52 protein-coding genes and 2 tRNA genes (1 of these 54 running past the window's edge) are annotated in these 57377 nt (G+C 55.0%); 26 read left to right on the plus strand and 28 right to left on the minus strand.

Features of this window, described 5'->3' with window-relative positions:
- Positions 1 to 626 (plus strand): hypothetical protein (locus ACR0L3_RS06580; protein WP_480744683.1); only part of this gene is annotated, 626 nt, incomplete at its 5' end.
- A 210-nt stretch (positions 627 to 836) separates the two neighbouring features.
- Here the strand turns inward: ACR0L3_RS06580 and ACR0L3_RS06585 are convergent.
- From ACR0L3_RS06585 to recA, 4 genes are all read right to left on the minus strand, one after another.
- Positions 837 to 1460, minus strand: coding sequence for a transglutaminase-like cysteine peptidase (locus tag ACR0L3_RS06585; RefSeq protein WP_480744684.1), 624 nt, complete (start codon positions 1458 to 1460; stop codon positions 837 to 839).
- Positions 1461 to 1814: 354 nt separating this feature from the next.
- Positions 1815 to 2102 carry a DUF1330 domain-containing protein gene (locus ACR0L3_RS06590; RefSeq protein WP_480744687.1) on the minus strand — a complete coding sequence of 96 codons (288 nt, stop codon included), beginning with the start codon at positions 2100 to 2102 and terminating at the stop codon, positions 1815 to 1817.
- 1 nt (position 2103) lies between these two features.
- Entirely contained in the window at positions 2104 to 4773 is a 2670-nt protein-coding gene (gene alaS, locus ACR0L3_RS06595; RefSeq protein WP_480744689.1) for an alanine--tRNA ligase, read from the minus strand.
- A 139-nt stretch (positions 4774 to 4912) separates the two neighbouring features.
- A complete protein-coding gene (gene recA, locus ACR0L3_RS06600) occupies positions 4913 to 5980 on the minus strand; it encodes a recombinase RecA (RefSeq protein ID WP_480744690.1) in 1068 nt (355 codons plus the stop codon).
- Between the two features lie 192 nt (positions 5981 to 6172).
- Here recA and ACR0L3_RS06605 point away from each other — a divergent pair, with 192 nt between their 5' ends.
- Positions 6173 to 6766, plus strand: coding sequence for a sulfotransferase family 2 domain-containing protein (locus ACR0L3_RS06605; RefSeq protein ID WP_480744692.1), 594 nt, complete (start codon positions 6173 to 6175; stop codon positions 6764 to 6766).
- Here the strand turns inward: ACR0L3_RS06605 and ACR0L3_RS06610 are convergent.
- The 3 genes from ACR0L3_RS06610 to guaB all read right to left on the minus strand — a co-directional run bounded on the left by ACR0L3_RS06610 (position 6763) and on the right by guaB (position 11859).
- A complete protein-coding gene (locus ACR0L3_RS06610) occupies positions 6763 to 8685 on the minus strand; it encodes an ATP-binding protein (protein WP_480744694.1) in 1923 nt (640 codons plus the stop codon). The two genes, ACR0L3_RS06605 and ACR0L3_RS06610, sit on opposite strands and share 4 nt — an antisense overlap.
- 472 nt (positions 8686 to 9157) lie before the next feature.
- Entirely contained in the window at positions 9158 to 10315 is a 1158-nt protein-coding gene (locus ACR0L3_RS06615) for an RsmB/NOP family class I SAM-dependent RNA methyltransferase (protein ID WP_480744695.1), read from the minus strand.
- Positions 10316 to 10410: 95 nt separating this feature from the next.
- A complete protein-coding gene (guaB, locus tag ACR0L3_RS06620; protein ID WP_480744697.1) occupies positions 10411 to 11859 on the minus strand; it encodes an IMP dehydrogenase in 1449 nt (482 codons plus the stop codon).
- 217 nt (positions 11860 to 12076) lie between these two features.
- On the opposite strand from guaB, the gene ACR0L3_RS06625 reads away from it, so the two are divergent.
- Positions 12077 to 14119, plus strand: a complete 2043-nt coding sequence (locus ACR0L3_RS06625) for an ASKHA domain-containing protein (protein ID WP_480744698.1) — start codon at positions 12077 to 12079, stop codon at positions 14117 to 14119.
- 24 nt (positions 14120 to 14143) lie between these two features.
- A complete protein-coding gene (locus ACR0L3_RS06630) occupies positions 14144 to 15001 on the plus strand; it encodes a class I SAM-dependent methyltransferase (RefSeq protein WP_480744700.1) in 858 nt (285 codons plus the stop codon).
- Between the two features lie 56 nt (positions 15002 to 15057).
- On the opposite strand, the gene ACR0L3_RS06635 is transcribed toward ACR0L3_RS06630, so the two are convergent.
- From ACR0L3_RS06635 to ACR0L3_RS06655, 5 genes are all read right to left on the minus strand, one after another.
- A tRNA-Gly gene (locus ACR0L3_RS06635) sits at positions 15058 to 15131 on the minus strand.
- 65 nt (positions 15132 to 15196) lie between these two features.
- Complete coding sequence (locus ACR0L3_RS06640; RefSeq protein WP_480744702.1) at positions 15197 to 16024, minus strand: polyphosphate kinase 2 family protein; 828 nt, start codon at positions 16022 to 16024, stop codon at positions 15197 to 15199.
- Positions 16025 to 16152: 128 nt separating this feature from the next.
- A complete protein-coding gene (locus ACR0L3_RS06645) occupies positions 16153 to 17214 on the minus strand; it encodes a methyltetrahydrofolate cobalamin methyltransferase (protein ID WP_480744704.1) in 1062 nt (353 codons plus the stop codon).
- A gap of 9 nt (positions 17215 to 17223) precedes the next feature.
- Positions 17224 to 18150, minus strand: a complete 927-nt coding sequence (locus tag ACR0L3_RS06650) for a methylenetetrahydrofolate reductase (protein WP_480745440.1) — start codon at positions 18148 to 18150, stop codon at positions 17224 to 17226.
- Positions 18151 to 18176: 26 nt separating this feature from the next.
- Positions 18177 to 18473, minus strand: coding sequence for a virulence factor (locus ACR0L3_RS06655; RefSeq protein ID WP_480744705.1), 297 nt, complete (start codon positions 18471 to 18473; stop codon positions 18177 to 18179).
- A gap of 240 nt (positions 18474 to 18713) precedes the next feature.
- Between ACR0L3_RS06655 and ACR0L3_RS06660 the strand changes: the two genes are divergently transcribed.
- Together ACR0L3_RS06660 and ACR0L3_RS06665 are read left to right on the plus strand one after the other, a co-directional pair.
- Entirely contained in the window at positions 18714 to 19826 is a 1113-nt protein-coding gene (locus tag ACR0L3_RS06660; protein ID WP_480744707.1) for a Ppx/GppA phosphatase family protein, read from the plus strand.
- Entirely contained in the window at positions 19826 to 20542 is a 717-nt protein-coding gene (locus ACR0L3_RS06665; RefSeq protein WP_480744708.1) for an RlmE family RNA methyltransferase, read from the plus strand. Before ACR0L3_RS06660 ends, ACR0L3_RS06665 begins: the two co-directional genes overlap by 1 nt.
- Position 20543: 1 nt before the next feature.
- Here the strand turns inward: ACR0L3_RS06665 and ACR0L3_RS06670 are convergent, their stop codons facing one another.
- The 3 genes from ACR0L3_RS06670 to ACR0L3_RS06680 all read right to left on the minus strand — a co-directional run bounded on the left by ACR0L3_RS06670 (position 20544) and on the right by ACR0L3_RS06680 (position 23594).
- Complete coding sequence (locus ACR0L3_RS06670) at positions 20544 to 20732, minus strand: hypothetical protein (protein WP_480744710.1); 189 nt, start codon at positions 20730 to 20732, stop codon at positions 20544 to 20546.
- A gap of 97 nt (positions 20733 to 20829) precedes the next feature.
- Positions 20830 to 22731 (minus strand): multiheme c-type cytochrome, encoded by a 1902-nt coding sequence (locus tag ACR0L3_RS06675; protein WP_480744711.1) that lies wholly within the window; start codon positions 22729 to 22731, stop codon positions 20830 to 20832.
- Positions 22728 to 23594, minus strand: coding sequence for a YihY/virulence factor BrkB family protein (locus tag ACR0L3_RS06680; protein WP_480744712.1), 867 nt, complete (start codon positions 23592 to 23594; stop codon positions 22728 to 22730). The genes ACR0L3_RS06675 and ACR0L3_RS06680 overlap by 4 nt, the downstream gene beginning before the upstream one ends.
- A 163-nt stretch (positions 23595 to 23757) precedes the next feature.
- Here ACR0L3_RS06680 and ACR0L3_RS06685 point away from each other — a divergent pair, with 163 nt between their 5' ends.
- From ACR0L3_RS06685 to ACR0L3_RS06720, 8 genes are all read left to right on the plus strand, one after another.
- Positions 23758 to 24837: an AI-2E family transporter gene (locus ACR0L3_RS06685; RefSeq protein WP_480744714.1), complete on the plus strand. Its 1080-nt coding sequence runs from the start codon at positions 23758 to 23760 to the stop codon at positions 24835 to 24837.
- A gap of 3 nt (positions 24838 to 24840) precedes the next feature.
- Positions 24841 to 25950, plus strand: a complete 1110-nt coding sequence (locus ACR0L3_RS06690) for an acetoin utilization protein AcuC (protein ID WP_480744716.1) — start codon at positions 24841 to 24843, stop codon at positions 25948 to 25950.
- 113 nt (positions 25951 to 26063) lie between these two features.
- Positions 26064 to 27041, plus strand: a complete 978-nt coding sequence (locus ACR0L3_RS06695) for an AAA family ATPase (RefSeq protein ID WP_480744718.1) — start codon at positions 26064 to 26066, stop codon at positions 27039 to 27041.
- A gap of 20 nt (positions 27042 to 27061) precedes the next feature.
- On the plus strand, positions 27062 to 28009 hold the full coding sequence (locus tag ACR0L3_RS06700) for a DUF58 domain-containing protein (protein ID WP_480744719.1): 948 nt from the start codon (positions 27062 to 27064) through the stop codon (positions 28007 to 28009).
- Positions 28006 to 28479 (plus strand): DUF4381 domain-containing protein, encoded by a 474-nt coding sequence (locus ACR0L3_RS06705; RefSeq protein ID WP_480744721.1) that lies wholly within the window; start codon positions 28006 to 28008, stop codon positions 28477 to 28479. The genes ACR0L3_RS06700 and ACR0L3_RS06705 overlap by 4 nt, the downstream gene beginning before the upstream one ends.
- Before the next feature lie 191 nt (positions 28480 to 28670).
- Positions 28671 to 29462: a VWA domain-containing protein gene (locus ACR0L3_RS06710; protein ID WP_480744723.1), complete on the plus strand. Its 792-nt coding sequence runs from the start codon at positions 28671 to 28673 to the stop codon at positions 29460 to 29462.
- 110 nt (positions 29463 to 29572) lie between these two features.
- Entirely contained in the window at positions 29573 to 30964 is a 1392-nt protein-coding gene (locus ACR0L3_RS06715) for a VWA domain-containing protein (RefSeq protein ID WP_480744724.1), read from the plus strand.
- Positions 30961 to 32193 (plus strand): hypothetical protein, encoded by a 1233-nt coding sequence (locus ACR0L3_RS06720; RefSeq protein ID WP_480744726.1) that lies wholly within the window; start codon positions 30961 to 30963, stop codon positions 32191 to 32193. The genes ACR0L3_RS06715 and ACR0L3_RS06720 overlap by 4 nt, the downstream gene beginning before the upstream one ends.
- A 3-nt stretch (positions 32194 to 32196) precedes the next feature.
- On the opposite strand, the gene ACR0L3_RS06725 is transcribed toward ACR0L3_RS06720, so the two are convergent.
- Positions 32197 to 32877, minus strand: coding sequence for a Crp/Fnr family transcriptional regulator (locus ACR0L3_RS06725; protein WP_480744728.1), 681 nt, complete (start codon positions 32875 to 32877; stop codon positions 32197 to 32199).
- Positions 32878 to 33076: 199 nt separating this feature from the next.
- Between ACR0L3_RS06725 and ACR0L3_RS06730 the strand changes: the two genes are divergently transcribed.
- From ACR0L3_RS06730 to cls, 3 genes are all read left to right on the plus strand, one after another.
- Positions 33077 to 34687 carry an arylsulfatase gene (locus ACR0L3_RS06730; protein ID WP_480744730.1) on the plus strand — a complete coding sequence of 537 codons (1611 nt, stop codon included), beginning with the start codon at positions 33077 to 33079 and terminating at the stop codon, positions 34685 to 34687.
- 71 nt (positions 34688 to 34758) lie between these two features.
- A complete protein-coding gene (locus ACR0L3_RS06735) occupies positions 34759 to 35733 on the plus strand; it encodes an HAD family hydrolase (protein ID WP_480744732.1) in 975 nt (324 codons plus the stop codon).
- Positions 35734 to 35756: 23 nt separating this feature from the next.
- Entirely contained in the window at positions 35757 to 37169 is a 1413-nt protein-coding gene (gene cls, locus ACR0L3_RS06740; protein WP_480744733.1) for a cardiolipin synthase, read from the plus strand.
- Here cls and ACR0L3_RS06745 read toward each other — a convergent pair.
- Positions 37166 to 37600: an ion channel gene (locus ACR0L3_RS06745; RefSeq protein ID WP_480744735.1), complete on the minus strand. Its 435-nt coding sequence runs from the start codon at positions 37598 to 37600 to the stop codon at positions 37166 to 37168. The two genes, cls and ACR0L3_RS06745, sit on opposite strands and share 4 nt — an antisense overlap.
- A gap of 159 nt (positions 37601 to 37759) precedes the next feature.
- Between ACR0L3_RS06745 and ACR0L3_RS06750 the strand changes: the two genes are divergently transcribed.
- Genes ACR0L3_RS06750 through ACR0L3_RS06760 form a run of 3 tightly spaced genes read left to right on the plus strand, consistent with a single transcriptional unit; the run spans position 37760 to position 41848 of the window.
- Positions 37760 to 38407 (plus strand): ABC transporter ATP-binding protein, encoded by a 648-nt coding sequence (locus ACR0L3_RS06750; RefSeq protein ID WP_480744736.1) that lies wholly within the window; start codon positions 37760 to 37762, stop codon positions 38405 to 38407.
- Entirely contained in the window at positions 38404 to 40818 is a 2415-nt protein-coding gene (locus tag ACR0L3_RS06755; protein WP_480744738.1) for an ABC transporter permease, read from the plus strand. Before ACR0L3_RS06750 ends, ACR0L3_RS06755 begins: the two co-directional genes overlap by 4 nt.
- Positions 40808 to 41848 (plus strand): lipocalin-like domain-containing protein, encoded by a 1041-nt coding sequence (locus ACR0L3_RS06760; protein ID WP_480744740.1) that lies wholly within the window; start codon positions 40808 to 40810, stop codon positions 41846 to 41848. Before ACR0L3_RS06755 ends, ACR0L3_RS06760 begins: the two co-directional genes overlap by 11 nt.
- 1 nt (position 41849) lies before the next feature.
- On the opposite strand, the gene ACR0L3_RS06765 is transcribed toward ACR0L3_RS06760, so the two are convergent.
- The 3 genes from ACR0L3_RS06765 to ACR0L3_RS06775 form a co-directional block, all read right to left on the minus strand.
- Positions 41850 to 42281: a universal stress protein gene (locus ACR0L3_RS06765; protein ID WP_480744741.1), complete on the minus strand. Its 432-nt coding sequence runs from the start codon at positions 42279 to 42281 to the stop codon at positions 41850 to 41852.
- On the minus strand, positions 42278 to 44887 hold the full coding sequence (locus ACR0L3_RS06770; protein ID WP_480744742.1) for a TRAP transporter permease: 2610 nt from the start codon (positions 44885 to 44887) through the stop codon (positions 42278 to 42280). The genes ACR0L3_RS06765 and ACR0L3_RS06770 overlap by 4 nt, the downstream gene beginning before the upstream one ends.
- A gap of 99 nt (positions 44888 to 44986) precedes the next feature.
- Positions 44987 to 45955, minus strand: coding sequence for a TAXI family TRAP transporter solute-binding subunit (locus ACR0L3_RS06775; protein ID WP_480744744.1), 969 nt, complete (start codon positions 45953 to 45955; stop codon positions 44987 to 44989).
- Positions 45956 to 46333: 378 nt separating this feature from the next.
- Here ACR0L3_RS06775 and ACR0L3_RS06780 point away from each other — a divergent pair, with 378 nt between their 5' ends.
- Entirely contained in the window at positions 46334 to 47827 is a 1494-nt protein-coding gene (locus tag ACR0L3_RS06780) for a BCCT family transporter (protein WP_480744746.1), read from the plus strand.
- Between the two features lie 123 nt (positions 47828 to 47950).
- On the opposite strand, the gene ACR0L3_RS06785 is transcribed toward ACR0L3_RS06780, so the two are convergent.
- Positions 47951 to 48036, minus strand: a tRNA-Leu gene (locus tag ACR0L3_RS06785).
- Positions 48037 to 48181: 145 nt separating this feature from the next.
- Between ACR0L3_RS06785 and ACR0L3_RS06790 the strand changes: the two genes are divergently transcribed.
- Together ACR0L3_RS06790 and ACR0L3_RS06795 are read left to right on the plus strand one after the other, a co-directional pair.
- Positions 48182 to 48760, plus strand: coding sequence for a YqaA family protein (locus ACR0L3_RS06790; protein ID WP_480744747.1), 579 nt, complete (start codon positions 48182 to 48184; stop codon positions 48758 to 48760).
- Positions 48757 to 49224, plus strand: a complete 468-nt coding sequence (locus ACR0L3_RS06795) for a disulfide bond formation protein B (protein WP_480744749.1) — start codon at positions 48757 to 48759, stop codon at positions 49222 to 49224. The genes ACR0L3_RS06790 and ACR0L3_RS06795 overlap by 4 nt, the downstream gene beginning before the upstream one ends.
- Here the strand turns inward: ACR0L3_RS06795 and ACR0L3_RS06800 are convergent.
- Positions 49221 to 49808: an HNH endonuclease gene (locus ACR0L3_RS06800; protein WP_480744751.1), complete on the minus strand. Its 588-nt coding sequence runs from the start codon at positions 49806 to 49808 to the stop codon at positions 49221 to 49223. The genes ACR0L3_RS06795 and ACR0L3_RS06800 overlap by 4 nt on opposite strands.
- A gap of 213 nt (positions 49809 to 50021) precedes the next feature.
- Between ACR0L3_RS06800 and ACR0L3_RS06805 the strand changes: the two genes are divergently transcribed.
- Positions 50022 to 50627 carry an rRNA large subunit pseudouridine synthase E gene (locus tag ACR0L3_RS06805; protein ID WP_480744753.1) on the plus strand — a complete coding sequence of 202 codons (606 nt, stop codon included), beginning with the start codon at positions 50022 to 50024 and terminating at the stop codon, positions 50625 to 50627.
- Positions 50628 to 50658: 31 nt separating this feature from the next.
- A complete protein-coding gene (locus tag ACR0L3_RS06810) occupies positions 50659 to 51084 on the plus strand; it encodes a VOC family protein (protein ID WP_480744754.1) in 426 nt (141 codons plus the stop codon).
- A 4-nt stretch (positions 51085 to 51088) separates the two neighbouring features.
- Here the strand turns inward: ACR0L3_RS06810 and ACR0L3_RS06815 are convergent, their stop codons facing one another.
- The 3 genes from ACR0L3_RS06815 to ACR0L3_RS06825 are packed head-to-tail and all read right to left on the minus strand — an operon-like array spanning position 51089 to position 52889.
- Positions 51089 to 51592, minus strand: a complete 504-nt coding sequence (locus ACR0L3_RS06815; protein WP_480744756.1) for an N-acetyltransferase family protein — start codon at positions 51590 to 51592, stop codon at positions 51089 to 51091.
- A 2-nt stretch (positions 51593 to 51594) separates the two neighbouring features.
- Complete coding sequence (locus ACR0L3_RS06820; protein WP_480744758.1) at positions 51595 to 52260, minus strand: alpha/beta hydrolase; 666 nt, start codon at positions 52258 to 52260, stop codon at positions 51595 to 51597.
- A complete protein-coding gene (locus ACR0L3_RS06825; protein ID WP_480744760.1) occupies positions 52257 to 52889 on the minus strand; it encodes a DNA-3-methyladenine glycosylase family protein in 633 nt (210 codons plus the stop codon). The genes ACR0L3_RS06820 and ACR0L3_RS06825 overlap by 4 nt, the downstream gene beginning before the upstream one ends.
- A 98-nt stretch (positions 52890 to 52987) precedes the next feature.
- On the opposite strand from ACR0L3_RS06825, the gene ACR0L3_RS06830 reads away from it, so the two are divergent.
- Positions 52988 to 54214 (plus strand): MFS transporter, encoded by a 1227-nt coding sequence (locus tag ACR0L3_RS06830; RefSeq protein WP_480744762.1) that lies wholly within the window; start codon positions 52988 to 52990, stop codon positions 54212 to 54214.
- Between the two features lie 3 nt (positions 54215 to 54217).
- Here ACR0L3_RS06830 and ACR0L3_RS06835 read toward each other — a convergent pair whose 3' ends face one another.
- The 3 genes in view from ACR0L3_RS06835 to cysS are tightly spaced (at most 2 nt apart) and all read right to left on the minus strand, a layout consistent with a single transcriptional unit that may run on beyond the window.
- Positions 54218 to 54994, minus strand: a complete 777-nt coding sequence (locus tag ACR0L3_RS06835) for a squalene/phytoene synthase family protein (protein WP_480745441.1) — start codon at positions 54992 to 54994, stop codon at positions 54218 to 54220.
- A gap of 2 nt (positions 54995 to 54996) precedes the next feature.
- Complete coding sequence (cimA, locus tag ACR0L3_RS06840; RefSeq protein ID WP_480744764.1) at positions 54997 to 56631, minus strand: citramalate synthase; 1635 nt, start codon at positions 56629 to 56631, stop codon at positions 54997 to 54999.
- Positions 56631 to 57377: the 3' portion of a cysteine--tRNA ligase gene (cysS, locus tag ACR0L3_RS06845; RefSeq protein ID WP_480744766.1), read on the minus strand. It continues 651 nt past the right edge of the window; only the last 747 of its 1398 coding nucleotides appear in the window; the start codon falls outside the window, past its right edge; it ends in the stop codon at positions 56631 to 56633. Before cysS ends, cimA begins: the two co-directional genes overlap by 1 nt.

A 57377-nucleotide genomic window follows, 5' to 3' on the forward strand; every position in this document is an offset into this window, starting at 1 on the left:
GCGGCGGCAATGGCGGCGGCAATGGCGGCGGCAACGGCGGTGGAAACGGCGGTGGAAACGGCGGCGGCAATGGCGGCGGAAACGGCGGCGGAAACGGCGGTGGAAACGGCGGTGGAAACGGCGGCGGCAATGGCGGCGGAAACGGCGGCGGCAATGGCGGCGGCAATGGCGGCGGCAACGGCGGCGGCAACGGCGGTGGAAACGGCGGCGGAAACGGCGGCCCTGGTAATGGGAACGGAAACAACGGAAATCCCGGCAACGGCGGCGGCAACAATGGCGGCTCCGGTCCCGGAACTGGAAACGGCGGCGGCAACAACGGCGGCGGCAAGGGAGCTGGTAACGGTGGCGGCGGCCATGGCAATGGCGGCAGCAACGGCGATGGTAAGGGTGGCGGCAAAGGTGGCCACGGCAAAGGCGTCGACGGCAAAGCCGGAAAAGGTGGCGACGGCAAAGCTGGAAAAGGTGGCGGCAAAGGCGGTAAAGGCGGCAAAGCCGGAAAAGGTGGCGGTAAAGGCGGCAAAGGCGGCGACGGCAAAGCCGGAAAAGGTGGCGACGGCAAAGCTGGAAAAGGTGGCGGCAAAGGCGGCAAAGCCGGAAAAGGTGGCGGCAAAGGCGGCAAGCGGTAATTACGCCAACGCCATTAGAAAAGTGAACGGCCACCCAATTGGGTGGCCGTTACGTTTTTCGCTGTAAGAACTGATCAGCCCAGCTGAACCAAGGCGTAGTCAACGCCATAATAGCCAAAACAGGGTTATGTGTAAAAATGTAAAGAGCGACCTCGAGCCGCCCTTGTCGTTAGTAGTTTCCCAATGCCTTACACTGGACACTCTGGCCTTTTAGCTGTGGCCATAAATTCCAACCCAGCTGCTGGGCTTACTTGGGTTTTGCATCCGCAAGAACAAATAACGTGTCGCCGACCACGGCTTGATCTGATTGGTAAGGTTGTCCAGAACCAAATCACCGGCCGCCGACCGATAGACCAAAACTGCATGCGAATTGCGCTTGGTATCCAGAACCGTCGCGATAAGCAGCTTACTTGGATCAACGCCAGCTTTGATCAAATCCCGTTTCTTCAGCAACGCGAAGTCTTCGCAGTCACCACCGCGTGTTGTTGGCAACGCCCATCTTTCGGCGGTCCGATATTGCGAATAATCCGAAACAGATCGCGTCGTTGCGTTTACCTGCCGGTTAACACGCTTAATTATCCGCATTTCCTGCTGATAAGACATGGATGCCGACGCTTTGGTAGAACAAGCCCAGTTATATTGGCGGCACAACTGTTTCGCTCCTGATGGTGGAGGCGATACAGCAACAATTTTGATAAAACGTTCCTCGCTTGCGTCGGCGGTAGAAACGATACCCAGCGATGCCAACGACACAGCAGCAACTACAACAAATCGCCCCATAGTTGAAGGCAAGCATTCAAAACCGGCTTTAAAACAACTTCTCCAGGGGTTCATGTTTGTTCCTCGATCCAATTCTCCTGGCACACCTCTGGGCAAATCAGACCGTAGTAAGTCTCGTTAAACTACAAGTAGACTAGTCCATCAGCAGCGACTGAGGTGAACTTGAAAACCAATCGCGGCAGAAATCCGTAAGTCATTAAGGCCATTTAAGGCAAAAAGTGGGAAGGGCACGTCACAATCCAAAGGCACGGCAAACGAAGCGTGTCCTCAAAAACCCGTAAGGCATTGAAATATATTGTGAAGTGCAGCTACAAAAAAAGCCGAGCGGCTTGGTTAGCTGCTCGGCACAAAGATCGGCGAAATTTCGCCTACACTTTAACGATCGTGTAGGCGCTTGTCTCTAAAGGATTATTCGGCGATCTCAACAATCACCAATTCACGCTCACTGGCACCGCGCGCATGATCGAGCGCTTTTTGATATTCAGTTGAATTGTAACAATCAACTGCGGCCTCGACCGAAGGAAACCGAGCGATAACGTTCCGTGGGCGATCTTTTCCTTCAAGTTGTACATAGCGCGCAGCACGGGCAATAAACTCACCACCGAACTTCGCAAGCGCAGGTCCCGCCAGTTCGGCATATTTTCCATACGCTTCTGCGTCGGTAACTGTCACATGAGCGATCCAAAGTGCTGGCATTTTACCCTCCCAATACTTGTTCTGCAGCCTTTATCGCCGCATCTGAATTCGAGGCATCACGGCCGCCACCTTGCGCCATATCCGGACGCCCACCGCCACCTTTGCCGCCCAATTCGGACACAGCAGCACGAACCAAATCGACAGCAGAGACCTTGTCAATCAAATCTGACGTCACACCCGCAGCGACAGCAGCCTTACCTCCCGCGTCCGCGATGAGCAGTACTGCGCCCGTACCTAGTCGTGCTTTATGCTCGTCGATCAACGCAGGCAAATCCTTACCCGACACGCCAGAAAGAGCTTGCGCAAAGAATGGAACACCGTTTACGTCACGCGCTTCGGCACCACCCTGCCCCGATCCACCAGACATCGCGAGGTCACGGCGGAGTTGGGCAACTTCGTTCTGCAAGGCTTTGCGTTCGTCCAGCAAAGTCTTAACTCGGCTAACAACGTCATCGGGTTGCGCTTTCAACTCAGCGGCAATTTGGCTTAGCCGTTGATCCTGAGCTGACATGTGGCGAAACGCTTCATCTCCTGTCAGGGCCTCAATCCGACGCACACCAGCGCTGCTGGCACTGTCGCCCAAAACGACAAAAGTGCCGATGTCGCCCGTCTGACGCACATGCGTACCACCGCACAATTCGATCGACCAAGTCTCACCGTCATGACCTTTTCCCGTGGGCGCCTTGCCCATCGAAACAACGCGAACCTCATCACCATATTTCTCACCAAACAGCGCCTGAGCACCCAATTCACGGGCGTCGTCCGGTGTCATGATGCGGGTCTCGACACTCGAGTTTTGGCGGATGAATTCATTCACCTCACGCTCGACCTTTTGGATTTCCTCACGAGACAACGCTTTGGAATGGCTGAAATCAAAGCGCAGCCGATCCGAGGCGTTCAGCGATCCACGCTGAGCAACATGGTCACCAAGCGTTTCGCGAAGAGCTTCGTGTAGCAAGTGCGTGGCCGAATGGTTGGCTCTGATTGCAGTGCGGCGCGCATGATCGACCTCAAGCTCGACCGCGTCACCTGTTGACAGCGTGCCCTGGCTGACTGTTACACGATGCGCATAGACCTTGCCCTCGGCAAACTTTCGTGTGTCTTCAACTTGCGCTACATCTTGCATGTTTTCGAGACGACGGATTTCGCCCGTATCCCCGACCTGACCACCAGCCTCTCCGTAGAACGGGGTCTGGTTCACAACAACCCAACCAGAGCCACCTTTTTCGATCTTGTCCACCAGCGCACCGTCGACAACCAGTGCCGCGACTTGCCCCTCTGCTTTTTCGGTGTCGTAACCCAGAAAATCCGTCGCCCCAGCATTATCCAAGACATCGAACCAAACCACCTGATCAGCGGCCTCTCCTGATCCAGCCCAAGCGGCACGGGCCTTGGCCTTTTGTTCGGCCATTGCCGCATCGAAGCCGTCCGTATCGACGGTTAGGCCCTTTTCGCGCAGCGCATCCTGTGTCAGGTCCAGCGGAAACCCGTAGGTATCGTAAAGCTTGAAAGCGGAGTCTCCTGGCAGCGCGGCACCGTCGGGCAGCCCTGCCACCTCATCATCCAAAAGCTTCAGGCCGCGGTCCAAGGTTTGCTTGAATCGAGTTTCCTCTAGCAATAGCGTTTCTTCAATCAGTGCCTGTGCCTGACCAAGCTCGGCGTATTGCGCTCCCATCAGTTGCACCAAAGATGGCACCAAGCGATGCATGACAGGATCCTTGGCACCCAAAAGATGTGCATGACGCATGGCGCGACGCATGATCCGGCGCAGAACATAACCGCGACCATCGTTCGACGGCATCACCCCATCGGCAATCAGAAACGAGGTCGAACGCAGGTGGTCCGCTATGACCCGGTGGTGCACGTTTTGATCACCATACGGATCAACTCCGGTCGCTTCAGCAGAGGCTTCGATCAGCGTCTTGAACAGATCCGTGTCATAGTTGTCATGACTGCCTTGCAGCAGCGCGCCAATCCGTTCCAGCCCCATTCCGGTATCGATCGACTGCATATCAAGTTCGACCATCGATCCGTCTTCGAACTGCTCGTTCTGCATGAAAACGATGTTCCAGATTTCGATGAAACGGTCGCCATCCTCTTCGGCAGAACCCGGAGGGCCACCCCAGATATGATCGCCGTGATCGTAAAATATTTCGGTACACGGGCCACACGGACCGGTCGGGCCCATCTGCCAAAAGTTGTCATTGGTGGCTATGCGGATGATCCGGTCTTCGGGTACACCGACCTTTTTCCAGATCTCAAACGCCTCATCATCTGTGTGATAAACCGTCGTGAGCAGGCGGTTTTTGTCTATGCCGAATTCCTTGGTGATCAGCTCCCACGCGAACGGGATCGCTTCGGGCTTGAAGTAGTTGCCGAATGAGAAGTTACCCAGCATCTCAAAGAAGGTGTGGTGCCGTGCGGTGTAGCCAACGTTGTCGAGATCATTGTGTTTACCACCCGCACGAACACATTTCTGTGCTGTCGTCGCGCGCTGATAATCGCGGGTTTCTACACCGGTAAACAGGTTCTTGAACTGAACCATGCCCGAATTCACGAACATCAGCGTCGGGTCATTGCGCGGGACCAGAGGGCTGGACGGCACCACTTCGTGCCCCTGCTTCGCAAAGTAATTCAGAAAGGTCGATCGGATATCGTTCAGCGTGGGCATAAGGTTCTCTCAGCGCGCAATCATATTGTGTCGAAACGGGTTTATCCCTGTCCCTACGGATAGTCCACAGCAGAGGGGGACTTGAAAACAATCAAGGCGGCCCGAATGGACCGCCTTGTTATTGATTTCCTATGCGTCTTCAGGCTTCGAGGATATCGTCATCCTCAGTGGCACCCGGAGGCATGTCAAAATCCAGCCCGTGCGCTGCGCGAATTTTGTCTTCGATCTCAAGCGCAGCGCGGCTGTTATCGCGCAGATACTGCTTGGCATTTTCACGCCCCTGCCCGATCCGTTCATCGCCGTAGCTGAACCAGGAACCCGACTTTTCAACCACACCGGCCTTGACGCCCAAGTCCAGCAATTCGCCCATTTTCGAGATACCTTCTCCGTACATGATGTCGAACTCCACCTGTTTGAACGGCGGCGCCACCTTATTCTTAACGACCTTGACACGGGTTTGGTTTCCAACAACCTCGTCCCGATCCTTGATCGCCCCAATACGGCGGATATCCAGTCGGACCGAGCTGTAGAATTTCAGCGCGTTACCACCGGTGGTAGTCTCGGGGCTGCCGAACATCACACCGATTTTCATCCTGATCTGGTTGATGAAGATCACCATACAGTTCGAACGACTAATCGAACCGGTCAGCTTTCGCATCGCTTGGCTCATCAAGCGGGCCTGAACGCCGACATTGCTGTCGCCCATGTCGCCCTCAAGCTCGGACTTCGGCGTTAGCGCCGCTACCGAGTCGACAACGACCATGTTCACCGCGCCCGAGCGCACCAGCGTATCCGTGATCTCAAGCGCTTGTTCACCGGTATCAGGCTGCGAGATCAGCAACTCATCCAGATCGACGCCCAGCTTACGCGCATATTGCGGGTCCAGAGCGTGTTCCGCGTCAACAAACGCACATACACCACCGCGTTTTTGCTGTTCAGCAATACAATGCAGCGTCAGCGTCGTTTTACCCGAACTTTCGGGCCCATAAATCTCTACGATCCGCCCCATTGGCAGACCGCCAATTCCCAGCGCGATATCTAGGCCCAGCGAGCCGGTCGAGCTTGCGTCGATATCCTGCTTGGCGTCCTCGCCCAGTTTCATGATTGAGCCCTTGCCGAACTGCCGCTCAATCTGGGCCAGCGCGCTGTCGAGCGCCTTTTGCTTGTCTGCGTTTTTCTTGTCGCTCATTGTCAGAAGATCCGCCATTGTCCTGTCGCCTTCTCTTTTGTCACACCCTTGAACGGGCGGCAATCGCTGCTTTGTTCGCCTCTTGTTCCTTATGGGACCAAAAAGAGAACATTTCAACTAAAACTTACAGAAATTATTGTTGGGCAATTGTGTTAAAGAGTCCTTTACGCCAATCTGCGATTGAAACAAATTCGAACCAAGGGCGAGTAAATGCTTGTTTTTTATAAGGAACGCCTTGCGTTCCTAGCTGTCCCTAAAACAGGTAGTACTGCTTACCACACTGCCCTAAGCGACCGCGCTGACTTTGTAGTGACCGGGCCACCAGACCTCAAACACGCCCCTGTCCGCCGCTATGATCGTTTTTTTCAGAACATTTTTCGAAAAATGCACGGGACCGAGATGGAAATCATGGCCGTTGTACGCGAGCCCATCGACTGGTTGGGCAGTTGGTATCGGTTTCGCGGTCGCGACGACCGCATAGGACATCCGCATTCAACCCATGACATGACATTTGATGAGTTCGTTCAGGCCTATATGCAAAACCCACGCCCCGAGTTCGCTGACGTAGGCAGTCAGAGCCAATTTTTTCGAACGCGCAGCAACGGTTCTGGCGCAAGTCACGTCTTCAAATACGATAGCCAAGACAAAATTCTGGGCTTTCTGGAAGACAGGTTAAACATGGAAATCAAACTGCCACTGGAAAATGTCTCACCCAAACGAGAACTTATTCTTTCATCCAAAACCGAGCAAAAGTTCCGCAAACGCCACGAAGCCGAATTCGACTGCTACGCTTCAGCACTTTAGTTGAGCTGGTGAAACACCGCCTCGGTCAGCTGATTCAGCGAAAACGGTTTTGGCAGGAAGGTTGAGTTCGCGACCTCCGGACCAGAACCACCAAATGCGCCTTCTGTATACCCGGACATGAAGATCACTCTTACATCTGGTCGAGTCTCCATTGCCTTGCGCACCCATGTCGGCCCGTCCATGCCAGGCATAACAACGTCAGTAACGAATACGTCTACATTTAGCGCTCCGTCTTCGAGCAGATTCAGCGCTTCTTCCGCCGACCCGGCCTCAAGCACGGTATAACCCTTAAGTCGAAGCGCCCGCGTTGCAAAAGCACGGACTGGCGCCTCGTCTTCAACAAGAAGGACAACGCCTTCGCCTTGTCGAGCGCTTTGGGCGGTGGCGGCAGGCTCTAGTTCTGGCGAAGTCTGCGGACGTGAGGAGGAAACCGGTAGATAGACAGTAAATTCAGTCCCGTGTCCCTGAAGACTGTCGACAAATATGAAACCTCCGGTTTGCTTCACGATACCGTAGACAGTGGAAAGACCCAGCCCAGTCCCTTCCCCAGTGCGCTTGGTGGTATAGAAAGGCTCAAACACTTTTTGCAATTTGTCCGCTGGAATTCCCGTGCCGCTATCGATCACTTTAACCGTCACGTATTCTCCTGACTGAACAGTCGCACGATCGCGCCTTAGGGGTTGGCTCAGCATCACCACTTCAGTCTCGATCCTGACCTCGCCACCGTCTGGCATGGCGTCGCGAGCGTTCACCACTAGGTTCATTAAAACCTGCTCTAGTTGTCTTTTGTCCGCTCGCACTGGTTTCAAAGCTGGATCGTGGCTTAGGGTAAGGCGTACTTTTTCACCGACCAATCGATTCAACAGATGGATGAGGTCCGAAATTGTATCGCGCAGGTCCAGAACCTCTGACTGCAGAGTTTGTTTGCGTGAAAAGGCCAGCAACTGGCCGACAAGCGCAGCTGCCCGGTTGGCATTTTGGTTGATCTGCACAAGATCTCCGTAATTTGGATCATTCTGATCATGTCGCAGCAACAACAAGTCGCAGTGCCCGGAAATGGCCGTCAGCAGGTTGTTGAAATCATGGGCAACACCTCCGGCCAGTTGCCCAACTGCTTGCATTTTCTGCCCCTGTACGAACTGCGCCTCAAGCGTCTTGAGCTCAGTTGCGTCGTTTAACACCGCGATCAGGCAGATTTGCCCATTATTTACGACGCGGTTCAAAGTGACCTGAACAAATATCTCTTTATCCTGACGCATCAAACGCAGAAACTCAGAACGCACTGTGGTTTCCTGCGCGGCAGTGCTTGCCAACCATTCCAGAAGCGGATGACCAAGCCCCTGCATGATCTGGTCCACATTGGTCTTGCCAGTTTCAATCTCTCCTATCAAAGCCACGGCAAGACGGTTTGCTTTTCGGATAATACCGTCAGGTGAAAGGCATAGAATTGGTACCGGCAATTCGGGAAAAGAGGTTCCGCCGCTGGCTTGCTCTTTGTTTTCAACTGGCAAAACAGCTAAGTCGCGGACGATTCCAGATCGACCAACCTCGCAAACAACGGCCGAAACAGTGCCGCTTGCAGTGTGGACCTGAAAAATACCGCCCTGTTCAGGGAACTGTTCTCCAAACACCTGCCGAGAATCAATGCACCCCTGCCCCAATAATTGAACCGCTGCCGGATTTGCTCGCAGAATAGTGCCATTTCGTCCTTCGGTCAGAACCGGAACACTGACGTCGTCCCACTGACTGGCTGCATCAAGATGGATCCTCCAACAGAACCGGCCATTTCCGACATCGAATACGGAAACCGGGATGGTCGAGGCGACAGTTACGATTTCTTCTCGCGCCTTACCAAAAATTTCAGCCTTTGACTGCAAACGCAGTAAAATGGCAGCAGGGTTGGCGAATACCGACCTCAAGCAATCCTGTAATCGCCCACCCAGATAGGCCTGAACCTGTGCTCGTGCTTAAGAATTAGCGGACAAAATTTCACCTTGAGCATTCGCGATCACGCAAGGAAAACAGTCTTGCTCCGCGAACACAGCCATTGTGTTGATCGATTGTCGCGCAAGGTGGTGTACGATCTTTGCCCGCAGTAGCACTAGAAGAGAGGTAACCAACAACGAAACACCTGCCACCACAAACCCGACGTGCCAGACCTCGGGCAAAAGTCCCACTGCAGGCGACAAGCTCAATAGCGAACCTATTACCACCAGGGATACGAGTCGTGGGCCGGACGGGGATTTCGGAAAAGACGGATCAGAGGGTATTTCCGTGGAGTCAGTCATAACAACTCAAGTCGATGGGCTTTTGTGCACTCAGCCCAAACAAAGTTAATCCACGATTAACAGAATCCAGACAATCTCCTTAAGGTTGCTATGTCTTGACGCTTTATCGCGTCAATAGCGCGGTGAAGAAACCGTCGGTTCCGTGTGAAACAAGCCACGTTTTGCGGAGCTGCTCAGACCATTCCGGATTGAATTCCTTAAATTTATCAACAACATGATCATTTTCATCGGCCAGGATGGAACATGTTGCATACGCCAGAACACCACCAGCTGCGACCATGGACTGAATTTTATCCAATATAGCTGACTGGATCTGAGTTAATTCCTGCAAGCGGGCTTCGTCCAAAGCCCACTTACCCGCAGGTGCCCGTCTCCAAGATCCGCTACCTGAACATGGGGCGTCCACTAGAATTACGTCGAACGGGGCCTGCCGCGTAAGATCATTACTCGACAAGATTGAAACATACGCCCCTGCGCGTTCAGCGCGTGCCGGTAGGTCCCGCATCCGGCTGGAATTGACGTCGTGGGCAAATACCTGAACTCCACGATGCGCGGCCAGCGCTAACGATTTACCGCCACCCCCAGCACAATAATCCAGCACTCGCATACCAGGTTGAAGGTTCAGAGAAGCAACGACTGCTTGGCTAGCAGCATCCTGAAGCTCCACCAATCCGTCCAAATAGGCTTTGCTCTGGGCAATTTTTCGAGCCCCGTCCGTGACTTCCAGCGCTGTGGCACAGGCGGGATGTACAACCGTCTTTATTCCTTCAACGTCCAGAGCAGCAATCGCCCCGGTCAAATCAGTCTTGATCATGTTCACCCGCAGATGAACTGGTGCACGGTGTTGGAGAGCCTGTGCAACCGCTAACGCTTGATCCCCCAACGACGACTGAAACCGTGGCCACAACCATTCTGGAATGTCATATCGCTCAGCTGTTGTCGCGAATTCCCGCGCTACTTCATCTGAAGAAAGAACCGCAGGCGCGTGACGAGCCCCTGTGAACAAATCGTCCAATGCACCTTCTGACGCCCGCATTGCGCCGATCATCAAACCACGTCCGGTTTCGGCACCTCCGAGCGCAGAGAAAGAACGCTTGCACCGCAACGCTGCAAAGACATGATCGCGAACTGCCGCACGATCTTTGGACCCGGCAAATCGACTGCGGCGAGACCAGTTGGTCAGGCATTTCTCAACAGGTATTCCCGAGAGGATCTCATCAAGAATTTCTATCGAAGCTTGAATGCGTGCGGCCGGTGTCATGTTCTCTTCCGATATTGATGAGAGAGCTTCGGGTCCAAGTGCCTCGAATGCAAAACGGCGCCCAGGTCAGGGCGCCGTTCATGATAAAGTTGGGGTTACATCACCCGATAGTTCGGGCTTTCACGTGTGATCTGAACGTCATGCACATGGCTTTCTTTCAGCCCTGCACCCGTAATTTTCACGAAATTGCAATTCTTGCGCATATCTTCAACTGTCGCGCAACCGGTATAGCCCATTGCGGCGCGCAGACCACCGACCAGTTGGTGCACCACTGCGCTTGCCGAGCCTTTGTAAGGCACCTGTCCTTCGATACCCTCAGGTACCAGCTTGTCGTTGGCAGCGTCCTTCTGGAAGTAACGGTCTGCCGAACCACGCGCCATAGCCCCCAAGCTGCCCATCCCGCGATAGGATTTGAACGACCGACCTTGATACAGGATCACCTCACCCGGGCTTTCATCGGTTCCTGCAATCATCGAACCAACCATTGCGCATGACGCGCCGGCGGCAATGGCTTTGGCAAAATCGCCCGAGAACTTGATACCGCCATCGGCAATGACCGGAACGTCCCCGGCTGCCGCCGCGCAATCCATAATCGCAGTCAGCTGAGGCACCCCAACACCGGCCACCATCCGCGTAGTACAGATAGAACCTGGCCCGATACCAACTTTGACAGCGTCCGCTCCTGCGTCGATTAGCGCCTTGGTTGCGTCCGCAGTGGCTACATTGCCCGCGATGATCTGCACCTCATTCGACAAAGTCTTGGCCCGCTTCACCGCGTCCAAAACCCCTTGCGAATGACCATGCGCGGTATCAACAACAATAATATCGACGCCCGAATCCACCAGTTGTTCTGATCGTTCAAATCCCGCGTCGCCAACCGAAGTCGCTGCAGCAACCCGCAGGCGGCCCAGCTGATCCTTACAGGCTGTCGGATTCAACACTGCCTGTTCGGTGTCTTTCAAGGTCAGTAAGCCGGTCAATTTCCCTTGACCATCCACGACCAGCAACTTTTCGATCCGGCGGGCTCTCATCAGGCTTTTAGCCTCTTCGAGATCGGCAGGCTCCTGAAGCATCGCCAAATTGTCCGAGGTCATCATCGCTTTGATCGGCGTATCTTCCGAGGTGGCGAAACGCATGTCGCGGTTCGTGACGATGCCGACAACACGCCCCTGTTCATCCACTACTGGGAAACCGGTGAAGTTATAGCGCTGCACCAATGCCTGTGCGTCTGCCAAAGTTTGATCCGCACGCAGTGTCACGGGGTTATAGACGATGCCCGATTCGAACCGCTTCACCCGGCGAACTTCGCGGGCTTGCTCCTCGACTGAAAGGTTCTTGTGAATTACCCCGATGCCGCCAGCCTGTGCCATTGCAATGGCCATGCGGGCTTCGGTTACGGTATCCATCGCCGAGCTAAGCAGCGGAATATTCATAGTAATCTGCCGGGTCACGCGCGTGGTCGTGTCCGCAGTTGCCGGCAGCACCGTCGATGCCCCGGGAACCAAGAGTACGTCGTCAAAGGTGAGTGCCTCACGAATCTGCATTTTCTAACCTCATGCAAAAGCCCGTTTGACGGTGACCCTATTGCATGGATTTTAACTAAGGAAAAGCCCCTGACCTAAACTACTTTTCCCTTGCGGGCCGATACCGAGGCAAAAAACGACGCTCCCTGTATCAAAGTTGCCGCTGAACGCCCTTTCCCTTTGCGCGTAAACCCATATCTTGCCCGAAATACGCGCGAATACAAAAGGCAGGCCAGATATGACCACCGATCCCCTTGTTGTCTTTACCCCCTCTGGCAAACGCGGGCATTTTCCCGTGGGCACCCCTGTGCTGACCGCTGCCCGTCAGTTGGGCGTCGATCTGGATTCAGTCTGCGGTGGTCGTGGTATCTGTTCGAAATGTCAGATTACACCAAGTTATGGTGAGTTTCCCAAGCATGGCGTGACTGTTTCCGAGGACGCGCTGAGTGAATGGAACGCGGTTGAACAACGCTATGACGACAAGCGCGGGCTAAAGCCGGGCCGCCGATTGGGTTGTCAGGCAACCGTTCAGGGCGACATCGTGATCGATGTGCCGCCAGAAAGCCAAGTACATCGTCAGGTCGTCCGCAAAGCCGCAGCCGCGCGCGCGATCACAATGGACCCGGCGACCCGGTTGTACTTTGTGGTCGTGGAAGAACCGGACATGCATTCGCCAACAGGCGATCTTGAACGGCTGGAACGCGCCCTGCAGCAGCAATGGAATATCGACGCGGTCACCGCCGATCTGTCGTTGATGTCCAAATTGCAGCCCGTTTTGCGTAAAGGCAAATGGGAGGTCACTGTCGCCGTTCATAAAGGCCACAAGGACAGCGTCGCGCGTATCTTGGAAATCTGGCCCGGCCTTCATGAGAAAGGACTGTACGGACTTGCGATCGACCTCGGTTCGACAACCATCGCCGCGCATCTTACTGATCTTGAAACCGGAGAGGTTAAAGCGTCCTCAGGGCTGATGAACCCTCAGATCCGTTTCGGCGAAGACCTGATGAGCCGCGTTTCATACTCGATGATGAACCCCGGCGGTGATCAAGAAATGACGAAGGCTGTGCGCGAAGCGATCAATGATTTGACGACTTCCATCGCTGGCGAAGCAGAAATTGATGCCGATCTGATCGTTGAAACGGTTTTCGTCTGCAACCCTGTCATGCATCACTTACTACTGGGTTTGGACCCGGTCGAACTTGGACAGGCTCCGTTCGCATTGGCAACCTCGGAAAGCGTATCATTACCCGCACGCGAAATGGATCTGACCAACATGAATCCCCGCGCGCAGGTTTACATTCTGCCGTGTATCGCCGGCCATGTTGGAGCCGACTGCGCGGCTGTGGCATTGTCTGAAGAGCCCGGAAAATCGGAAGACCTCGTGCTCATCGTTGATGTCGGTACCAACGCAGAAATCCTGTTGGGTAACACAAGCCGAGTTCTGGCCTGTTCGTCGCCAACTGGTCCGGCATTTGAGGGTGCGCAGATAAGTTCTGGTCAGCGCGCTGCACCCGGTGCCATTGAACGGATCGAGATCGATCCCGTGACCAAAGAACCGCGTTTTCGCGTCATCGGTTCAGAAAAATGGTCCGATGAGGAAGGGTTCGACCAAGACGTTGCCACAATGGGCATAACCGGCATCTGCGGCTCTGGCATCATCGAAGCCGTTGCCGAGATGCGCATCGCTGGTTTGCTTGATGAAAGCGGGCTTATCGGATCAGCCGAACAAACTGGCACAGCGCGGTGCGTCCCAGAAGGTCGCACCAATGCCTATTTGATCCATGATGCAAGCGCCGAAGGCGGCCCACGCATCACCGTCACTCAAGGCGATATCCGCGCCATTCAGTTGGCTAAATCCGCGCTGTACGCCGGCGCGCGGCTGCTGATGGATGAGATGGATGTAGATCGCGTAGATCGCGTGGTCCTGGCTGGCGCGTTTGGCGCTCATATATCGACCAAGCACGCGATGGTTTTGGGCATGATCCCGGATGCACCGCTGGATAAAGTTTCAAGCGCGGGTAACGCAGCCGGAACCGGTGCACGGATTGCCCTGTGTAACATCGCGGCCCGAACCGAGATCGAGCGCGTGGTTCGTGAGATCACCAAAGTCGAAACAGCTATCGAGCCCAAGTTTCAAGACCATTTTGTTGCGGCCAATGCGATACCGCACAAAACTGACCCGTTCCCAGAACTGGCTCAGGTCGTCACCCTTCCCTCGCCGTCCTTCAACTCTGGCGGCGGCGAAGAAACGTCTGGCCGTCGACGTCGGCGGAGGTCATAGTCGCCCCAGAAATCAGGGGGCGACATGGAAACTGCTAACGAAGAACAGGCCGAATACTGGGGTAAATCCTCGTCAGGCGCCAAGTGGCTGACCTATGAGAACCAACTCGATGAGCTTATGGCCCCGGTTCTGGATCTGGTGCTAGAGCGAGCAATGTTGCAACCCGGTATGCGCGTGCTGGATATCGGCTGCGGCACTGGCGCCAGTTCAATTGCGGCCTCAAAGGCAGTTGGCCCCGATGGCCGTGTTCTGGCGGCTGATTTTTCGCAACCCTTTCTGAACCGCGCGGAACAACGTGCGTCCGAAGAAGGTGTCGGGAATATCGGCTTTCAGTTTGCTGATGCCCAAACCCATCCATTTGCCGAAGCTGAGCACGACGTCATGATCTCGCGGTTTGGCGTCATGTTCTTTGAAGATACAGTTGCCGCTTTCGCGAACATGGCACGAACGCTGAAGCCTGGTGGACAGATGACGTTTGCGGCGTGGGGCCCTTTGCCAGGCAATCCCTGGTTCAAGACGCCACATATTGCCGCAACCGAACGGCTGGGTACGCCGCCCAAAGTCGACCGAAATGCACCTGGTCCACTGGCGTTTCATGATCGCGAACGGGTTACTGGGTTACTGGAACAAGCAGGTCTGAGCGACGTTCGTGCCGATGCTGTTCAGCTGATGCTTCACTTTCAGGGTTCTCTGCTTGATTGTGCTGCTTTGTGCACCCGTTTCGGTCCCGCCGCCCGCGTTATCGCGCATTTCGATGGAAAGCGCGAGGACGTAACTGCAATTCAACACGTGGTGGCAGACGCATTTCGCCCATATGCAATCGACGACACCGTTCGTATTCCCGCCGAAATCAACTTGTTCCAAGCACGTCGCCCGAATTAGGCACGTGATCCAATACGGTATACTTTCGAAACGGCTCGTTTGTCGGGAGAGATTATTGGAGCGGGTAGCGGGAATCGAACCCGCGCGTTCAGCTTGGGAAGCTGACAGGCTACCATTACATCATACCCGCCGCGTAGCGGCTGGATAGCACCACGGTTTGATCGACTGCAAGCACCTTTCACGCAAGGCTAGGAGTTACTCAGTCCGAGCTCGCAGGCTGTCGATCAGCGACTGGTCAACGTCCAGTGCCTCGCAGGCAGCGTCCAAAGTTCGCTTATCCAAATGCTGCGGATTCAGGTCTACCCCTTTTGAAAAAGCATCAACAATCACTTGCATGGCGTTGATTCTCGCATACTTTTTGTTGTTCGCTGGAATCACGTGCCATGGTGCGGTCTCTGTGGACGTGCGGGCCAGCATCTCATCTACGGCGACCTCCGCTTCGGTCCACCGCTCTCGGTTGCGGAAATCTTCATAGGTCAGCTTCCAGCGTTTCATCGGGTTACGCAGCCGCTCGGTAAACCGCTCCATCTGTTCTTCCTGAGAGATATGGAAGAATAGTTTTACGATGCGCGTTCCATCATCCACCAGCATACGCTCAAAATCGTTGATTTCGCGATAAGCCGCTCTCCAACGTTCCTCCGGAGTAAACTTTTCGATCCGTTCGACTAGAACTCTGCCATACCAACTGCGGTCAAAAGCTGAAATCGCGCCTAATGGCGGCAGTCTTTCCCAGAATCGTAGCAGGTAGTGGCGGTTTAGGTAGTAGTTCCGAGGGGCACCAATAGGCCACACTTTGAAACTTCGTGGATCCAGCGCCTGACTGATCCTTCGGATCGTGCCACCTTTTCCTGCAGCATCCCATCCTTCAAAGACGATCACCCCTTTGGTTCCATGAAACAGAAAGGCTTGCTGTATCAGCGCCAACTGGGCCTGCAACTCAGCCAGTTTGTTGAAATACGCCTGTTTGCCCAATTTTTGGCTCAGGTCCGCATCTGCGAGCTTCGGAGGGTGGTGTCTGGTCATTTGCGCCGGTCCTTGATCTTCCGATCCAACCAGTTTGGCCTGCCCGCCAAAATGCATCCTTGATCCGTGTCAAAAACAAAAAAGGCCGAGCAAGCCGCCCGGCCTTATTATTTTCGGCGCTCTAAAGGCTAGGCGCGGCGACGACGTCCACCGCCACGGCGACCACCGGCTGCTCCGGCAGCGCCTGCCTCTTCCGGCGACTTATTGAACCTGATCCACTCACCGCCATGTGCGTCGTTGTTGGTCAGAAGGTTGGCGGCGCGGATAGCCTCCATTTCCTTACCAGCGCGCGGCTTGGTCGAGCCTAGACCAAACATCTGAACAAACGCCTCATCATCCATGCCTTCAGGCAGGATGATTCCTGCGGCGGCAACCTGTTCTTTTTTCTCGGCAATCTTCTTCTGCGTAACCGGCAGAGCCACCGGGTTCATGATCGCCGAGGTCATGCCAGCACCCATGGCCATCGGCAGGAATGCATTGTTGATTCCATGACGGTTAGGCAGACCGAACGAGATGTTGGATGCGCCGCAAGTGGTGTTCACGCCCAGCTCTTCGCGCAGACGACGGACCAGAGCGAACACTTGCTGGCCAGCCGTTGCCATCGCACCAATTGGCATGACCAGCGGGTCGACAACAATGTCATGCGCCGGGATACCGAAATCGGCTGCGCGTTCTACGATTTTGCGGGCAACATCGAAGCGGACATCAGGATCTTCTGAGATGCCGGTATCGTCATTCGAGATTGCAACGACCGGAACGTTGTATTTCTTGACCAGCGGCAGAACCAGTTCCAAACGCTCTTCTTCGCCGGTGACCGAGTTCAGAAGTGGACGGCCTTCGGCGGCCTCAAGACCTGCCTCCAAAGCCCCAGGAACCGACGAGTCGATGCACAGCGGCACTTCGACCAGGCCCTGCACCAGCTCGACGATCTTGCGCATCAGCGGCGGCTCGGTTTCGTTCGGGTTGGGGTTGGAGTTGTAGACAACGCCCGCGTTGATATCCAATACGGTCGCGCCTGCCAGAACCTGCGCCAGCGCGTCTTTCTCAACGGTTGAGAAATCGCCCGCTTCTAGTTCAGCAGCCAGTTTCTTGCGGCCGGTCGGGTTGATGCGCTCACCGATCACGCAGAACGGTTCGTCAAAGCCCAGGACGGCGGTTTTTGTTTTTGATTCTACGACTGTACGGGTCATGTCCGTTCCTTAGGAGTTTACTGGCTTTGCCGAAGCGCCGCCGTTATTGATCGCCCAGTTGGCGTTGGTCTTGATCCCGCCCAACGGGAAGAAGTGCACGTTCGTGACGTTGAAATCCGGATTGGCCGCCTTGTGGTTGGCCAGCTCGGTGACAACGTCGGTCGGCTCGTAAGGCAGCAGCAGCTTGGAGACATCCATGGCGCGTTTTTGAAGAACCTTCAGCGACGGACCAACTCCACAAGCAATCGCGAATTTGATAAGCGTCTGCAGCTTAGCGGGACCTGCGATACCAATATGGATCGGCAGATCGATACCGGCCTCTTTCAAGCTGTCAGCCCATGCGATGATCGGCTTTGCATCGAAGGCAAACTGCGTTGCCAGAGCCATTTCAGCATCGGTCGTTTCACTGAACTTCTGCTTCCAACGCAACGCGTCGTCGACATTCTTGGTCGATCCGTCCGGATCAATGTCCTTGTTGCCCTCGGGGTGACCGGCCACGTGCAGACGTTTGAAACCCGCCTTATCAAACAGACCGGATTCCAGCAGCTGCATTGAGCTGTCGAAGTCACCGTGCGGGTTCGCAACACCACCGGCTAGCAGCAGCGCCTGATCAACGCCCGCTTCGCCTTGATACATCGAGATCCAGTTTTCCAAGGTCGCGGCATCCTTGATAATCCGCGCCGGGAAATGCGGCATGACAGGGTAACCTTCGGCAGCGATCCGCTTGGCGGTCTTGACCATGTCTTCAATCGGCGTGCCCTCGATATGGGCAATGTAGACGCGGGTGCCTTCGGGCAGCAGCGCGCGGAAATCTTCGACTTTTTCGGCGGTGCGCGGCATCACCTCGATCGAGTAGCCTTGCAAAAAGGCTTCGACGGTCGGATTAACTGGGCCGATTTCGACCACTTCGCGTTTTTTGAAGTTCAGCAAAGCCATTGCGGCCTCCCATATAGATCTGGGGCTCATGCCCAACCGTCATTGGCGATCAGTGCCTTGATACGGTCCTGATCGTATTCCATTTCCAGACGCGCGGCTTGCGCCTCAGCAATCTCGGACGGGTCGCCCTCAACTGCAAAGGGTTCGGCCTTGCGCCATTCAGCAAGGTAGGCATCACTGTCTTTTGCGTTCACCTTCATAGCAGCACGGTCGATGGCTTGTTCGAACCGTTCCTCCAACTGCCGCTTGGCGCCACGGCGGCCTTTGCCGACGATGACTTGAGCGGGAATGTCGCGCCAGTAAACGATGGTGACGTCAGGCATTGCCTTTGATTCCTCCTAACCAGATGGGTCGGTTCTAAACATCTATATGGGCTAAGGTCGGTCGATTTTCGACACACGGCGTATTTCTAACGACCTTTTGCCCACGGTGAGATACTGGGCTTGTATCGAAAAAGCACGCAAACTGGCACATCAAAATACTCATCACTTAAATGAGCGTCTTGCACGATGGAATTGGCCGACCTATGGTCGGGGTAACTCGAAAATCGGAGGGCGTTGAAGATGGCGCCCAAGCGTCCCAAAGGTGCGGGCGCGTTCCCGAAGGCGGTCGAAAGCCCCGCGCCGGCAAGACCCGATCCAGATGCACTTTATGCGGCGCTGGATCTGGGAACAAATAGCTGTCGCATGTTGATAGCCCAGCCCAATGGCAGCGGGTTCCATGTGGTAGATAGCTTCTCCAAATCCGTGCAACTGGGCGCGGGCTTGGAACGGACCGGACGGCTATCCCGGTCTTCGATGGCGCGTACCGTTCAGGCACTTCGCATCTGTCAGCAAAAGCTAAAGCGCAACAAGGTCAAAAGGATGCGACTTGTCGCAACCGAAGCTTGTCGGCGTGCCCGCAACTCGCGCGATTTCATTCGGCAAGTTAAGCGCGAAACAGGTTTGACGCTTGAAATCATCCAACCTGAAGAAGAGGCCAGACTGGCGGTAATCTCTTGCGCCCCCTTGGTTTCGACCAAGACGGAACAGTTGTTGGTCGTGGACATTGGTGGCGGCTCGACCGAGTTGGTTTGGATCGACATCTCTTCCGTGCCGCGCCGCGACCGCCCTGCGGCGATCATGCGGTTGCACAATGGGTTTCACACCCCAGACAGCCCGTTTCCGGCGGCCAAGGTGGTGGATTGGATCAGCGTGCCATTAGGCGTAGCCACGTTGCGAGATCAGTTCCACGATGTCGAAGATGACTCGGCCCGGTTTGCATTGATGAGCTGGTTTTTCGAGGAAAACCTCGCAGATTTTGCCCCCTATAAGGACGAACAAGCGCGCGAAGGGTTTCAGATCGTAGGAACAAGTGGCACGGTCACCACCGTCGCAGCTTCGCATCTGGGGTTGAAACGTTACGACCGGACCAAGGTGGACGGTCTGCGCATGACCAGCGATCAGATTGACAAAGTCATACGGGGATACTTAGAACTCGGCCCACTGGGGCGGCGGCGAGATCCGCGTATCGGCGATGACCGGCAGGCCCTGATCATGTCCGGCTCGGCCATTTTGCAAGCATTACTCCGCTGCTGGCCCACCGACCGCCTTTCCGTGGCGGACCGTGGGCTGCGTGAAGGTTTGTTATATGCACAAATGAGCGCAGACGGCGTATTGGAAGACGGACCGTTCTGATGGCGAAGACACCGAGTGGAAAAAACAACTCAGGCCGTGGACAGCGCGACCTGAAAGTTAAGGTAAAGACAGCGCGCGGGCGTAAGCTCAGCTCGACCCGCTGGCTTGAGCGGCAGTTGAACGACCCCTATGTAAAACGCGCTCAGGCCGAGGGTTATCGTGGTCGGGCGGCATTCAAGATTTTGGAACTGGATGACAAGTTCCGCTTTCTCGTTCCCGGCGCGCGCGTAGTCGATCTGGGATGTGCTCCCGGAGGTTGGCTGCAGGTCGCGGTCAAGCGGGTCAACGCGCTGGGCGAGAAAAGCGGTAAACGGATCGGGACGGTACTTGGTGTTGACCTGCAAGAGGTCGAGCCGGTTGCAGGTGCGACGGCTCACGTGTTGGACTTCATGGAAGATGACGCCGATCAGAAGGTCAAAGACTGGCTGGGCGGCAAGGCAGACGTCGTTATGTCGGATATGGCGGCAGCTTCGTCAGGCCACAAACAAACGGATCACTTACGGATCATGGCTCTGTGCGAAACGGCGGCCTATTTCGCCTTTGATGTCTTGGAAGAAGGTGGCACCTTTGTTGCTAAAGTTCTCGCCGGAGGCGCCGAGGGCGACCTGCAAAAGCTGCTGAAGCAAAAATTCGAAAAAGTGGCCAATGTGAAACCGCCCGCATCGCGTTCTGACAGTTCCGAGAAGTTCGTGGTTGCCACGGGTTTTCGCGGCTAAATCAATCCTCAAGCCAGCTTCGATCACCCGCAAGGAACTGCTCGCGTAAAGACGCTGCCGCTGTGCGTTGCAGCAACAGCGCTTCACCATGATTAATGTATTCCGGTTTTCTAGCCTGCAGATCAGCAATCCGTTGGTTTAACGACGATGGATTTTGCAACTGAGATGTATGGACTGGTTTGTCGGACATATGTCACCTTGGGATCTAGCGGAGCTTCCACTTCGGCCCATCCCTATCCGGGAAATTTGCCGGTAGCGTGGCGCAAACCGGGCCATGTAATGCCGTTCTATTGGGGTAACTGTGACTTTAGCTGCAATAAGCCCGGGTCTTCCGGCAAAATCGACAGCCCTTCTTCCAGCACCGAGCGCGCAGCCTCTGGGCCTCGGTTAATTTGCGCCAACTGAACCAACATCGGCCACGCCTCGGCGCGCTGTGGGTCCAGGGCGACAACCTCTCGGAATGCGCGTTCAGCGGCCGGAGAGTTGCGGAAAGTCAACGCCATCCCCCCCAAAACCAAGTGAGTTTCAGGGAAATCAAGTCTGTTTGCGATTGCACCTTGCCATTCCGCCATGCCCTGCCCGACCAAAGCCTGTTGGTCCGATGTCAGGGATTGCCGCGGGATATTGAGGAACTCTTTTGCGGCGGAAATACGCACGTTGTGCAAAGCGTCCGACAGTAAAGGTTCAAGCCGCTGGATCTGATCGAAAACTGATGCCTGACGCTGTAGCGGCACCGCATTGGCACGCACCAACGGGTCCGGATCGGACAACAAGGAAGCAGTGTTTAACGCAACTTCTTCAGATCCGAACTGTTGAAGCAGATAGGCTGCAGTGGCTCGGACAATGCCAGCCATTTCCGGGTTGGTCGCAATTGCCAGTAGTTCGTCAGGATCGTCGGCCTGCCCAGTCACGACCGACTGAAAAGAAGTTCCGTAATGTGCATTCCGATGAGTAGGCTCGGGAAACCAATCCTCAATCTGTTTTGCAGCCCAAGTCTGATCTTCGGTTTGATGGCAATCTGTACAAGCATCCTGTCCCAAACCCAAGTCAGGGCGCGGGATACGGAAACTGTGATCTCGCCGCCCATCAACGCCCATATAGACACGTTCGATCATGTGGCAGGATTTACATTGCGCGCCTTCGGTGTCTTCTGCGTGATGATGATGTGCAGGCGTATCGTAGTCTTTTGCTATCAGGGTCGGAAAATCAGGGTTTCCTGCCGGTGAATGGCATTGGGTACAAACTCCGTTTCCTTCCGCCTTCAACTCCGCGCTATGCGGTTCATGGCAATTCATGCAACCAACGCCCTGCGCGTACATTTTGGATTGCAGGAACGAGCCGTAGACATAAACCTCATCCAATATCTGGCCGTCCGGGTGATAGAGACCGGGGCGCAGCACAGCCAGATTGTAAGCGTCGTGGTAAGGCGTCCCCGGAACTGGGTTTCCGTCCCCATGCGCCTCGCGTCGGGAATGGCATCCCGCGCATTGCTGGATTTCCGCCTCAGTCTGACCTTTACCCCAATCCATTGTGAAACCAAATTCGCCTAGACCGCTCTCAATGCTTTGACCTTGCGTCCATTCCATATGCGCTGAAGCTGGGCCGTGACAGGCCTCACACCCGACGCCTATTTCAGCCTGCACCGAAGAATAACTGCGAGTCTGCACATCGTAGTTCTTTTCAAAACCGGTGGCGTGACATTCAGCACAGCGGGCGTTCCAGTTTTTATACGGCCCAGTCCAGTGCAACCCGTCATCTGGCGGTAAATCCTGATCGGGATACAAATGATACCAACGCTTTTCCTCAGTGTCCCAAACGGCATCAAAGCTCTGTAATCGGCCCGGTTCGGTTTCGAACAGGTATTGCTGCAGCGGCTCTATTCCCACCACCGAATGCACGTCGTATTGCGTTGCGACTCCGTCTTTCTCGGTCACGCGAGCTTGTAGCGCGCCTTCGGTGCGATCAAAGTCTACTGACATACCGTCATGATCGAACCGCGCTCCGTCGAAATCACCTTTGACGTGCCCGTCATCGACCTGCGTCCAAGCCAGAGCATGATGAGACATAGCCCATGCCTCGGTCTCGGCGGTGTGACACTCAACGCATTGCTCTGATCCCACATATTCAGGCGTTTGAGCTAATGCCGTGAAAGGTGCACACAGACTAAGAAGGAAAATCCACCCTCTCACGCGACTTGTCCGTTGGCTTCACCCTGCAAGTCCATCAAGGCACCGTTGTATTCCGCCCCTAGGATCAGAATGGCGGCGCACAAATACAGAAAGATCAACGCGGCCATCGCCCCTGCAAGACCTGCATATGTGGCACTGTAAGAGGCGAACTGAGCGATATAGACAGAAAACCCCCAACCTCCAGCCGCCAATAGCGCCAGTGTCAGCACAACACCTGGAAGGATTTGACGGAACTTGTGGCGGCCAGTCGGCAGAACTAGATGCGCCAAAACCACGACCACTACAGGTACAGCGACTGTGAACGTCCAACGCAGACGGTCCACCGAAAGCCAGTCGGACAGTTTGACATCCGTTTTTTCAGACACCAACTGTGTATAGACCGGCAGCACAACTTCCACCGCGGCAACAATCATGATGGTGACGCCACCAACGATTACCAGCCCAAGGCACAACAACCGGGTTTTCCAGAATGGCCAACTATCACTGTCGTGATAGGCTTGGTTCATGGCCTTGCGTACGGCCATTACTCCGTTTGAGGCAAAAAACACGGCCAGCAAACCACCCAGCGTAATGACGCCGGAACCAGATTCATTCAGCACTGAACGCAACTCAGCCACGATTGGCCCGGCCACATCACTGGGCCATGCACCGAAAATAAGCTCAATCAATTCGTTGGTCACATAGTCCTGCGACAAAGACCCAGCCAAGGCTACGGTAAACAACGCAAAGGGGAAAAGCGCCAACATCAATGACATGGCGACGTGGCTGCTCATGACGAAGCCATTTTTGGCGTTAAAACGGACAATGGCTAACCATAATGCCCGAACTGGCCGACTAAAATAGAGAATCAAGCGCGCAGTCATAGGGAAAACCTAACCCGGCCTGCTCATTCACAGAACCGACAAATCGAACTGCTGCGCAATTTATCTCTGACAAATCTTTGAGCGCATTGCATAATCCGCCGCTGCTGTGCAGGATTAACTATATGCCCGCAGCGAACTTCCTGACACAGGCAGAATTATGACAATGGACAAAGACATCATCGCGCCTCCTACAAAGCTAAAGTTGTCTGTTGTGCGTGATGTGTTGATCGTCGCAACGCTTGTGGTGCTTGGACTTTATGCGGGCGCCGCGTTTCTGATCCCGTTGACTATGGCCTTACTTATCAATGTCCTGATTATCGCGCTGAGCGACAGGATCATCGCCATAACCCGAGCGCCGGTGTGGCTGGCAAATGTTGCAGGCGTTACCGTGGTATTAGCAGGCTTGTTTGTGATCATGTATATTCTGGGAAGTCAGGCGACCCAATTTGCCAGAACGATTAGCACGTACGAAAACCAGTTCGACGAAGCCGTTAACCGTGTCACCGGTTTAGTGGGCAACGACGTGACCAAGTTTATTCGTGACAACCTGATCAACATCGACATGTCCTACGTTGCGCGCGTTCTTCTGGGCAGCGCAACCTCCCTACTAAACCAGTTCTTTCTGATCAGCCTATACGTCGCTTTTCTTATGGCTGAGCGGTTGGCCTTTCGAAAAAAGATACAGTTGGCCGCAGGTGACCCTAAAACCGGCAGCGAGTTTGCCGCTATTGTGGATGCGATATCTTTCAGCCTGCAACGCTATGTGGGTGTGAAGACACTGATCAGCCTAATAACCGCAGGTATCAGCTATTCTGTCTTCAAGGTGATGGGTCTGGAATTCGCCGAAACTTGGGCTGTGCTTACGTTTGCTCTGAACTTCATCCCGTCCATCGGCTCGATCATCGCGGTGATTTTTCCATCCATGATCGCTCTGGTTCAATTCGAAAGCATCGGGCCCTTCCTGATCATTGTATTTGGTTGTGGCACTATTCAGTTCCTGATCGGAAATTTTCTGGATCCAGCCTTGCTGGGACGGTCACTAAATATGTCGACTTTCCTGGTTATTCTGGCACTGATGTTCTGGACCACGATCTGGGGATTGATCGGCGCTTTTCTAAGCGTTCCCCTGACAGTGTGCATTCTCATCGTGTTCAGCCATATTCCAGCCTTGCGACCGGTTGCCATCCTTATGTCTCTGGATGGGAGATTGGGCGAAGACGTTCGCACCGGCTCTGCAAGCTAGAAGATGAAACAACCGCTGTTCATTGGATCAGAAATCTATCGAAACTCGACTTATGGTTCCAAACACCCTCTGGCGATCCCGCGCGTGTCTACTGTTATTGATCTGTGCCGGGCGCAAGGGTGGCTGACGACTGAAAACTATCGTGTCAGCCCCTGCGCGAAACCCGCCGCACTTGAGGCGTTTCATACACCGGATTACATCGCCGCCTTGCAACAAGCCGAACATGATCAGGCGGTGTCAGACGAAACGCGAAGCAAATACGCGCTGGGCACACTGTCCAACCCCGTTTTCCCTGAGATGTATCGGCGCCCTGCTACGGCAGCTGGTGGTTCGATGTTGGGGGCTGAACTGATCCGCGATGGTGGCATCGTCTACAATCCCGCAGGCGGCACCCATCACGGGCTTGCCAACCGAGCTAACGGGTTTTGCTATCTGAACGATCCAGTGTTGGCGATCATGACCTTATTGAATGCGGGTCTCGACCGGATCGTTTACATCGACATCGACGCGCACCACTGTGATGGCGTCGAAGCGGCCTTTCAAGGTTCATCAAAGGTGCGCATGATATCGGTTCATGAAACGCGGCGATGGCCGTTCAGCGGAACTTTAGATAGCGATGCGGGTGGGGCAGCGTTCAATCTTCCCGTAAGCCGCAACCTCAACGACGACGAATTCTACGCTATTCTCGAGCTGTTGATCCTGCCTGCGACCGAAGCCTTTAAACCTCAGGCGATCGTGTTGCAGTGTGGAGCAGACGCCGTCGCTGAGGACCCTTTGTCGCGACTGACACTGTCGAACAACGCTCATTGGCGCGCAGTTGCCGACCTACGCGATATGGCGCCACGTTTGCTGGTTCTGGGCGGCGGCGGTTACAACCCTTGGTCCGTTGCACGGCTGTGGAGCGGCGTTTGGGCAACTCTGAACGGGCTCGACATACCCGACATCCTGAATGCCAAAGTGCGATCCGTGTTAGAGGGTCTCACCTGGACCCGAGCCGCGGGGAAGCAGCCACCTCGGCACTGGTTCGAAACGCTTCGCGATGCGCCAAATCACGGGGCTGTACGTTCTGAATTGCAAGCTGACCTTCGGTATCTTGCGGCTCGGATTTCATAGTGGATCAGACACCACAAGGCTGTTAGCTTTCCATAATTGTTGCACATTCTCGATCAAACAACTTCGGTAAAGCTGGTCATTTCATCACAACCGGTGACTATTGGGCTAAACAAATGAATGCACTTAATCAGATAAATGAACTCAAGGCACGCATGGGTCAGGCGATCATCGGACAGACCGAAGTGATCGACAGGTTGGTTATCGGTTTGTTGGCAAATGGTAACCTGCTCATCGAGGGCCTGCCTGGTTTGGCGAAAACCCGCGCCGTCAAGGCCATGGCCCGCAATCTGGACGCCAGTTTCAGCCGGATTCAGTTCACGCCGGACCTGCTTCCATCAGACGTAACCGGTACCGAAGTCTTTCAGCAAACCGAGGCCGGTAACACTTTTCGGTTCGAACCCGGCCCCATCTTTGCAAACATCGTTTTGGCTGACGAAATCAACCGTGCCCCCGCCAAAGTACAGGCAGCTCTTTTGGAAGCAATGGAAGAACGGCAGGTCACTGTCTCAGGCACCACTCATAAAATGGACCCACTGTTCATCGTCATGGCAACGCAAAACCCCATCGAGCAAGAGGGCACTTACCCGCTGCCCGAAGCGCAGATGGACCGGTTTTTGATGCATATTCAGATCACCTATCCTCCGGTAGAAGACGAGGTAGAAGTAATTCGTTTGGTCCGCGATGAAGAGATCGCAGCCGGGTCTGGATCGACAGGCGGCACCCCGTCACCTGTCCCGCAGGACGCCGTGTTTGAGGCACGATCCGAGATTGGACAAGTCCATGTGTCTGATGCCATGGACCGCTACATGGCCGATCTGGTCCAGGCAACACGCACGCCTGAGAAATACAACGAAGAATTGGCCAGTTGGATCGAAATTGGCGCCAGCCCACGCGCTTCTTTGGCCCTGGACAAATGTGGGCGCGCGCACGCATGGATGAATAGTCGCGACTATGTCGACCCAGCTGATATCCGTGCCATCGCTCATGATGTCTTTCGCCACCGCATCACCCTCAGCTTTGAGGCGCAAGGAAGCGCCAAATCGCCCGACGATGTGATTGCGGAAATTCTGCGCCTTGTTGCGCTGCCCTGATTAGTAGGAAAGTGAGCTTCGTGGCCCAGACCGCCACATACCCCAACGACCCACGCATTCACGTGGACGCCAATCACCTCCTTCGGTTGGGGGGCAAATCGCGCGCAATCAGCCTGTTGCCCAGACAACCTGCACGCTCGATCTTGAACGGACGCCATGCCTCACGCTTGCGCGGACGTGGCCTAAACTTCGAAGAGCTGCGCAGCTACTTGCCCGGCGATGACATCCGAACAATTGACTGGAAAGTAACGGCTCGCACCGGAGAACCCCATGTTAGGGTCTATACCGAAGAGCGGGATCGCCCTGCCCTACTGTTGGTCGACCAGCGGGTTTCAATGTTTTTTGGAACCGAAACCTACATGAAGTCCGTCATTGCTGCCGAAGCGGCCGCAATCGCGGCACATCGCATCTTGGATCAAGGCGACCGCGTTGGTGGAATCGTTTTTGGTGACACGGATCTAGCTGAACACCGCCCTCAGCGCCGCCCTGCGGCTTTGACCCGGTTTTTGTCTTCGGTCGCGGCGTTGAACTGCAGATTAAACGCTTCGCTTCGTCCAGAACCAACAGTTACATTGAACGATGTTTTGAAACAGGCAACCCGAATTGCGCACACCAATGCCTTGGTCTGTGTGTTTTCGGATTTCGACGGTCTGGACAAGGCATCGGAACGTATCCTCAGCCGCTTGGCACAATCCAATGATTTAATTTTGTTCAACGTTTTCGACCCAAGCTCGCGCCAGCTTCCGCCGAGTTTAAGAATGACAGTCTCGGATGGTGTCCAACAGTTCGAACTGGACAGTGCTGAACCGAATTTGTCCGATCACATTAAAGCGGCAATGGAACATCGTTTGGCGCAGTTGCAGCTGTGGTCGCACCGGTATGGCTTTCCAATTGTCCCGATGACAACCGCTGAACCGGCTTTGGATCAATTGCTCAGACAGTTCGGACACGTCGGAGGACGGCGATGAGCATTGATACCGAGGGAAAATCCCTGGTTGAATTGCTGGACATGCTCGTGCCTGCGCCAGAACCACCTCCCATACCAATGACACCGCAAACGTGGGGTTGGGTGGTCCTGGCGGTAGTTCTGGCAGCAGCAATCGCTTGCGGAGGTTACTTGTATCTTAAACACCGACGATCCAATGCGTACCGGCGTGCTGCTCTGGCCGAACTTGATGCCGCAGGCGATGATACAGCCAATGTCGCCAATATATTGCGACGCACTGCGCTTGCAGCTTACCCCCGCGCGGAAGTTGCCAGTCTACACGGGCAGGATTGGATTAGGTTTTTACGTCAAACCTCTGATAAATTGCAAATTTCTGATTCAGCCGCCCAACTTCTAAACGAAGCACCGTACAAGGATAGCTCGGCAAGCCCCAACGTAGCACATTTGGCCCGGGTTTGGATAAACACGCACAAACCAAAAGGGAGGCTATGATGATTTCATTCGCCTTCCCTTGGGCCTTTCTACTTGTCCCACTACCCCTCTTGGTCTTTTGGCTTGCCCCCCCGCATCGTGAACAAACAAGTTCAATTCGCATACCGTTCTTCCGCCATGTCGCAAAAGCGGCGAAAGCCGAACCAAAATCCGGATCGATTATTTCAAGACGGTCGTTACTGCAGACCCTTGTGGTTGTATTGATTTGGCTGATGCTCGTTACCGCTCTTGCGCGTCCGGAAAAACTTGCTGAGCCGATCGTGATAGAAAAATCCGCCCGAGACGTTGTACTGGCACTTGATATTTCGGGCTCGATGGATCAACGCGATTTTCAATCGACAGACGGCGCGCCCAAGCAACGACTGGCTGCAGTCAAAGATGTCCTGCGCTCTTTCATTGCCGAACGTCAGGGCGATCGAATGGCTCTGATCATTTTCGGCACACGGGCTTTCGTCCAGGCTCCTTTCACCGAAGATTTGAATAGTTTGAACGGGTTCCTTGATCAAACTGAAGTAGGAATGGCAGGTCCTAATACAGCTTTAGGCGACGCGATCGGTCTTGGCATTCGCACATTCGAATCCAGCGAGGTCGATCAACGCCTGATGATCCTGCTGAGCGACGGTGCCGACACATCGAGCCGAATGACTCCAAGCAACGCGGCAGCAATTGCCGCTGACAAGGGCGTCGTAATCTACACCATCGGGGTTGGCGATCCCGATGCGTCCGGCGAGGACCGAGTGGACTTGGATGCTTTGAAAGCAATCGCAGACCGCACAGGCGGTCAATATTTCTTTGCCAATGATGAGGTCGCTCTCACCGAGACCTACAAGCGTATCGACGAGCAAAACCCACGAATAGTTGAAACGCAAAGCTATCGACCACGCGAAGGCTTGACCCACTACCCGCTGCTGATCGCATTGGTACTGATTTTGGGCAGTTCCGTGGGCTTTCATTTCACACAGCACCGCAGGAAAACGATATGATCGATGCGGTTTCAGAATTTCATTTTATTAGAGCAGGTTGCTTACTGTTCTTAATTCCTATCGCGGGTTTGTTGTGGTTGGTCCGACCTAAACGCTCGGGAAAAGCGACGGTGCCACTTGGGATCGCTCCCCACTTGGCGGCAGCACTTACGCTTGGCGCTGATGATAAACAAAGGATTTACCCAATCGATGTTGCCATGTTTGCAGCGGCTTTGATCGCAATAGCCGCAGCCGGACCAACCTGGTCACGAGCGCCCAACCCATTGTTGGCCGATACAGCCCCTCTTGTGATCGCGCTAAAGGTCACGGACAGCATGGAGGATAGGGATCTGGCCCCTTCTCGGTTGGAACGCGCAAAATACAAGATAACAGACGTAATAAACGCCAGGACCGGTGCTCAAACTGCGTTGGTGGCCTATGCTGGCTCTCCGCACCGGGTTGCACCACTCACAGAGGATGCGAATATCCTACGGCCGCTGCTGGAAGGTCTGACACCCGCCGTCATGCCCTCCCAAGGAGATGCCGCGGCAGAAGCACTGTCACTAGCTCAATATATATTGGATGAACGCGATGCAGCGGGGGCTGTATTGTTTGTTCTAGACGACCTTGATCCATCACAGATTTCGGCATTCGAAAACGCGCCCTATCAGGTTTTCTTTTTGACTATGCTTCCTGACAAGCAGGAAATCGTGCAATTGAACACCATGAGGAACGCGAATGTCGTCGCATTCTCCAATGATGACCAAGATATTAATCGGCTTTTGCGGCAAATCCAGACGACCTATGTCGATGCACTGGATGACGATGACCGGCTCGACTGGCAGGATCGAGGGTGGATTCTGGCTTGGCCTGCGGCCCTGATATGCTTGTTATGGTTCAGACGTGGCTGGGTCATCAGGTGGGCTTTGCTGGGCTTATTCCTGATGCAACCGGCAGGTCCAGCCAAGGCCGAGGGCTGGCAGAATTGGTTTCTTACACCCGATCAACAGGGGCAGATCGCTATGAACCAAAAACGGTTCTCTGATGCCGCTGATTTGTTTGAGGACCCATACCACAAAGGTTACGCGCACATGAAAGCCGGTCAGTACCCAGAGGCCGCGGCGATCTTTGCTGAGCTTAATACTCCAGAAGCGGCTTTTGCCGAAGGCATGTCACGCATCCGTAATCGAGAGTATCGACCGGCCATAGCCGCGTTCGAAACAGCTTTGGAACGCCGTCCTAACTGGCCGGAAGCACAACATAATCTCGAGGTCGCTACTGCCATTCTAGACTATGTTGAAACCACACGAGAACAGTCAGACACCGGGGAAGAAGCCGGGATCGGCGCGGATGACACTGTATTCGATAACGATGCCGGAAAAGGTGAAAATACAACCATTCAAGCTCAGTCTGACGGGGCCAAACCACTGTCGGCAGATCAGTGGATCAGTGCGATCGATACGGACATGCAGGATTTTCTCCGCAACCGGTTCTTGCTGGAAAATCAGGAGAAAGAACAATGAGATATGTTTTACTTCTCGTGTTCTTTTTAGTGCCGGGCAAAGCAGTCTCGCAGGGCACCGGTTCTGTACAGCCAATAGTCACGGTGGAAGCGCCTACCGACGAGGTAATAGTCGGACAACCAGCCACCGTACAAATTAAGGTTTTGGTTCCGACATTCATGCCGTCGCCGCCCGGATTCCCTTCACTGGAACAGGAAAACCTACTGGTGCGGCTTCCCGAACGTGCCTCAGGCCCCGTGAGTGAAAGCGTTGATGGCGAAACATGGTCAGGCGTTCAGCGTCGGTATCGCATCTACCCTTTGGTTGCCGGGCCACTCGACTTAGCCACTACCGACATGACGGTTACGTTTGCTGACCCAAACACCAACGATCCGGTTCAGGTATCGGTCCCGCTTCCTTCAATCACAATCAACGCGGTGATACCTGACGCCGCAGTAGAACTGGACCCTCTCATCATCGCTACAGGCTTTGAGCTGGGACAGGAAATTGAGGGCTCAACCGATATGCAGGCTGGAGATGCCATAACACGGCGACTGACCGCCCGGATTTCCGGGACGAGCCCTATCTTAATTCCCCCGCTTATTGAGGAAAATCAATATCCTCTGCTGCGAACTTATGCCAAGGAACCCAAGTTTACCGAGACAGAGGACAGAGGCGTTCTTTCCGGGCAGCGCATCGACGAAGCCGTTTTCCTCGCGAAGGACGGTGGTCAGACGCAGCTGCCGGCAGTTTCCTTTCAATGGTACAACCTTTCAACCAACTCGATTGAAACGGTTGAGGCAGAGGCAGTAGACTTGACCCTCACCGCGCCGAAATCCGGTCCGCCGTCCGCGGAACAGTTGCTTAGGTACGTTCTTTGGGGTGGTCTTTTGGCATTAGTCCTATGGACGTTCGTGCGCTGGGGATCGCCACGCTACCAAACTTGGCGCGACGCTCGACAAGCAGCGTACGAGTCGTCACCTGACTATGCTCTTGCGCAGTTGCGTCACGCGCTTAAATCCCAAGATCTTTCCGCTGCCTATTCCGCGCTTCAGCTGTGGAAACAGCGATGCAGCGAACCGCAAGGTTACAATGGGCTCGAAGAATGTTTAGTTAGGATTGGCTCTGCGCGATACGCATCTGATATTGTTAGTAATACACCCGATTGGTCCCGGGCAGTTTCCGCTCTGGACGCCTTAATGGACGCACCAAATAAATCGGCCCAATCGCTTCCTCCACTGAACCCTTAACAGTCAGGTTTGGCAGCTGGCAATCAGCGCTTGCCTGTTCTTCAGCCGCACCCGTCCATACCCAAGCTCAATCAAATCCAAATCTGCAAGACGGTGCAGGCTGCGATGTAAAGTGGGTTGTGAAACAGCTATCATTTCTGCCAGCTCCTCTTGGCTTACCACGATCCAGCCATCACTTTTCGAAGTACCTTCGTCCAGATGTAACAGCCGCAGAACAAGCCTCTTTTCGCTGCCTGTTACCGCCAGATTTGCCATTATGCGCAGTGCCGTCTGCATGTTCTCTTGGGTAAGGGCATAAAAATCACGAACGTACTGAGGATTATCCTTTACCAGTTTAGAAATCCGTGTGTTGGGAAAAAACAAAGCTTGGGTCTCTTGCGTCGTAACCACGCTTACAAGCCGCGGAGTATCGGCGAACAAGGCCAAATCCCCGATCCAGAACCCTGCCCCTTCGCGATGTAGCACAAACTCTTGGCCATCGTCGGCCGGAGCAGTGATTTGCACGCCGCCATTTAAGATAGCGAATATTCCGTTGGCGGGATCTCCGTAATGATACACGGTCTCCCAAGCCTCAAAATCTTTTGCGACGCCGCAACCCAGCAGATCGCACCGAAAAGCATCGGAACGGTTGCTGAACCAACCGCCCTCTTGCAAGCGCTTCATATTGTTCGTTTTGTCAAACATTAGTATTTTTCAATACCATCATATGATGAGTTTTCAATCCCGGTGATACCATAAGCTAATTGTGTTCGATTCCCGGAATGGTGAAACGTCGCCGTTCAGAGCTCGACGGTTTTTAGGAAGCTAATTGGCTGATTTTCCAGTCACTAAACAAATACAAACTTCCGGGTTTCACAGACCCATTTCAGATCAGGAGCACATCATGTCACCACCTCGTTCGATCGCAAAAGCTTGGCGTACCACGTTGCGCCGCGTTGCCGTGGCAACTGTCGCCGTAGGGCTGGTACTGCCAGCTTGGGCGCAGGAACAGAAACCCAATATTCTGGTCATCTGGGGTGATGATATAGGGCAATCCAACATATCAGCCTACACAATGGGACTGATGGGTTATCAGACGCCGAATATCGACCGTGTCGCCAATGAGGGAATGATTTTCACCGACTATTATGGTGAGCAATCCTGTACCGCTGGGCGATCGTCATACATCATGGGTCAGTCGGTTTTCCGGACCGGATTGTCCAAAGTGGGTCTGCCAGGAGCTGATCTGGGCATGCAGGTCGAAGACCCTACGATCGCAGGTTTGCTGAAAGACCACGGCTACGTAACGGGCCAGTTTGGCAAGAACCATCTGGGTGACAAAGATGAACATCTTCCGACAAACCACGGATTTGATGAGTTTTTTGGGAACCTTTATCATCTGAACGCCGAAGAAGAGCCCGAAAATGAAGACTACCCCGGTGATCGAGTTCTGGCGGATGGTCGCACATTTCGCGAGGCCTATGGCCCGCGCGGTGTGATCAAATCAAAAGCCGACGGTACAATCGAAGATACCGGCCCCCTGACCCGGAAACGCATGGAAACGGTTGACGACGAAACCGTCGCGGCAGCAATCGATTTCATCCAACGCGCCCACGAGCAAGGCCAACCATTCTATGTTTGGTGGAACGGTACGCGCATGCATTTCCGCACCCACGTTAAAGACGATATGCGCGCTCAGGCGAACGAAATCGTCGGCGGTGTGGCGGATGAGTACACGGCTGGCATGATCGAACATGACATGCATGTAGGCCAATTGCTTGACCTGTTGGACGAGCTTGGCATCGCCGACAACACAATCGTGCACTACTCTACCGACAACGGTCCGCACATGAACACTTGGCCCGACGGTGCCTCTACGCCCTTCTGGGGCGAGAAAAACACCAATTGGGAAGGTGGCTGGCGCGTACCGTCCATGGTGCGTTGGCCCGGTCAGATTGAAGCTGGTTCAGTCAGCAATGAGATCGTGCATCACATGGACTGGCTGCCGACCTATCTGGCCGTCGCCGGTGATCCCGAAATCAAGGAAAAGCTGAAAGCTGGCTATAGCTCTTCGGGCATGGGCCGCGACTACAAGGTGCATCTGGACGGATACAATATCCTGCCTCTGCTGACCGGTGAAACCGCTGAAAGCCCTCGGAAAGAGATTTTCTACTTCTCGGATGATGGCGATCTGACTGCGTTGCGCTTTGAGGATTGGAAGCTGATCTTCCTTGAGCAGAAGGCTTGGGCCACGCTGCGCGCCTGGATCGAACCCTGGACTGAGCTGCGAATTCCGTTGATCGTCAATCTGCGTCGCGATCCATATGAGCGTGCTTATCGGACGTCCAATACCTATTACGACTGGCTGTTGGACCGGGCCTATTTCCTAGTGCCTGCTCAGCAATACGTCGGGACATTCCTCGAAACCTTCCAGGAGTTCCCGCCACGCCAGAAAGCGGCAAGCTTCAATCTAGATCAGGTGATGGACAAACTGACCACCCCGACAAACAATTGACCATCTAACAGCTGAAGGGTCGCCGGTTGAACGGCGACCCTTTATCGATTGAAGACAAAAGGGATTTCCGTATGAAGACCGTCTTTCTTGCTGCTGCTTTTTGCATGGCTCCGATGACCTTGACCGCCGACCCAATGCCCAGCTGGGGGGCGTCGGACTCCAAAGAAAAGATAATTGCGTTTGTCGACGCGGTCACGGACCCGAATGGTGAGGACTACGTTACACCTGCTGACCGGGTTGCGGTGTTTGACAACGACGGGACGCTTTGGGCAGAACAACCGATCTATTTCCAACTTAGTTTTGCGATGGACCGATTGGCAGAAATGGCGCAAGCCGACCCTGCAATTTTAACTAGCCCAACACTGGAAGCAGCCGCAGAGGGAGATCTGCAGACTATCGTAGAGGGTGGCCATGACGCACTCATTGAAGTTCTGAATGTGTCGCATTCCGGGATCAGCGTTGAGGAGTTTCAGGCCTCGGTCATTAAATGGCTAGATACCGCTCGTCATCCAGATACCGGCCTGCCCTATGATCAGATGACCTATCAGCCGATGGTGGAACTGCTGCGCTTTTTAAGGGATGAAGGGTTCCGTACGTACATCGTTTCAGGTGGAGGCCTGCATTTCATGCGTGTGTTTGCCGAAGACGCCTATGGCGTTCCACCCGAGCATGTTCTGGGCACCTATACCGGCACCACCTACGACACAACCAGCGGCAAGCCATCCATTATTAAATCCCCAGGCATCGCATTTGTGGACGACAAAGAGGGAAAGCCGATCAACATCGAGCGCACGATTGGAAAGCGTCCCATTCTGGCGGGCGGAAACTCTGACGGAGATTTTGCTATGTTGGAATGGACCACCGCAGGGCACGGTCCGCGTTTGGGCATTCTGATCCACCACACCGACGCCCAACGGGAATGGGCGTACGACCGCGAAAGTCCGATCGGAAAACTAGTGGATGGGTTGGACCAAGGCCCCGATTTGGGCTGGGTCATCGTAGATATGGCGCAAGACTGGAATCGCATCTACACTGGATCTGAATAAGACACTCAGAGAACGATAACCCCATGTGGACATTACTTGTTTCCGCGGTCGTCTTCCTTCTTTACGTCACGGCCGTAGTCTTTGCGATACGTGCCGCTCAGACTGCGAGAACCCCACAGGGTGCTGTTGGCTGGGTGGTATTCCTGATCTCGGCTCCGGTGTTCGGTGTGCCAATGTATCTGTTTTTGGGACACCACCGGTTTCGAGGTTACCGCATTGCCCGAAAGCACAGCGAGCGCGTGGTTGAAGGGATCAAGAGTTTTGCCGATTTTTCGATGCCAGAACCCGGTTCAATGCCGTTCAATCCCCGACCATTCGAAACTCTGGCTCATCTACCGGTTTCGCGTGGAAATGGTGCCAAACTACTGATCGATGGGCAGGCTACATTCGACGCCATTTTCCAAGCCATAGACTCTGCGAAGAACTATGTCTTGATCCAATTCTATATCGTGCGAGACGACGCACTGGGCAAGCAACTTAAGGACAAAATGATTGCTGCTGCCCAACGGGGCGTGTCGGTCCGTTTCATGACGGATGCTGTCGGCAGCTATGGCCTTCCGACTTCTTACTTAGACGACTTGCGTGCCGCGGGGATCGAGATCGCTAACCCTCGTGATCGTCGGGGCCCGCAGTATCGCTTTCAGCTCAACTATCGCAACCACCGCAAAACCGTCATCATCGACGGAGAGGTCGGTTTCATCGGCGGACACAATGTTGGGGTCGAGTATCTGGGGCAAAGTGAATACTTCGGTCACTGGCGGGATACGCATATCGAAATGACCGGCCATATTGTTCGGCAATTGCAGTTGATATTCGTCGAGGATTGGAACTGGGCGTATGAAGTTGATCTGATCGAACAGCTGGACTGGGCTGGATCGGTATCTGACCAGGACATGAACGCCTTACTTGTGGCAACTGGACCTGGGGACGATACAGAAACCGGCGCGATGATGTTCTTTGCTGCCATTACCGAAGCGAAAGACAGAGTGTGGATCGCATCCCCGTACTTTGTGCCGGACATCGACATTATAACAGCCTTGCAACACGCTGCCCTTCGGGGTGTCGATGTGCGTATTCTTGTGCCGGACGTGATCGACCATCGCCTGCCTTGGCTTGCCGGTTTTGCCTATTTCGATGAAATCCGGGACTGCGGCGCCCGGATATTTCGATACACTGACGGCTTCATGCACCAGAAGGCTTTTGTCGTCGATGACACTTTGGCTGCTGTCGGTACGACCAACCTGGACAATCGTTCCTTCCGTTTAAACTTTGAAGCTATGGCGCTGTTTTTTGACTCACGTGCAGCTGAGGCATTGGAGAAAATGCTGAAAGCTGATTTCGAAAAAAGCTATGAACTGAACCGCAATTTGTCCGAGCAACCCGCTTACATTCGGTTTGGATCACCATTGGCCCGGCTTTTTGCCCCGATCCTTTAAGACATCAACTCTTGTTTGAAAACTTGGGTCATCAAGGCGACCATGAAAGCCGTCGACAAGCCAAAGGCCAACAGTCCCGTGACCGAGGCAAATGCCCCGAAAATGCGCAACGGCTCGCCCAATACAATGTCGCCGTACCCTAGCGTCGTGAATGTCACCAATGAGAAATAGAGCGCCGAATTCCAATCAGGCAACACGTCCCCAAAAACCCAAACAATCGCCCAAAGCCAGACCTGAAATGTGTGAATCGCGACGATAAACACAAGGGCGATGCAGATTGGCGCGGCAATCGACAAGAATTTTTTGCTGTTTTCAAGACGCAGCGCCATGACCCGGACCACCTGCGTGCACCAAGTCAGCAGAATGATCTCAATAAGAAAGCACATGCCCAGATAAATACTGCCCCAAAGAATCTGCTGCGCTAAAGTCATTAAGCCATTTCTCATCTATCTGCCCGGAGAAGTCCTGACACAATGGCGGCTTAGCCAACAAAGGACAAGGCTGCGACGAATGGAAAAGAATGTGCCTTGACGCTGGACTCTGTGGAACGGCGTTGCACATTGTGGCTGGCACTATCCAAGAGGTTTTGCATGCTGCTGAATATTGACAGGGTCCAGAAATCCTATCCGGGCGGGCGGCCGGTTCTGCGGGATGTGTCGCTCAGCTTGGATCTTGGTCAGACACTTGCCTTGACCGGGGAAAGCGGTAGCGGAAAAAGCACGCTTCTGCACCTTGCCGCGGCGCTGGACCGCTTTGACCAAGGCGAAATCACACTGGACGGAGCGGCTCTTTCCGGTCTGGATGATCGCGGTCGCGCGGCCTTGCGTCGACACAGCGTGTCTTTGGTGTTTCAGCAGTTCAATCTAATTCCCTCTTTAACAGTCGGTCAAAACCTGTCGTTCCACGCCCGCCTTGCAAACCGCGAGGATACCGAGTGGACCACGCAACTGGCCGAAACACTCGGCCTGTCCGACCTGCTGGCCCGCTTTCCTGAGAACTTGTCTGGTGGACAACAGCAGCGTGTAGCCATCGGACGCGCCATGGCGCCACGACCTAAGCTTCTGCTTGCGGACGAGCCGACAGGAAATCTGGATGAGACTGCCAGCGCGAATGTGCTGGACTTGATGCTGTCACTGGTCGCAGATACCGGGGCTGCCCTACTGCTTGTCACTCATTCCCAGAACATCGCGGCGCGGTTGGACCGACAGGTTCATTTATCCGGTGGCCACATCACATGAATAGGGCTGTCATACAGGCTCTACTGTCACATTGGCTACGGCATAGGCTGCAATTGGTTACTCTGCTGATCGGCATCGCCTTGGCGACAGGGTTGTGGTCCGCCGTGCAAGCTATCAACGCAGAGGCCCGTGCCAGCTACCAACGGGCCAGTGATCAATTGGCGCTTGGACTATTTGACGAGTTACGAGACCCCTCTGGCCCAATCCCGCTTGAACGCTATGTTGCTTTGCGCCGCGCCGGATGGCAGGTGGCAGCAGTATTGGACGGGCCCATTCGAATTGCTGGGCGTACTATGCAAGTCATGGGCGTCGACATGGTCGCATATCCACCTCTGCCCGCTGTGACGCAGATCGAGCAAAGCGAAACACCACCTGATCCTGCCGCCATGCTGACCGCGCCCGGTCGCCTTTTAGCAGGCCCCGAATTGGCTCGGATATTGGAAAGTCAAAGCGACCTACCCCCGGTACTTTCATCAAATGCTATTCCTCCGGATCTGATCCTGACGGATATCGGAGTCGCCGAGACACTTTTAAACAAACCCGGGCAAATCACCCGCCTGATGGTGCTGCCTGACCAGCCAAGGGGCGTGCCCCCGCTGTCCGATATAGCACCAGAGCTGAAATTGACCGAAGCATCCCAGCAACTGGATACCGCGCAGCTAACTGACAGTTTTCACCTAAACCTTACGGCTTTTGGGCTATTGTCGTTTGCGGTCGGCCTGTTCATCGTTCACGGCACGGTGGGGCTGGCCTTTGCGCAGCGGCGTGCAATGATCCGAACTCTACGAGCTCTTGGCGTTTCAATGCGGCGTTTAGTTTGGATTATCGCCATAGAACTCGCTGTGCTGGCCCTGATCGGCGGTGTCCTGGGCCTGGTCCTTGGTTTTTTTCTGGCCGGTGCACTCTTACCAGACGTCGCCGCGACGCTACGTGGCCTGTACGGTGCGCCTATAGATGGGCAATTGTCGCTGCAACCCAAATGGGTTCTTGCCGGATTAGCGATGGCTTTGGCCGGCACGCTACTTGCCAGCGGTCACGCCCTGGTTCGATTGTCACGTATGCCGCTGCTAACCGGGGCAGGATTGCAAGCGTGGCGTGGAACCGGAAAGGGGCAACACGTATCTGGTCTTGTCGGAATAGCCCTGATTGCAATTGGCATAGGCATCGGGTTCGCGTTTGAAGGGCTTGTTGCAGGGTTTGCCATGGTGGGTGGGATATTAACCGGTTCGGCACTGGTCCTGCCCTATGCTTTGTCCCTCGCCCTGTCTGCATTCCAACGGCAAGCACGGGAGCCTATTGCCCGATGGGTATGGGCCGATATGCGCGCGCAACTTCCGGGGTTGTCATTGGCCCTTATGGCACTGCTGCTGGCACTGGCCGCAAATATCGGCGTAGGTACTATGGTTTCTAGTTTCCGTCTGACTTTTGTAGGGTGGCTGGACCAGCGCTTGACCTCCGAGCTTTATGTTACTGCGGCTGACGATCAACAGGGCCTCGAGATTGCCCAATGGCTGGAACCCCAAGTGGGCGCTGTGCTTCCGATCCGCAGTGTTGAACTTGAAAACGAAACCGGGGCGCTTTTTCTGTACGGGGTCGTGGATCATCAGACTTACCGCGATCACTGGCCGATCATTGCGTCTTCTGACGGTGCCTGGGATCGGGTTTTGGCGGGTGAGGCTGTTCTGATCAACGAACAGCTTGCCCGACGAGCCAATCTGTGGCCCGGCGACACGCTGGACTTGAACTCAGATCACGCTTTGCCCATCGCAGGCGTCTACTCCGACTACGGCAACCCAACCGGTCAAGCTATCGTGTCTATGCCAAAGCTGGACCAAATTGCACCGGGTGCAGATATGCGCAGATTTGGTATTCGTATCGCGCCAGAACGCGCGACTGAGATGGCGCAAACCCTGCGAGATCGGTTCGAACTCCCCCGTCAGTCTGTCGTGCAACAGGCCGCGATGAAGGCGCAATCGCTAGCAATTTTCGACAAGACCTTTGTGGTCACTTCCGCGCTGAACGTTTTGACCTTGGGCGTTGCTGGGTTCGCCATTCTGACCAGCCTTCTCACGCTTTGGACGCAGCGCCTGCCGCAGATTGCTCCGGTTTGGGCGCTGGGATTGACACGGGCACAATTGGCGCGTTTAGAGCTGCTGCGCAGCACTCTGCTCGCTGCACTCACGGCGGTTTTGGCTTTGCCGCTCGGGTTGGTTCTGGCTTGGGTGCTTCTGGCGGTGATCAACGTTCAAGCTTTTGGGTGGCGACTACCGATGTATCTTTTTCCCGCTGATTGGGCGTATCTTTTCGCCCTCACGCTTTTGGCAGCCTTCGTCGCCGCTGCCCTGCCTGCGCTGCGGCTATTGCGCTTGCCACCCGCTGACCTGTTAAGGGTGTTTGCCAATGAGCGTTAAAATCTGGCTCTGTGCTCTGTTGTTTTTGCTGCCAACTGCCCTCCGCGCACAGGGTTACGCCGGGCTTGGAGAATCGGCCCAAGGGTTTGCCATCCCGCAAGCCGGATATCAGTTCGAGTTTCCTAGGGATCATGGTCCACACTCCAGTTACCGGATCGAGTGGTGGTACCTGACCGCCAACCTGACCGGAGAAGACGGGCGCGACTATGGAATTCAATGGACCTTGTTCCGGTCCGCCTTGAAACCGACCGAGTCCGAGGGCTGGCAGAGCCCACAGCTGTGGTTAGGGCATGCCGCTGTGACCACTCCGGAAACTCATTATTTCGCGGAGCGTTTATCGCGCGGCGGAATCGGCCAGGCCGGTGTCACAGCCAAACCGTTCGAGGCCTGGATTGACGAATGGTACATGCGGGGGCCTGATCCAAGCGATCTTACTTTGGCTGCCAGCGGTGTTGATTTTGCATACAATTTGACACTTAAGGCCCAAGGTCCGTTCGTTTTTCACGGGGATGCTGGGTATTCAGTTAAATCCGCAGATGGCCAGGCCAGCTACTACTATTCTCAGCCGTTTTACACCGTCGAAGGCGTACTTCAATTGCCTGATGGCGACGTCAAGGTTAGCGGTCAGGGATGGCTGGATCGCGAGTGGTCTTCGCAACCATTGGCAGAAGATCAGAGCGGTTGGGACTGGTTCTCTCTCAGCTTTGACGACGGCGATAAGTTGATGGCCTTTCGTTTGCGTGGTGGGCGCGGAGATTTCACAGCGGCCACTTGGATCACCTCGGACGGAACCGCGACAGCCCTGCCCGATGGGTCCGCATCGTTTACACCGCTTGATACGCATCGCGTCGCAGGACGGGATGTTCCAGTGCAATGGCGCGTAACCCTGCCCGACCGTGATTTGGATATTGAAGTATCAGCCATCACGCCTGACGCATGGATGGCCACTCGGTTCGAATACTGGGAAGGTCCCGTCACAGTATCCGGCAGCCATTCAGGCCGCGGATACCTGGAGATGACGGGTTACTGACCTACCGAACGACGTAGACCGAGACCGAAGAATGCCGGACCACCCGCGCTGCGTTAGGGCCAAGTAAGTAGTCTTTGAGATCGGGTTTATGTGCGCCGATCACAATCAAATCACTATTGGCACTTTCAGCGGTTTTCAAAATTTCCTGATAGGCGGTGCCAGTTGCCACCACGTGACGGATTTTCTCGTTCCGCTCTGCTCCCAACGCCGACACACACAACTCACACAGCTTGGTGTGCGCCTCTTCCAACGCCTTGTCATGAAAATCTGACTCGAAAAACCCGGAAACCCAGCTTTCCCCAAAGTCCGGCAGAACCGACACCACATCCAGCTGCGCGTTATCTTGATCCGCTAACGCCGCAGCGGTTTTAAGCACATTCAAATCCAGATCACCGTTGCTAATATCGACGGCACAAAGAACTGAGTTTGTCATGCAAGCACCTCTTGTCTTGTGGCACGACCACGTTGGAGGAAGGCAATCAGACCCAACAGGATCATTGCCGGAATATAGATCAGTTGCTTAGGCGGTTGGCTGGAGGGAAGGCTGACAGACGTCAAACGCACTGCCTCATCCCCGTAATAATCAAAGTTGTCCAACTCATCTGCAACTGGCGTTCCGAACATCGGCTCTTCCAGTTTGACCAGACCGTCCTCTTCGATCAGCAGCAGGCCCATTGCATCGACCCGCGGCTGCCCGCCTTCTTCGCTGCCAACGGCAACAACCACAGTGGTATCCGTCATTTCAAGGGTATCAAAATCCGGCCCACTGACGACCAATCTTACTTCGGTACCCGGTGGCGTTTGCCCGATCGTTTCTACAAAGGCCGAAGGTTCGACGGACGTATAAGGCGGCGCAATCCTGTCCATGAAGTAATCCGGTCGGAACAGCGCAAAGGCTACGAAGATCAGAGCGATGCTCTCGTAAATCCGGCTGTGCGTTACGAAATACCCCATCGTCCCCGCCGTGAAGACAAGGATCGCTATGGTCGCGAATATCGCAACAATTATCCCTTCTACCCATGTCACGTCGATCAGCAGCAGATCGGTGTTGAAGATGAACACAAACGGCAGGGCCACGGTGCGCAGGCTATAGAAGAACGCGGTGAAACCAGTCTTGATCGCATCGCCACCAGATACGGCCGCAGCAGCAAAACTCGCCAGCCCCACCGGAGGCGTCACGTCCGCCATGATCCCGAAGTAGAACACGAACAGGTGGACCGCGATCAACGGCACGATCAACCCGCTCTGCGCGCCAAGTTCAACCACGACACCGGCCATAAGTGAACTGACCACAATATAATTCGCCGTAGTCGGCAGACCCATGCCCAGGATCAGGCTGAGGATACCGACCATCACCAGCATCAGGATCAGGTTGCCGCCCGACAGGAACTCAACCAGATCGGCCATCACCTGGCCCACTCCAGTCAGGGTCACGGTGCCCACAATCACACCCGCCGTTGCCGTAGCCAGAGCGATACCGATCATGTTCCGTGCACCATCGATTAGGCCCTGCCACAGGTCAGCGACACCATCGATGAAGGTGGCGTTCAAATTGGATTGACCTCTGAAAAGCGCCTTTAGGGGTTTCTGGGTCAGTAGGATCACAAACAGCAGTGCAGTTGCCCAGAAGGCCGACAAACCCGGCGACTTCTGTTCGATCATCAGGAAGTATACCAGAACGATGATCGGCAGCAGGTAGTGGAGGCCCGCTTTGTAGATGTCAGCGATGACCGGCAGTTGCACCTCTTTTGCATTTGGGTCATCGGGTTCCAGATCCGGCACCTGAGCGGCCAGATACAGCAGCACGACATAGACTGCGCACACTATCAGGCTCAGGATCAGACCCGCTGCCGATGGTGCCCAGTTTGTGACGGCTTCGACCGGGAACTGTGAACCATAGCACAGCCCGGCAAAAACTAGGAAGAAGGACAGCATCCCGACAACCGTACGTGCCAGATGCACATCACGGTCGCCTAGCGTAGGCATGTTCCGCTTCACGGCTTCAAGGTGCACAATATAGACCAGCGCGATGTAAGAGATCGCAGCAGGCAAGAAGGCGTGGGTGATGACTTCGACGTAGGAAATGCCGACGTATTCCACCATCAGGAAGGCAGCAGCCCCCATGACCGGAGGCATGATCTGACCGTTGACCGACGAGGCCACTTCGACCGAACCCGCCTGTTCACTGGAAAAGCCTACACGCTTCATAAGGGGAATGGTGAACGTGCCGGTGGTGACAACGTTGGCGATGGACGAGCCTGAGATTAGACCGGTTGCAGCAGAACCGACAACGGCGGCTTTCGCCGGGCCACCGCGCAGGTGACCCAAGGCACCGAAGGCCATCTTGATGAAGTAGTTCCCTGCCCCGGCCTTATCCAGCAAAGCTCCGAACAGTACGAACAGGAATACGAATTTTGTCGAAACACCCAAGGCGATACCGAATACGCCCTCGGATGTGATCCACATATGGCTCATCGCCTTTTTCAGGCTGGCACCCTTCCAGCGAATAACCTCGGGCACCCAATCGGACGAACCAAAGAAGACATAAGCCAGGAATATCGTGGCGATAATGGCCATTGCCGGACCAAGCGCTCGTCGCGCGGCCTCGAACAACAGCAACAGGCCGACAAGCGCGACCCACTTGTCCGTATCATCAGCCAAACCACCAGCATCGACGATCTTTTCGTAAAAAAAGTAACCGTACAAAGCGAGAAACGCGCCCACGACCCCCATGATCCAGTCTTGGATCGGAATGTAGTCACGTGGGCTGGATTTCAGCGCCGGATAAGCCGCAAAAGCAAGAAACATTGCAAACGCCAAATGGAACTGACGCGCGTTGTTCACAACGCTACCCGGCAACACATAGTTTGCAATCGGTGATGCCAAAAGCACTTGGAAGATTGACCAAATGGCCGCCACAACAGCCAGAAAAATCCCGACATTGCCGACCGGATTGCGGCCACCCGCATCTGATGATGCCACAAGCTCCTGTAGCTCTTCTTCGGATAGCGGGCGATTGGATTGTGTGTCGGAACTCATAAAGTGTCTCCCCGTCGTGGCCATTTTTGGCCTTCTGAAGCACCCGTTTGATACGGGTTTGATGCAAGGCGCCCTTAGGCGCCCTGCTCTAGGTCTGGTTTACTGAATCCAGCCTTTTTCTTTGTAGTACTTTTCAGCGCCCGGATGCAGCGGAGCCGACAGGCCATCTGCGATCATTTCTTCGGGCTTAAGATTTGCAAACGCAGGGTGCAGCTTTTTGAAGTCATCGAAGTTTTCGAAGACCGAGCTAACAACAGCGTAAACCGCGTCTTCCGACACGTCTGCCGAGGTTACAAAAGTCGCGCCCACACCGAAGGTTGCAGTGTCACCATCCGAACCGCGGTACATGCCGCCGGGGATGGTCGCTGTACGGTAGAACGAGTTGTCGTTAACCAGCTTGTCCACGGCTTCGCCGCTGACGTTGACCAGAACCGAGTCACACGCAGTTGTGGCTTCCTGGATCGAACCCGACGGGTGGCCAACGGTGTAAACCATTGCGTCGATCTGGTTATCGCACAGGGCAGCGGACTGTTCAGCCGCCTTCAGTTCGGTCGCTAGTTCGAAATCGTCGGTGGTCCAACCCATTTCGCCCAACAGAACTTCCATGGTGCCACGCTGACCGGAACCGGGGTTACCGATGTTGACGCGCTTGCCCTTCATGTCTTCAAAGTTGGTGATGCCCGAGTCAGCACGTGCCACAACGGTAAACGGCTCTGGGTGCACCGAGAATACGGCCCGCAGGTTTTCGAACGGACCGGCCTCTTCGAATTTCGAGCTGCCGTTGTACGCATGGTACTGCCAGTCAGACTGGGCCACACCAAACTCAAGTTCGCCTTCACGAATGGTGTTGATGTTGTACACCGAACCGCCGGTCGACTCGACCGAGCAGCGCACGCCGTGCTCTTTACGGCCTTTGTTCACCAGACGGCAGATCGCACCGCCCGTCGGGTAATATACCCCGGTCACACCACCGGTGCCGATCGTAATAAACTCTTCTGCATACGCTGCCGGAGCCATAAGGGCTGCGGTGACAACCGCGCCGAGGCTAAGCTTGCTGCTGTTTTTCATTTTTGAGAACTCCCACTTCTTTTGGCGGATGGGAGACTGTTAGCGGCCCCATCCCGGGACCCTGCCGGTACGCCAAGCGCACCTGTCTTGCAACAGGTACAAGCGACTGAATTTTCAAAATCTCCCAACTTCTTCGACGTTTCCTTCACACACTCCACTTGTCAACCCCTGCGAACAGGTGAAGCGGCTGCAGCCGCAAATCTGAGGGGGTTTTGGGAATTTTCCCCCTGAAACACGCAAAATGGTCAGACTCCGTTTGTCTACAAAGCTTTTGAAACTTTGCTGGATGACCCCTAATGCTATCGCAAAACTTGAATATTTCAGGTAAGTGCTGAACACTAAAAGAATTGTTCCGCGCGGCATTAAAGGTCATCAGCGATGAAAACCACTTCCCCCAGCCCACTGCTTGTGATCGCCCTCGCGTGCAGTGCCGCGATTGCGGTTTGGGGCATTGCCGATCCGCAAGGCTTGGGTAGCCTTGCCTCGGCTGCGGTGGCGACCCAGTTCGACAGCCGAGGCTGGTTCATCATGCTCGAGGTCAGCGGCTTGTTGTTCGTGGCACTGTTTCTGACCTTCTCCCGCTTCGGAGGCATACGCCTTGGACCCGATGATGCAGAGCCCGAATTTTCCACTCCTGCCTGGATTGCCATGTTGTTCGCGGCCGGAATGGGGGTCGGTTTACTGTTTTATGGTGCTGCAGAGCCACTGACGCATTTCGAAGTACTGCGTCAGTACAATGCCGACCCCGTAGCGGCGAGCCATGCGCTTTTTGTCACTTATCTGAACTGGGGATTCCACGCCTGGGCCATCTACGGCATTGTTGGGCTGGTCATTGCCTATTTTGCCTATCGTCGCCAGCGTACGTTGTTGCTGAGTGCTCCGTTGACCGACGTACTGGGCGAGGCGCGCTGGACCAAAGCGATGGGTTGGGTGTTCGATCTGCTGTCCATCGTGGCGATCGCAGTGGGTCTGGCCGGTTCCATGGCAATGGGCGTGTTCCAGATTCAAACCGGATTAGCAGGACTGGTTGGCATCGAGTCGCCAGGAGTTCTAACCCTTCCTGTCTTCGCGTTGCTTTGCATAGCTTACATCATCCCACTGCGCCGCGACCTGGGTGAAGGGATGTCGCGGCTATCAAATATTGCAATGCTCATTGCAGTTGGGATGATGGTCTATTTGCTGCTCCTCGGCCCCACCTCGTTTCTTATGGACGGTATCGTTTCAGGTTTTGGGCGCTATATATTCGGCGTCCTGCCAGCGGGATTTTCAACAGCCGAGTTTTTCGATGACTTGCTGATCGATTGGTTTCACGGCTGGACACTGAATTACATGATCTGGTGGTTGGCTTGGTCGCCTTTCGTCGGGATATTCATCGCGCGCATCTCACGTGGCCGGACGATCCGAGAATTCTTATTCGGCGTAATCGTCGCCCCCACCCTGTTTTCAATCCTGTGGTTCGGAATTTTCGGTGGACTTGGATTTTTCGACGCTCTGCGCCAAGACGGAGCCCTGTCCGCTATCAACGCCGAGAATTTGGATGCAACCACTTTTGCCTTATTGGCGAAATTTCCACTCGGCGGCATTACACAAACCGCAACGATTCTGGCTGCATTTTTATTCGTGGTAACCAGTGTTGTTAGTGCTGGGTTTACCCTTGCGATGATCGGCAGCGGTGGAGACGACAATCCTTCACCGCGTGTCAGAACCATCTGGGGCATCATTTTGGGGGCTTTGGGGCTGGCGATGATCCTTGTTGGCGACATTTCATTGGTCAGATCAATCATCGCCCTGTCTGCCATGGCGTTTGTCTTTATTGTACCGGTCTTAGTGATTTGCCTATTTAAAAGCCTGTCGCGCGAGGACCGGACATGAGCGGTCAACTGATAGATACAATGCTGAACCTCAGCGTTTTCGCCTATATCGGTTTCTTGATTTGGCTGAGCCTAAAGAATGACCCGTAACCAACAGGTCACATGCTGCTAGGTTTGTCTGTGGTGGTGCCCAAGGAGAGACTCGAACTCTCACGATGTTACCATCGGGGGATTTTGAATCCCCTGCGTCTACCATTCCGCCACTTGGGCCACGAACACTGGATTAGCGCTCATGAACGGGAAGGTCCAGAGGCAAAAAACAACTCAATTACAGAATGTTTTTTTGCCAGCGGTTGACGCCCTACCGGGCGCATGATTTGGCTTGCGCTGCGTTAAAACAGGATTTTAGCATCTGATGTTGCGATCGCTCTATGACTGGACCATCCGTCTGGCCGAACACCGGCATGCTCTTTGGGCTCTTGCCGTCGTGTCTTTCGTTGAAAGCTCGTTCTTTCCGATTCCCCCCGACGTCCTGATGATTCCGATGATCCTTGCCCGACCATCTCGTGCTTGGTTGATTGCAACGGTCGCTTTGGTCGCGTCGGTTCTTGGGGGATTGTTGGGTTATGCCATCGGCGCGTTTTTCTATGAAAGCCTTGGGCAGCCGATTCTGGAAGCGATGGGCAAGGCGCATGCCATGGAGGAGTTCAACACCCGCTTCAACGACTTCGGGTTCTGGGCAGTCTTAGCAGCAGGCGTGACACCCTTCCCGTATAAGGTAATAACAATCATGTCAGGTTGGACCGGCATGCCTTTGGGAACTTTCATAGCTACTTCTATCCTGGCACGCGCCCTCCGTTTCTTCCTTGTAGCTGGTCTGCTTTGGAAGTTCGGTGAACCTATTCGAGACTTTATCGAAAAACGGTTGGGCCTGATGTTCACACTGTTCATCATCCTGCTGTTTGGCGGTTTCCTTGTGGTGAAATACCTATGATACGTAAAAACACTCTGGTTCTAATTGCTGCGGGCGGTTCTGCCGCCATGCTGCTCGGCGCGTGGGGCTTCCAGCACATTGGCGGGATGGCACCTTGCAAAATGTGCATCTGGCAGCGTTACCCGCATGGCGCTGCAGTTGTTATTGGCGCCTTAGCGCTGGTTTTACCGCGCGTGAACCTGTTGCCATTGATTGGTGCTTTGGCCGCACTGACAACGGCCGCCATTGGCGTTTTCCACGCAGGTGTCGAGTTAAAATGGTGGGAAGGTCCCTCTAGCTGCACTTCCGGTGATATCGGCGGTCTGTCTGCGCAAGAGTTAATGGATCAGATCATGTCCGCGCCATTGGTGCGCTGCGATGAAATTCCTTGGGAATTGTTCGGCCTATCCATGGCCGGGTGGAACGCTGTGATATCGGGTGTTCTTGTGCTGATCTGGCTCGCCGCCTGGCGCGCTGGTCGTTAAAACTCGTCCAGTTCCGCATCCCAATACAGAAAGTCGATCCAGCTGTCATGCAGGTGGTTCGGCGGGAACTTGCGTCCAATATTCCGCAGCCATTCTGCATCCGGCTGACGAGGAGGTTTGCGCAACGTCATCCTCGCCTGCCGCAGGGACTTCGACCCTTTTTTGAGGTTGCAAGGACTACATGCAGCCACCACGTTCTGCCAACTTGTTACGCCGCCAGCTGCACGCGGCACTACGTGATCAAAGGTCAAGTCGCCACGGCTGCCACAGTATTGACAGCGGAACTCGTCCCTCAAGAATAAATTAAAGCGCGTGAAGGCCACGCGCTTTCTCGGTTTTACATAGTCTTTGAGAACAACGACCGAGGGTATTCGTATCTCGGTACTCGGGCTTCGTACGACTTCGTCGTATTCGGCCACGATGTCTACCCTGTCTAGCCAGGCCGCTTTGATCGCTTCTTGCCACGGCCACAAGGACAACGGGTAATAGGACAAGGGGCGATAATCGGCGTTCAAAACCAATGCCGGATGATGCTTGAGCGCACCTGGTTCCCTGACAAATTCGGTCCTGAAGTCTCCATCCATATCAGAATCGCTCCTCGCTCTGCTCTGCCCGTTTTTGACATCAGAGCGGGGAACACCCGCCCCGGCCTTAAGTTAACTATATATCGTGTTAAAACTCTGACAAGCCCTGAGTTTCCACAATATGTCGGGTATTGGTTAAGACGTATCCGTAACAACAACGTGACAGTTATCCACAGCTTGCGCAGGCGTGGCCTGCGGGCTATGGCGTGATCCATGGGCTGGTTCATCCGTTTCAACAAACCTTACGACGTACTGCCGCAGTTCACCGACCGCGCCAATGCGGATTCGCCGCGCAGTACACTGTCCGACTACATCGATCTTCCTGGCGTTTATCCCGCCGGGCGGCTGGACCGAGACAGTGAAGGACTGATGCTGTTAACCGATAATGGTCGGTTACAGGCCCAGATTTCCGACCCCAAGCACAAGATGGCCAAAACCTATTGGGTTCAGGTAGAGGGGCTGCCAGATACCTCCGCTCTCAAGGCGCTGCGCGATGGAGTTGAGCTGAAAGATGGATTGACCCGCCCTGCCAAGGCACGGCTTATGGATGAACCTGACGGGCTGTGGCCTCGTAATCCACCGATCCGGGAACGCCAGACCGTGCCAGATTGTTGGATAGAATTGACCCTGCGCGAAGGTCGCAACCGACAGGTCCGGCGAATGACGGCCGCTGTTGGTCACCCGACCCTGCGATTGATCCGGGCGCGTATAGGGGATTGGACGCTGAACGGACTTGAGCCGGGCCAATGGGACAGCTTGCCTGCCCCAGCTGTGAGTTTCGGGCCGCAACGAAAACGAGACCGCCGCCCACGCCGGTGACAAAAACCGCGTGTTGTGATAGACTTACGGAATGAAAGTCACCCCTGACATACCCGTACCCGCGGGCATTCTTGAAGCAGCGCTTTACGTTGACGATCTGGATGCAGCCGAGCGGTTTTACGGAGAGATTCTTGCGCTGGAAAAAATCCAGCGCATAGCCGACCGACACGTTTTCTTTCGGATCGGCGCTTCTGTTTTGCTGCTATTTAACGCAGATGAGACCGAGAAACCTCCCGGAAACCCAGACCTGCCTGTCCCGCCACATGGCGCGCGGGGTCCCGGTCATGTGTGCCTGACCCTGACCCGTTCTGAGATCGACGCGATGCGTAAGCACCTATTGGATTGGAACATCCCAGTAGATGCCGAATTTGACTGGCCCAGCGGCGCGCGCTCGCTGTACGTGCGCGACCCGGCTGGAAATTCCGTTGAATTTGCCGAAGGGCATCTGTGGGACTGACGCCCTAGGATGCCACACCTGCCCGAAGGTCAAATCGCTTGGAAATCCTGTCGACCGGAGTGCCGTCCCTTAGCCGGACACCATAGGCAACCGAGTAATCCCGAAATCCCATCTTGTCGTAATAGCTAAGACCCATCCGGTTGTCGGCCCGTATGGTTGCATTGATCGACGTAAACCCCATTGCTAAAGCATTTTTTGCGGTTTCCGCGAACAAGGCACGCCCTGCGCCTTTCAGAACCGGAGCACGCCGAGTGAACGTAGCGATATCGACACATCCAGTGGGCAAATCCTCATGCGTTCCCAGCCATTGAAAGCCTGCCACCTCTCCCTGATCGTCCAAAGCGACTTGGCAACAAATGTTGTCCGCCCCATCAAGAAAGCTTTGCTTGAACAAAGCATCAGAGAATGGAATTTCAAACGCGGTTGACCCACCAATCTCAATAATCTCATTCAGGATTTGGCACGCAGTTGCCACATCCTCGGGCATCATGGGGCGGACAGCGATCATTTCTACAGGCTCAGTTTGTCGCGCATGAAAGCCAAGGCGACACTCAAACCGTCCGGTGCGATACCGTGGCCAGTGCCCTTCATCACATGTGCGTAGACCTCTTTGAACCCAGCCTCTTGCAGGGCTTCAGCGGCCTCGGGCAGCGATTGCGGCGGCACCACGTCATCCGCGTCGCCATGAACCAGCAGGATTGGCATTCGGCTTACAGTTTCGTCTGGCAGCAGATCAGGCTCCAACAACCGACCCGAGAAGGCAACTATTCCGGCTACCGGATCCTCACGCCTTGGGGCAACGTGTAAGCTCATCATTGTCCCTTGTGAAAAACCGAACAGAACTACTTGTTCTGGCAGCACATCTTCGTCGACCATCAGCGCATCAAGGAACGCGTTGAAATCCTCAACCGCCATGTCCATTCCGCGGCGCGCTTCTTCCTCGGACGAGCCGTCAATCCACGGGATCGGAAACCATTGAAAGCCGTTCGGCATACCGGGGATCTGTTCAGGCGCGTCAGGCGCGACGAACAGCGTGTCTGGAAGGTGCTCGCCCAACGGATCGGCCAGACCCAGCAAGTCGGCCCCGTTGGCCCCATACCCGTGTACGAACACAACGACCGAGCGCGTATCCCCCGAAACCGGCTCTTTCCGGAGCGCATTCAAAACCCGTGTCATCTGATCCCTTCTCGTTCTTTCGCCACCCGGTAATAGGCCCACAAAACTCGCGCTGCAACCGACCGCCATGGCGACCATGCCTCGGCCATCTGTCGCAGTTCCTTGTCGGTCGGACGTTCAGGCAAGTCATAGAGGATACGCGCGGCTTCTTGCAGAGCCAAATCGCCCGGTGCAATCACATCAGCTCGGCCCAGCGAGAACATGGCGTATATCTCGGCAGTCCAAATTCCAATGCCCGGTACTTCGGTTAGAGTGGCAACCACATCTGCATTAGGAATATCTCGCAACGATTTGTAATCAATGCGTGCTTCAGCAAGCGCCCTGGCGTAGCGAATCTTCTGGCGGCTCAAACCTACCGCTCTGAGTTCATCATCCGTGGCCCACATAATTTTGCGTGGTCCGGTCAGTTTAGCATCCTGTAATCGCTTCCAAATGGCGTTGGCCGAAGCTACGCTAACCTGCTGGCTGACAATTGCGCTAAGAAGCTGGGCAAACCCGTCCGGTCGACGTCGCAGAGGCAAAGGCCCAGTCTGTTCCATCGCCCAAGCCATTCGTGGACAAGCCTCGGCCAGCCATGATGCTCCTTCGGCAACACACTCAGGTGTTTCAATGATACGCCCGACAGACATGAGTTCTCCGCGTCGTTGACAGTGCGCTCACGGTAGGTTGCTTTGTCGCAGATGCAACCCGCTTGTGTGGCTAGCTTTTCACGGATACGCATGAGCCCATGACATCTACCACCACTGCTCCAGATAACAGTCAGGCCAAACGCAATGTCGCCGTTCTAGTGGCGGCACAAGCGGTACTTGGCGCGCAGATGCCGATGATCTTCATCGTTGGCGGCCTCGCGGGACAGTCACTTGCGTCCAATCCCTGTCTGGCCACTTTACCCATCTCACTGATCGTTCTGGGATCGATGCTGGCCGCGACTCCGGTATCAGCGATCATGCAGCGTTGGGGCCGGCGTGCAGGTTTCTTAGTTGGAGCGACAGCCGGAGCCTGCGGTGGCGTCGTCGGCGCATATGGATTGTTCTTGGGCTCATTCCCGATTTTCCTTTTGGGAAGCCTGCTGACAGGCATCTATATGAGCGCGCACGGCTTTTACCGTTTTGCTGCCGCAGACACCGCTTCGGACGCGTTCCGCCCCAAGGCGATTTCTTATGTCATGGCCGGAGGGTTGGCGGCGGCCATCATCGGTCCGCAGATCGTCAAACTGACTTCAACGGCTTATGTCATTCCGTTTCTCGGCACTTATCTAGCCGTAATTGCGTTGAATATCTTCGGCTCGGCCTTGTTCTTTTTTCTGGACATTCCGACTCCGGAGAAACCCAAAGAGAACGCACCCAAGGGACGGACCCGGCTTGAGATGCTCAAAACACCGCGCATTTCCGTCGCGATTATTTGTGCAATGGTTTCTTACGCACTTATGAACCTTGTGATGACGTCGACACCGTTGGCAGTGGTGGGTTGCGGGTTTACTGCCAACGACGCTGCCGATGTCGTCACCAGCCACGTGTTGGCGATGTATATTCCCAGCTTTTTCACCGGCCAGCTCATCGCGCGGTTCGGAGTGGAGAAAATCGTGGCCCTTGGGCTTGCCATTCTGGCAGGCGCGGGGGTCGTTGCACTTCAAGGCGTCGAATTGGGCAACTTTTTTGTCTCTCTAATCCTTTTGGGCGTCGGTTGGAATTTTGGCTTTATTGGCGCCACAACAATGCTGGCAGATTCGCATAACGTGAGTGAGCGCGGCCGCATGCAAGGTTTGAACGATCTTCTGGTGTTCGGAGGGGTGACCGTCGCCTCTCTAGCCTCGGGCGGATTGATGAATTGCTCTGGCGGCTCTCCGGTGGAAGGCTGGACAGCGGTGAACATCGCCATGATTCCACTCCTTACATTGGCGGGGGGCGCGCTACTTTGGTTGGTCCTAAAGCCAACCGAACCTGAAACGGTCTAGCTGTTACCAGCGCCCACTGGCTACGGTCCACATTAGTGACAACCGACGCCGTACCTCTCCTTGCTCGAGATCTCCGGTCGCAACACGATCCGGGCGCGCAAGCGCCTGTCGCAGAACCCACTCTGCTTGCCACCCGGCATAGAGAGCAGGACGTGCATCTGTCGATATAGCTGAAGCATTGGACCGCGCGCCTTGTAACCGATCCAACGCCTTTTTCGCCAAAGTGCGAACACCATCGGGTGTGCCATCCAACAAAGGTATCCGGCCGCGCGCCTCAAGCTCAGGAATCGCCCGAAACCAATTCGCTATTCCGACAGCATAGCCAAAGTCACGCAGCACGGCCTCGTCAGCAGATCCCAGAACTTGGGCCGCTGCCACCATAAGAGAACCAGCGCTGTGATTTATGTAGGCATCGAAATGCGCTTCGTCCTCAAACGGGTCTCGGTAGATATCCCAACGCCTTACGGCCACATACTCATCCAGAACGGTGGCCAAGTGCGGCGACAGAACCTTGGACAGGGGTGTCACAACCTCATGCCTTCGCACGGGCTTTCCTTCGGCAATTTCTTGCAGGGCGTCACGCCACCATTGCAGGCGCATCTCAGCAATCATCGATTCTTGCGTGACCCATGGCGCGCGCGCGACTTCAACGTTCAATGCGTAAAGCGGAAACAACAATGGTCGCACCGCAACTGGTGCTGCCATGACCGCCATGAATCGATTTGGATCGGCGCGATGCACCAGCGCAGCGCAGGCCTTTACGTCGTTGTCGAACTCCACGGTCACTCGGCCACAGCGGCTTGCGGCCCGCAATCGCGAACCAGCTTCCACTGGATTGCGTCCAACAGCGCCTCAAACGAAGCGTCGACTATGTTCGCGCTGACCCCCACGGTCGACCACCGCCGCCCCTGCCCGTCTTCACTGTCAATGATGACGCGCGTAACAGCCTCGGTGCCGCCTTGGGTTATTCGAACCTTGAAATCGACCAACCTCATATCGGCAAGCACCTGGGAATACTGCCCCAAATCCTTTGCCAACGCCTTGGCCAAAGCATTTACCGGCCCCCGGTCGCTGCCGTTTTCATCCATGGATTCACTGACAGACAGTTTCTTTTCTCCATGAACCTTCACAACGACAACAGCCTCAGAAAGGCTTACCATCTTGTTGTATTTGTTTTTGCGCCGCTCGACGGTGACCTTATAGCGTTTGACCTCGAAGAACTCAGGCATCTGACCGAGTTCATCCCGCGCCAGCAACTCAAAACTGGCCTGAGCAGTATCGTAAGAATACCCTTCAGCCTCGCGCTGCTTGATCCTGTCCAGAATGCGTCCCAAGGCGGGGTCGCCCTTTTCCACGACTAGCCCTGCCTCGGTCAGGCGTTTGCGCAGGTTCGACTGCCCTGCCTGGTTCGACATCGGAATGATCCGCGCATTCCCGACCGAGGCCGGGTCGACATGCTCATAGGTCGACGGGTCCTTCAGAATCGCGCTGGCATGCAGCCCCGCCTTATGCGCAAAGGCCGAGGCGCCAACATAGGCCGATTGCTTGCTGGGCACCCGGTTCAGGATATCGTCCAGCATCCGGCTGATCCGAGTCAATCCGGCCAAGGCCTGCTCGCTGACACCGATATCGAACCCCGACGCATAGGGCTCCTTCAACAGTAATGTCGGGATCAGAGCGGTCAGATTCGCATTACCGCATCGCTCACCCAACCCGTTCAGCGTACCTTGTATCTGCCGCGCGCCCGCATCGACAGCAGCCAGAGAGCAAGCCACCGCGTTTTCGGTATCGTTATGGGTGTGGATGCCCAGCCGATCCCCGGGCAATCCAGCGGCAATCACTTCGGTCACGATCTTTGTCACCTCGGCGGGTAGTGCGCCTCCATTTGTGTCGCAAAGCACTATCCAGCGCGCACCGGCATCCAAGGCTGCCCGACACACCTGAACCGCATAGCCGGGGTTGTCCTTGTACCCGTCAAAGAAATGCTCAGCATCGAACAGCGCCTCACGCCCCTGCGCCACGATATGCGCAACCGAGGCGCGGACGTTCTCGACATTCTCTTCAAGCGAAATGCCAAGCGCATGTTTAACGTGGTAGTCATGCGACTTGCCCACCAAACACACCGCCTGCGTGCCTGCATTCATTACTGCGGCCAGCACGTCATCGTTTTCGGCCGAGCGACCCGCCCTCTTGGTCATACCGAAGGCGGTCAACCGAGCCGAGGTTTTGGGCGCAACATTGAAAAACGCGCTGTCAGTGGGGTTCGCGCCCGGCCAACCGCCTTCGATATAGTCGACACCCAACGCGTCCAGCGCCTGCGCGATCTGCACCTTCTCAGAGGTCGAAAACTGCACCCCCTGCGTTTGCTGCCCGTCGCGCAAAGTTGTGTCATAGAGATATAAGCGATCTTTGGACATCACACCTTCTCCAGCTTGGCTGCATCAAACCCAGAACCGGGTACTAGCTCGACACCGTCTTTGCTCATGCGAACCTCCAACCCAGCAGCCAGATAGGCAGCTTTCAGGCGATCCACTTCAGAGAAATCTTTACTTTCCATTGCAACTGCACGCGCATCCGCCAACCGGTCCGCGTGCGCCGTCAAATCCACGGTAGCAGTAACCGCCCAAGCTCCCATTTCGGGAACCAGCAGTCCCAAGAGTTGTGCGCTCGCCAACAACCCAGCAGCGTCTCCGTCCGAAGCCAGACGGTAAAGTTCCGCCAAAGCGCCCGCTGTGTTCAGGTCATCACTCAGCGCAGCGACAACGGCGGGCGTCGCACTGGCGGCGGGCTCGATACCCGCTGTCAGTGCCCGCCACTTACGCAGAGTTGCCTCTGCATCACGCGCCTTCTTCTCTGTCCAGTCCATCGGCTTGCGATAGTGGGTCTGCAGGAAGACAAAGCGGATCACTTCCCCTGGAACCCCCTGTTCCAGCAGATCATGAACGGTAAAGAAATTGCCCAGCGATTTGGACATTTTCTTGCCCTCCACCTGCAGCATTTCATTGTGCAGCCAGACCTTTGCGAACTCACCTTCGGGATGGGCACAGCAGCTCTGGGCGATTTCGTTCTCGTGGTGCGGAAACATAAGGTCATTACCACCACCGTGAATATCAAAACTATCGCCCAATAGCTTGTAGCTCATAGCCGAGCATTCGATATGCCA

Source organism: Ruegeria sp. CK1, from assembly GCF_056536545.1.

What these genes read in the sequence shown, in the direction of transcription:
- ACR0L3_RS06585 (WP_480744684.1), bottom strand. Translation starts at nt 1,460, where the DNA reads ATGAACCCCTGGAGAAGTTGTTTTAAAGCCGGTTTTGAATGCTTGCCT.
- ACR0L3_RS06590 (WP_480744687.1), bottom strand. Translation starts at nt 2,102, where the DNA reads ATGCCAGCACTTTGGATCGCTCATGTGACAGTTACCGACGCAGAAGCG.
- alaS (WP_480744689.1), bottom strand. Translation starts at nt 4,773, where the DNA reads ATGCCCACGCTGAACGATATCCGATCGACCTTTCTGAATTACTTTGCG.
- recA (WP_480744690.1), bottom strand. Translation starts at nt 5,980, where the DNA reads ATGGCGGATCTTCTGACAATGAGCGACAAGAAAAACGCAGACAAGCAA.
- ACR0L3_RS06605 (WP_480744692.1), top strand. Translation starts at nt 6,173, where the DNA reads ATGCTTGTTTTTTATAAGGAACGCCTTGCGTTCCTAGCTGTCCCTAAA.
- ACR0L3_RS06615 (WP_480744695.1), bottom strand. Translation starts at nt 10,315, where the DNA reads ATGACACCGGCCGCACGCATTCAAGCTTCGATAGAAATTCTTGATGAG.
- guaB (WP_480744697.1), bottom strand. Translation starts at nt 11,859, where the DNA reads ATGCAGATTCGTGAGGCACTCACCTTTGACGACGTACTCTTGGTTCCC.
- ACR0L3_RS06625 (WP_480744698.1), top strand. Translation starts at nt 12,077, where the DNA reads ATGACCACCGATCCCCTTGTTGTCTTTACCCCCTCTGGCAAACGCGGG.
- ACR0L3_RS06630 (WP_480744700.1), top strand. Translation starts at nt 14,144, where the DNA reads ATGGAAACTGCTAACGAAGAACAGGCCGAATACTGGGGTAAATCCTCG.
- ACR0L3_RS06640 (WP_480744702.1), bottom strand. Translation starts at nt 16,024, where the DNA reads ATGACCAGACACCACCCTCCGAAGCTCGCAGATGCGGACCTGAGCCAA.
- ACR0L3_RS06645 (WP_480744704.1), bottom strand. Translation starts at nt 17,214, where the DNA reads ATGACCCGTACAGTCGTAGAATCAAAAACAAAAACCGCCGTCCTGGGC.
- ACR0L3_RS06650 (WP_480745440.1), bottom strand. Translation starts at nt 18,150, where the DNA reads ATGGCTTTGCTGAACTTCAAAAAACGCGAAGTGGTCGAAATCGGCCCA.
- ACR0L3_RS06655 (WP_480744705.1), bottom strand. Translation starts at nt 18,473, where the DNA reads ATGCCTGACGTCACCATCGTTTACTGGCGCGACATTCCCGCTCAAGTC.
- ACR0L3_RS06660 (WP_480744707.1), top strand. Translation starts at nt 18,714, where the DNA reads ATGGCGCCCAAGCGTCCCAAAGGTGCGGGCGCGTTCCCGAAGGCGGTC.
- ACR0L3_RS06665 (WP_480744708.1), top strand. Translation starts at nt 19,826, where the DNA reads ATGGCGAAGACACCGAGTGGAAAAAACAACTCAGGCCGTGGACAGCGC.
- ACR0L3_RS06670 (WP_480744710.1), bottom strand. Translation starts at nt 20,732, where the DNA reads ATGTCCGACAAACCAGTCCATACATCTCAGTTGCAAAATCCATCGTCG.
- ACR0L3_RS06680 (WP_480744712.1), bottom strand. Translation starts at nt 23,594, where the DNA reads ATGACTGCGCGCTTGATTCTCTATTTTAGTCGGCCAGTTCGGGCATTA.
- ACR0L3_RS06685 (WP_480744714.1), top strand. Translation starts at nt 23,758, where the DNA reads ATGGACAAAGACATCATCGCGCCTCCTACAAAGCTAAAGTTGTCTGTT.
- ACR0L3_RS06690 (WP_480744716.1), top strand. Translation starts at nt 24,841, where the DNA reads ATGAAACAACCGCTGTTCATTGGATCAGAAATCTATCGAAACTCGACT.
- ACR0L3_RS06695 (WP_480744718.1), top strand. Translation starts at nt 26,064, where the DNA reads ATGAATGCACTTAATCAGATAAATGAACTCAAGGCACGCATGGGTCAG.
- ACR0L3_RS06705 (WP_480744721.1), top strand. Translation starts at nt 28,006, where the DNA reads ATGAGCATTGATACCGAGGGAAAATCCCTGGTTGAATTGCTGGACATG.
- ACR0L3_RS06720 (WP_480744726.1), top strand. Translation starts at nt 30,961, where the DNA reads ATGAGATATGTTTTACTTCTCGTGTTCTTTTTAGTGCCGGGCAAAGCA.
- ACR0L3_RS06725 (WP_480744728.1), bottom strand. Translation starts at nt 32,877, where the DNA reads ATGTTTGACAAAACGAACAATATGAAGCGCTTGCAAGAGGGCGGTTGG.
- ACR0L3_RS06730 (WP_480744730.1), top strand. Translation starts at nt 33,077, where the DNA reads ATGTCACCACCTCGTTCGATCGCAAAAGCTTGGCGTACCACGTTGCGC.
- ACR0L3_RS06735 (WP_480744732.1), top strand. Translation starts at nt 34,759, where the DNA reads ATGAAGACCGTCTTTCTTGCTGCTGCTTTTTGCATGGCTCCGATGACC.
- cls (WP_480744733.1), top strand. Translation starts at nt 35,757, where the DNA reads ATGTGGACATTACTTGTTTCCGCGGTCGTCTTCCTTCTTTACGTCACG.
- ACR0L3_RS06745 (WP_480744735.1), bottom strand. Translation starts at nt 37,600, where the DNA reads ATGACTTTAGCGCAGCAGATTCTTTGGGGCAGTATTTATCTGGGCATG.
- ACR0L3_RS06750 (WP_480744736.1), top strand. Translation starts at nt 37,760, where the DNA reads ATGCTGCTGAATATTGACAGGGTCCAGAAATCCTATCCGGGCGGGCGG.
- ACR0L3_RS06755 (WP_480744738.1), top strand. Translation starts at nt 38,404, where the DNA reads ATGAATAGGGCTGTCATACAGGCTCTACTGTCACATTGGCTACGGCAT.
- ACR0L3_RS06760 (WP_480744740.1), top strand. Translation starts at nt 40,808, where the DNA reads ATGAGCGTTAAAATCTGGCTCTGTGCTCTGTTGTTTTTGCTGCCAACT.
- ACR0L3_RS06765 (WP_480744741.1), bottom strand. Translation starts at nt 42,281, where the DNA reads ATGACAAACTCAGTTCTTTGTGCCGTCGATATTAGCAACGGTGATCTG.
- ACR0L3_RS06770 (WP_480744742.1), bottom strand. Translation starts at nt 44,887, where the DNA reads ATGAGTTCCGACACACAATCCAATCGCCCGCTATCCGAAGAAGAGCTA.
- ACR0L3_RS06775 (WP_480744744.1), bottom strand. Translation starts at nt 45,955, where the DNA reads ATGAAAAACAGCAGCAAGCTTAGCCTCGGCGCGGTTGTCACCGCAGCC.
- ACR0L3_RS06780 (WP_480744746.1), top strand. Translation starts at nt 46,334, where the DNA reads ATGAAAACCACTTCCCCCAGCCCACTGCTTGTGATCGCCCTCGCGTGC.
- ACR0L3_RS06790 (WP_480744747.1), top strand. Translation starts at nt 48,182, where the DNA reads ATGTTGCGATCGCTCTATGACTGGACCATCCGTCTGGCCGAACACCGG.
- ACR0L3_RS06795 (WP_480744749.1), top strand. Translation starts at nt 48,757, where the DNA reads ATGATACGTAAAAACACTCTGGTTCTAATTGCTGCGGGCGGTTCTGCC.
- ACR0L3_RS06800 (WP_480744751.1), bottom strand. Translation starts at nt 49,808, where the DNA reads ATGGATGGAGACTTCAGGACCGAATTTGTCAGGGAACCAGGTGCGCTC.
- ACR0L3_RS06805 (WP_480744753.1), top strand. Translation starts at nt 50,022, where the DNA reads ATGGGCTGGTTCATCCGTTTCAACAAACCTTACGACGTACTGCCGCAG.
- ACR0L3_RS06810 (WP_480744754.1), top strand. Translation starts at nt 50,659, where the DNA reads ATGAAAGTCACCCCTGACATACCCGTACCCGCGGGCATTCTTGAAGCA.
- ACR0L3_RS06815 (WP_480744756.1), bottom strand. Translation starts at nt 51,592, where the DNA reads ATGATCGCTGTCCGCCCCATGATGCCCGAGGATGTGGCAACTGCGTGC.
- ACR0L3_RS06820 (WP_480744758.1), bottom strand. Translation starts at nt 52,260, where the DNA reads ATGACACGGGTTTTGAATGCGCTCCGGAAAGAGCCGGTTTCGGGGGAT.
- ACR0L3_RS06825 (WP_480744760.1), bottom strand. Translation starts at nt 52,889, where the DNA reads ATGTCTGTCGGGCGTATCATTGAAACACCTGAGTGTGTTGCCGAAGGA.
- ACR0L3_RS06830 (WP_480744762.1), top strand. Translation starts at nt 52,988, where the DNA reads ATGACATCTACCACCACTGCTCCAGATAACAGTCAGGCCAAACGCAAT.
- cimA (WP_480744764.1), bottom strand. Translation starts at nt 56,631, where the DNA reads ATGTCCAAAGATCGCTTATATCTCTATGACACAACTTTGCGCGACGGG.